Source organism: Bradyrhizobium stylosanthis, from assembly GCF_001641335.1.
GTDB lineage: Bacteria > Pseudomonadota > Alphaproteobacteria > Rhizobiales > Xanthobacteraceae > Bradyrhizobium > Bradyrhizobium stylosanthis.
Window position 1 is genome coordinate 1,571,434 of record NZ_LVEM01000001.1, and the last position, 52,398, is coordinate 1,623,831.

Here is a 52,398-nt window from a genome sequence, read left to right on the forward strand (position 1 = left end):
CCGACCGTCGCGGCATGGATGGTATCCTTGAGGTGCGCCACCGTGATGCCTTCGACAGGACTGATCAACTGGATCGGGCCCTTCGTGCCGAAGTCGTGGTAATTGTATTCGACGTTGGCCGACCAGCTTGACGCAAACGCCCATTCCACACCGGCGCCCAACGTCCAACCGGTCCGCATGACGGATGCGCTGGGATCGACCGCAAAGCCGGCCGCCGGGCTGACATAGGCGTCATCGACCTTCTCGTGAGTCCAGGCAACGCCGCCCCGCGCATAAAACAGCCAGCTTAAGCCGTAGGCATAGCCGAGCCGTGCCGTCACCGAACCCAGGAAGTCGTTCTTGAGGCCGAACCGCGATGGCACCGCGAGATTGCCGAGCGCGGGAAATCTGACATTGCTGCCGTGCTGGCTCGACAAGCTCGACCATGCTGCACGGCCCTCGGCGCCGACGACCCAGTTGGATTCGAATTGATGATCACAGCCGGCCTGTCCGCCGCCGACAAAGCCGGAGGATCCGAAATCAACGGTCCCCCCAACGCTGTTGATCGTGCGATCCTCGCTCGCGGCGCCGCCGATATGGCCGCCGATGTAGCATCCGGTCCAGTTGAAGGTGACTCGCGCAGTTGGCGGCGCCTGCAACGCAAGATCAGCCGCAGATGCCGTCGTTGCGGACAGGGCGAAAATCGCCGCGCCGTAAAGAGCTTTCAACATATCCTCACACTCCCCCGTTGCATCGCTTGATTTGTGCACGCGAAGCTGACGCGGAGGTTGCGTAGTGGACAAGTTGTCGCGGGAAGCCCTGCCGGCGGAGACGGACGCCCGCGATGACGGACCAGAGCCTACCGAGTCGAAATCTGCAGGAAGTTGAAGGAGATTCAGGCCGGGGACTGGTCGGGGCAGCTGGATTCGAACCAACGACCTGCAGTACCCAAAACTGCCGCGCTACCAGGCTGCGCTATACCCCGAATGTCCGGCGAGCCCCGTCGATACACGCTTCCAAAGGCGCCAGCAAGGCTGCCGTCGCCCCCGCCCGTCGGTGCTATTTGCTGCCGAACAGCGGGTGGCCGACACGGTCGCCGGGCCGGATGCCGTATTTCTGCGCGGTGCCCGCCACCACCTCCAGCACGGCTCGCGCCGGCCCTCCGGACGAGATGATCTTGGTCGACAGCGGCTCGGTGTTTTCCGCAATCCGCAGGATGCGGCCGTCGGCGCGGATGAAGATCATGTCGAGCGAGACATAGGTGTTCTTCATCCACATCGAGATTTCCTGCTCGGGGTTGAAGTCGAACAGCATGCCTTTGCCGTCCGCCAGCTCCTTCCGATACATCAGGCCGGTCTGCTTCTCCTGCTCGGTCGTTGCCATCTCCACCGAGAACACCTGCACGCCGTTCTTGGTGACGATCTCGAGCGGCTGGAAGCTGGCGGCGCCTGCGGGCGCGCTCGCGACGGCGAGGCCGGCGACGACGAGGATGGCGGCGAGCCAACTCCCGGCAAGGAACCGAAAGGGCTTGCGATCAGACTTCAAGGCAAAACGCATGGGGGATGGCACTCGAGGCGTGGGAATGGAACAGTCCTACGCGGCGACCGCCGGAAAAGCCAGAGGCGCGCCGGTCGGCCGGCGCGCCTCTGCTCACGATTGCGGGAATTGGTTTCCGGCTAGTGCGACTGCAGGCCAGGCGATCCGGTCTCGGGATGGATCTCGGCTGCCATCATGCCCTTGGAACCGGGCCCGAAGCGGACCAGCACATACTGGCCGGGCCGCAGCTCGGTCATGCCGAAGCGGCGCAGCGTCTCCATGTGCACGAAGATGTCGGGCGTACCCTCGCCGCAGGTCAGGAAGCCGAAGCCGCGCAGCCGGTTGAACCATTTGACCTGGGCCCGCTCCAGTCCGCTGGTCGCCGTGACCGTGACATGGGTGCGCGGCGGCAGCATCTGCGCCGGATGGATCGCGGTCGACTCGTCCATCGAGACGACGCGGAAGGCCTGGTAGCCCTTGGCGCGCTGGATGCATTCGACGACGATACGCGCGCCTTCGTACGCGGTCTGGAAGCCATCGCGCCTAAGCACGGTAACGTGCAGGAGCACGTCGGGCCAGCCGTTGTCCGGAACGATGAAGCCGTAACCTTTGGATGCATCGAACCATTTAATGACGCCGGTCACCTCGACGAGGTTGGCGCTCGCCTCTCCCAACCCGGTGAAGGGACTGAGCGCTGTGTCGCGGCCGACGCCATGCTCGCCCGGCGTCAACCGCCCTGGCGCAGTGCCCTGTCCGGGAACTCCAAGCTTCTTGGACTCAAATCCGTCCGACGACCCCATAACCCCGGACCCCACACTGCCATGCAACCCGCCACATTGGCGGCGCTCGAATCACGCGTCTTAAGAGAATGTTCTCAATTGGACGCGACGCGAATCTTTCGACTCAAAAGATAACACTCCCGGTTGAGAGGCATAGATAAAAAAGAGATTCGCCGGAACCTATGAACAGCTTGCACAGCCGCGAATCAAATTGATGCCTCAATTACCGACAAAGGGGCCGAGGGTTTCGCCGATGTCGTGGCGGATGACGAGATCGGCGATGTCGTCCTGTTCGGTCGGCTCGCGATTGATGATCACCAAACGTGCACCGGCATTCTTCGCCATCATCGGAAAGCCTGCGGCAGGCCACACCACAAGCGACGAGCCGATCGCGATGAAGAGGTCGCAATGCTGCGACAGCTCCGTTGCGCGCTGCATTTCATCCTCGGGCATCATCTGACCGAACGAGATCGTGGCGGTCTTCACCGGTTCGCCGCACACGGTGCAGTTGGGGGCGGCGCCCTCTTCGTCAAATCGTCGCTTCACCCAGTCGAGCTGATACGCCTCGCCGCACCCGATGCAGCGCGCATAGGTGGTATTTCCGTGCAGTTCAATCACGTGCTCCGCGGCGAATCCCGACGCCTGGTGCAAATTGTCGATGTTCTGCGTGATGATGGCGGGAACCTTGCCGGCGCGGTAGAGCGAGGCCAGCGCCCGATGGCCCCGGCCGGGCTTCGCCGCGGCAAAGACCTCCTCCATCGCAAAGCGGCGGCGCCAGGATTCGTCGCGTGCGTCCTGGCTGGCGACGAACTCGCCGAACTCGATCGGACGGTAGCGAGTCCAAATTCCGCCCGGCGAGCGGAAATCGGGGATGCCGCATTCGGTCGAGATGCCGGCGCCGGTGAACGGCACGATGGTCCTGGCTTCGGCGATCATGTCGCCGAGACGTTCAACGCCGCTACTAAGATCTGACGCAATCATGGGCAAGCCATCCTGACTTGAAAGCATGGCTCTATAGCATGGCCCGCGCCGGTCGTTGGTGCGTTCCTGCCTCGCAGCGGACCAGACTCAGCGCGCGCCAGGCCGGCGTCGCGACGTCATCCTCGTCTGACCCGCCGGCGCTTCGATGCCGAGTCGATCGAACGCGATTGTCGCCATGCTCGGCGCCTGATTTGCACTTGCGGTTTGGCGTTCGGCTAGCTGCGTCGCATCCAAGCGACAAGATTGTTGACGCTCTTATCCACCGCGAACAAACGCATCGTGTGACGCACGCAGAGCAGCGGAGCTCGGCAATTTTTTCCGACCATCGCTAATCACATTCCTGCAATGCCTCCTCCCCATTGACGCCCCAATCAGAAGCGCCAATGCATGTGTTGACGCGACTCAAGCTGATTGCGGCGGCAGGACTTGAGTGCAGTAGTGCACACATACTCACGTGTAGAGGGGATTTGACATGACCGAAGACGAACAGCGCAAGATCCGCGAACGCGAAGAGATCGCCGCCCGTGTCGCCGCCTTCCGTGCCACGCAGGAAAAATTCAAACGTGAACGCGAAGAGTATTTCGTGTCGACGCTCGAGAACGCCCGCAAGGTGGAACGGCCCTCGCTCTGGCCCTAAGGCACGCCTGATCGGTGCGCACGAAAAAAGCCCGGAGCATCGCTCCGGGCTTTTCGCTTATTGAGCCGTTACCAATGGCGATAGTAGTGGCGGTGCCGGTAGTACGGTCCACCATAATAGGCGTACGGGCCCGATCCGTAATAATAGCCCGGTCCGTCATAATAGCCGTAGCCCGGACCATAATAGCCGTACGGATGCGACGCGGCGACCGCGCCTGCGGTGATGGCGCCGGCCGCGAGGCCGAATGCCAGACCCGGACCGATGCCGCGACCGCGCGCCTCAGCCGGCGCAGGAGCCGCGATCGCCGTCACGCCGACGGCAGCGACGGTGGCCAGAACTGCCAGGGTTTTCTTCATCATGCACTCCTCCTTCGCATCTCGGCGGGACAACGCGGTCCGCCTGCGATGGTTGCGCGCAGGCTGGAACCGGAGGCTGGCAAAAAATTCCGCGACAGGCGGAACGAAAGTGTGCCGGCCTGGTTGAGGTTGCGAGTGCAGAGCCTCCGCTATCCGGTAGAGGCAACAGCACGAAGCCCCGTCAGTATCCTCCGCGATGCTGGCGGGGTTTTCAGTTCCACGGGAGCAAATGGCAGCAGACGTTAACGGCTGCCAATGCGGGGCGGACACGAGGGAGGAAGGATTGCCGCTATCCGCTTTGCTGGCCCGTATCCGCAGGCTCGTGCCCAAATCCGGCGACCAACATTACGACGAGATCGTGCGCAATTTCGGAGTTGGGACGCTGCGACCGCCACCAACGCCGATGAGTGACGGCGAGCTCGCGCGGGCCATAGGCGAGTTCCTGAGGGAACAGCCGTCATCGGAGTCGGTCGCCACTCTCGGCAGGCGGCTCGACCCCTCCTCTCGCCTCTAACGCACGATCGGAAAAGCGCGGAACGCATTCGATAAGGTCGGGCGCGAAGAGCGGGCCCAAGCACGATGACAATCCTCCCCGGTTGCGCGCTCCAGGGAGATTTCTTTTCGTGATCGCGGAACAAACGCGCGGTTTGCACGTTGAGGTTGCCTTCACCAACGAGGCCCGACATGCCCGCGTGGCTCGAGGTACTGCTCAATCTGTCTGGCTATGCCGGTTTCGTCGCGCTTGCGAGCCGCGGCGGCGCGTGCACGCGCGCCTCGGTCGACGAGCGCATCGCCGGCGACGAGCGCTAGCTAGTTGGTGCGCGGCGCCTGGCCGGCGGTGCGGACCAGCCGGTCGGCCTTGACCGCGACGCGCGTGTCCTCGAGTTGCGGCCGCAGCGAGAAGCTGATCACCACGAAAGCGAGGCAGAACAGCGAGCCGACGATGGCGACGCGCCGGTAGGTGTGCCGGTCGCCTTGGTAGAATGACGGTTCTGAAAAAGGTGTCATGAGAAATACGTTGGCAAAGTTGCTTCTTGGCAAAGCGGTTTCTTGATTGTCCTTGCAGGACATACCTACGCCAAGCAGCAGCGATCGCAACGCAATTGGGCTTTTAACCTAACCGAATAGGGTTATCCGCTTCCGCGCAAGCTTCCGTTAGGAGTTGGCGCAGCGCCGCGCTGGGCGAGCGATCGCGCATTGCGCTGCGCTCCGTCCAGCCAACGGGTTCGCCGGTTTTCATGCGGCGCCGATCAGGCAAAGGCGCGCGCTGCTTCGTCTCACGCTGGCTCGTTCTGACACAGGTGCGGCGTCGAAGCGCGCGCAGCCACGCCTTGTTCTGCATCCGACTCCATTTCGTTCCCGAAGAACGAATCGGAGTCGAGAAAACCGGCGCTACTCTCTTCCTAACGAATGATGAAGTCGCGTGCCGCTGCGGCCTCGGAGGCAGAGATTTTCGGCGGCAGGAATTTCGACACGACCGCAAACACGATGACGATCTCGCGGCAGGGCTCGCATCGAAAGCTGTTGGTCGAGGTCGCCGTCATCGGCCTTGCGCATCGCGGACACATCATGGGGCGCGAACGCTGATCCAGCATGATCGTTCCTAAGCGATCACACGGCGAACAGATCGAAGCGCAATGCCCTGCGCGAGAGCCGGCTTGCGATCAGAAACCCGATGCAACAAACGCCACGCGGCAATGCCCGATCAAGCGCGGGCGACCTGAACGAGTCCGCCGCCTGCCCGATCTCGCCGAATTCGGCTGCACGCGGCTCAAGCCGCGCGCCTGGCTTTGCCCTTCTCGGAAAAGCACTCGAGGATCTGGATGCGGAGCTCTTCCGCCGCCGGGCCCTCGACCTTCCTGAGCTCGTTCCAGAGCCGGATCACTTCGCGTTGTTTATCGACGGTCATGAGTCACCTCCAAGGTGGACTCATAAGAACAAAATGAGAACAAGAAGTCCAGCCCTCGCGCGCGATCTCCGCGAAATTATCTTGAACCTTCCGTGCGCTGCGCAGACTCATGAGCACTGGGGATTTCAGCGCCCAGCAACAAAGCAGCGCCGCTTGACGAACATATTCCGTCACCGCGGCGCTGTTGCTTTTTGGATTTTCAACCTTAAGTTAGAGGTGGAGCTGACGGCCAGGCGCTGAAATCCCATCGCCGTCAGTTTGGAAAGCCCCGTGCGAGAGCGCGGGGTTTTTTCCCGTCAGGCATCGCAAGCGCTTGGCGCGGACACCCATCGCTGGAACGGCTCTGCGTCCTGCCCGTTACTCCGTCGAGGGTGACGCAATGCCAAGGACGTTTTTCGCCATCGAGGTCGTCAGGCAGGTCGAGGCGACGGTCGAGATCATCGTGGAAGCTGCAGATGAGGATACCGCGCAAGCCGCGGCGCTCGCGCATCTGAAGGCGCGCGGCAACGAATATGAATGGCTCAATCCGAAGTCGGAATTCATCGTCTGGCGCAAGCGGCCGGTTGACACGCCGCCGATCGTGGACGTGACGGCATGATCCGCGCGCGCCGGCTTGCGCACGACGAGCGGTGGAACGGATTGCGCGTCAGCGCATTATCACGGTGAATTCAGTGGTGCTGAGGGCCGTGCGACGCGGCCGTCAGCTTTGAAGAACCCCGCAGCCCCCGCGCGGGGTTTTTCTCTTTTTGGAATTGGCGGCTGAACCTTTTCGGCGCCCGCGCGTCTAATTAAATGAAGCTTCCCCCAGGCTTCACCCCCACCAGAAAGCCCCGCTTCCCCCAGGCGGGGCTTTCGCGTTTACGGGGTAGCCGCGCCGCCGGCCCTGCATGCAGCAGGCGGCGCGATCGCCGTATCAGACGGAGTCCTTGGCCACCTTCAGCGGCGAGGCCTTCACCGACTTGCTGGCGGGCTTGGCCGCGAACTGCATCGGCTCCTTGGTGAAGGGATTGATGCCCATGCGGGCTTCGGTCGCCGGCTTGTTCACGACCGACATCTTCACGAAACCGGGAATGACGAACTCGCCGGACTCGTTGAGCTCCTTGTATCCGACGGTGGCCATGTACTCGATGACCGACTTGACGTCGTTCTTCGCAAGCTGCGTGCCCTCGGCGATCGCATCGATCAATTGAGTCTTGGTCATCTTCGCCATGTCGAGAATCCTTCTGAATTGGGTGCGCGTGAGTGTTGAGTTCACTCCGCCGGGCACATGACAAAACCGCGCAGCGCGCTTCGTGGTCATGCCGACGGTCAGGAAGTCACCGGGCTTAGAACCCATCGAGGCCGAAAACGCAAGCCGCAGTTTCACGGCCATCCCGTCACTTTTTGCTTGCGCCTGCCGCCCGTTGCGCAAGATCTCGCGCGCTATATCGGCGGTGACATGGCGAAACTGCGTCGACGACTTTCGCCGTCAACGCGCGTTCGCGATGCCGTTGATATAGGTGGCCGGCGGCTGGCCGAGCGCCTTCCTGAACATGGTGATGAAGGCCGTGACCGATTCATAACCGAGCTCGGCCGAGACCTGCTGCACGCTCGCGCCCGCGGCGAGCTCGCGGATCGCGACGATCAGATGCAGCTGCTGACGCCAGCGCCCGAACGTCAGTCCGGTCTCCTTGACCACGAGACGCGCAAGGCTGCTCTCGCTGAGCGCGAGATGGCTCGCCCATTCCGCGAGCGTGCGACGATCGGCCGGATTGTCCGCAAGCGCTGCCGCAATGCGCTTCAAGCGCGGCTCGGCCGGGAGCGGCAGATGCAGCTGCTGCAACGGCATGCGCGGCAGCTCGCCGAGCAGCACGCCGATCAGGCGTTCGCGCCGCGCCTCGTCGTGCTGCGTGCCGTCGGACAACTCAACGATCAATTCGCGCAGCAGGGGCGAGATCGAAATCGTGCAGCAGCGCCCGGGCAGCCGGCATAGCTCCGGCTCGACATAGACGAAGAACAGCCGCGCATTCGCAGTCGCCCGATTGCTGTGCGCCATGCCGCCGGGAATCCAGACCGCGCAATGCGGCGGCACCATCCACAGGCCGCCAGGGACGCGGCAGGTGACGCCGCCTCCGAGCGAGACCACCAGCTGCCCCTTGCGATGGCTGTGCTCGGGCACCTCGCCCTTCGTGCCGTCGGCATCGACGCGCACGGCAATGACCGGCGCGGAGCGGTCGTCCACATCGAGGTCGAGCCAGGGATAGCTGAGGGGCTGCCGCATGATTGACGGTTTTTGACGATCGATTGCGATAATACGCAAATTCTTCCAGCCCGGAAGCCGGTAAATCCGAGATCGCCCCCAGCAGGAGATGCACCGTGGACGCCCTCACCACCTCAAAGACTGCGGAACTCGGCCGGCTGGTCCGCACGCAGGCAGGCTATGTGCGCGGCGAGGCACGGGACGCAAACGGCGTGCTGGCATTCAAAGGCATTCCCTACGCCGCACCGCCGGTCGGGCCGCTGCGCTGGTGCGCGCCGCAGGCCGCATTGCCCTGGCACGATGTGCGCGACGCCTCGGCCTTCGGCGCGGCATGTCTCTCCTCGCTCGCGAACGATCCCCGCCCGGGCCCGCGCAGCGAGGATTGCCTCGCGCTGAATGTCTGGACCGCAGCGACCGCATCAGACGAAAAGCGGCCGGTGATGGCCTGGATCCACGGCGGCGGCTTTCAGTTCGGCTCCGCCGCCAATCCCGCCACCGACGGACGCCTGCTCGCCGCGAAAGGCGTTGTCGTCGTCAGCTTCAACTACCGCCTCGGCATCCTCGGCTTCCTCGCCCATCCCGATCTCGACACTGAGGCGCCGTCGGGCAATTACGGCCTGCAGGACCAGCTTGCGGCGCTGCTCTGGATCCGCGCCAACATCGCCGCGTTCGGCGGCGACCCCGACAACGTCACCCTGTTCGGCGAGTCCGCCGGTGCGATGGCGGTCGGAATCCTCATGGCCTCGCCGCTTGCCCGTGGCCTGTTCCACAAGGCGACCGGCCAGAGCGGCGCCTTCTGGGACGGCCGGCACGGCCCTATGCAAAGTTTCGACGAAGCCCGCGCGCGCGGCCTCGCTTTCGCGCGCCGGCAAGACAACGCGTCGATCGCAGCGTTGCGCGACATGCCCGCCGAGCAGCTGATCGCCGCCGCACCCTGGAGCTTCGCGCGCGACCACGTCACGGAAGCGTTCTCGCCGAGCATCGATCGTCACCTGATACCGGATGCGCCCGCGCGACGCTTCCTGCGCGGCGAACAGATGCAGATCCCGCTGCTGGCCGGCTGGAACGGCGCGGAAGGATTCCCGTTCATGGCGCTCTCTCTCCCCGCGCAATCCGCGCTGGCGTTTCGCGCTGCGGCCGAGGCGATGTTCGGACCAGCGCGCCTTGCGGATTTCCTAAGCCTCTATCCCGCCGGCACCGACGCCGAGGCCGGTGCGTCCGCCGCCGCGTTGACGGGCGACATGGTGATCTCCGAGCAATGCTGGCAATGGCTGCGGCTGCACGCTGCCGGCCGTGCGCCGACTTACGGCTATCACTTCAATTACACCTCGCCCTACACGCCGGTCGCATCGCACGTCACCGAGATCCCCTTCGTGTTCGGCACGCTGACGCCGCAGCAGATCGTCGGCAGCACGGCACCGCCGGCCGAGGAGGACCGCGCGCTGTCACGGACGATGATGGACTACTGGGTCAACTTCGCGCGGCGCGGAAACCCCAACGGACCGGGCCTGCCGTTTTGGCCCGCGCATGACGAGACCGACGTGGTGCAGATCCTGGATACGACGATCGAACCTCGCAAGACTCCGCAGGCCGATCGCTTCGCCTTCCTCGGCGGGTTCAGGGAGAACGGCGTGCTGCCGATGCGCTGGCGAAAGGTACGCCAAACGCCGGCTGCGATCCTCAGTCCGCCGGAATGAAACGCAGCGTGCCGGCGCGGCGCGTCGGCTGGCCGGTGTCGTTGGTGTGATTGACGCCGTCCATCACCGGCACCTCCGGGAAGTCGAACGGGCTGACGCCGTCGAGGCACGCCACGTTGACGGCATAAAGGGTCGTGTCGGACCGCCGCTGATGATGGGTATAGATGCCGCAACGCGCGCAGAAGAAGTGCTGCGCCGTCCCGGTGTGAAAGCGGTAGCTGGTCAGCGCGTCCTCGCCCGCCAGGAACCTGATCCCGCCCATCTCCGCCATGACGACGACCGCCCCGCGCATCCGGCAGTAGGAGCAGGTACAGCGGCGGATCGAATCGAAACCGTCGCTCAGCGTCGCCTCGAACCGTACCGCGCCGCAATGGCACTGCCCTGCCCGAATGGTCTTCTCGCTCGCCATCGTGTCCGTGTCTCCTGTTCCGGTCCCTCTCTGCCTCCGGAGGTATCACAGATCACGTCTGGCTGGGGACCTGAGCAAGCGCCTCGTCCTTCGAGACGCGCTACGCGCTCCTCAGGATGAGGCCAAGCGGCATTGGCATCCGCAAAAATTGCCGCCGCGAACTCCGCCCTCATCCTGAGGGCCCGCCATCGGCGGGCGTCTCGAAGGATGGGCCGCGAGCGAGCTGCCGCCCCATGTCGTCATTTGCGACAGCCTCGCCGTCTCCACACTCCCGATGGGGACAAGGAGTCACCTCGCCGTGAAACTTGTGACTTGAGAGGTGTTGTTCAGACTTCAGTAACCCAACGCATCCAAGCTCGCGTCAGTATCGTTGCGTTGGAGTATCCCCACAGTGCTGGATTTTCACGAGCTGCGTGAACTCGCGGCTGATGTTCGCGTGTTCATCGACGTCGCCGAAGACAAGGCCGAGGCGCTCAGGGCCGTGATCGCGGCCTATGACGTGGTGCTGGCGATCTTCCCGGCAAGGGAAGGCATGGGCCTGCACGTCATCAAGGGCAAGGAGATCCTCGACAGGATCGCAGGCGCGCGCAGCCACGCGGTCTACAGCCACACCGCCATCGCGGTTCCCGACCTCGCCCACGCCGAAGCGCTGAAATACCTGACCACGCCGGTCGAGCAGCGCATCGCGGCTTAGGTCCAGCGGCATCAATCCCGCGACCTCTCGCAACAAGCACGACCTCATCCTGAGGGCCCGCCGCAAGGCGGGCGTCTCGAAGGATGGGCTGCAGGCAAGATCGCCGCCTGATCATCTCGAGAGGCGAGAAACCTCACCTGTTGCCGGGGCGGCGCGTCAGCCGCCCGGCGGCTTGTAGGACGAGCGCAGCTTCGCCGCGTTCTGCCGCACCTGCTTGATCTCGTCCTGCGTGAACAGGCGCGTCAGCTTCACGTTCTGCAGCGTGCCCGCCGTGACGGTGAGCCCGGAGATCGCCGGCGCCGCGCTGGGATCGGGCACGTCGAAGATCACGAGGACGCCGGGGCCGTCGGCCGCGACGCTGTACATCGAGACCAGCTTGCCGCCGGCCGCCTCGATCAGCTTCGCCGCCGCTTCCTGACGGTTGGTCGTGGGATTTTCCAGAATGGCATTGAGCGCGCGCGGTGTGTATTGCCCTGTGAGACAGAAATGCATGGCTTGCTCCGTTCTGAAATGAAGACGCGCATCGCGACGAGCTGATCGTCGCGATGGTGGGCTCTGAAATGAATGGAGTGCATCGCCCGCCGTGGGCACAAACGCCGCCAGGTACTGACGAGGTTTCGGCACACCTCGTTGGCGGCTCGATAGCGAACATACAGCAGCGGGCGTGCACGTGAAAGGCGGTTTCGCCAAGCCGCTCGAGGGAAACGTTGTCCCTCGGTTCCCTGCTACCTCACAATGACCGATACGAGGAACGCTCCATTGTCCCGCGAATTGACTCATCTCAAGACAAGGAGATTGCGATGAGCGTTGAAGGCAAGGTCAAGGAAGGCGCCGGCTACATCAAGGAAGAGATCTACGAGCACGGCAAATCCCCCGAGAGCCAGAAGAAGGCCCAGGAGGGCCGCGACCTCCGGAACGAGGGACGCGTCGAGGACGGCAAGCCGCCGAAGACGACGAAGCCCGGCACCGGTCACTAGACCGATCATTTCGGAGAACCGCTCCTGCCAATGTCAGGGGCGGTTTTCTTGTCAGATGACGGGCGGGTTGGCCTCTCGCCTCCCTAGCGACCGTCGTCCTGCATGTCCCTGGTCGCGAAGTGGCAGCCGAACGCCACGAGGACCAGCGCGAACGTCGACCCGAGCAGGATCCGCAGCGTCTCTCCCATCTCCGCGCTCACATAGCGGACGTCGTGCCGCTGCGCGTAGCGTTCGGGATGCCCCGCATCCGGCGCTTGAGGGGAGATTGTCGTCAGCACGAGCCAGGCGACCGTGCCGCAAAGCGCCGCGACCCTCGCCACCTTCCCCAGCCTTTGCAGCCAGCGCTTCATGCCGCCCTCGTCATGCGTGGAGCTCCGCTTCGTCTTTGCCGGGCTCGCTTCCGCGAACTCTGAGCTCCAAGCCTTTAGTCGTCGGCATGCCCCAGGATGTTCAGCGCGGGAATTTCAGGCGCCTTCCGATCGCCCTCGCCCCGGCTGGCAGGATGCTCCGGCTGTTGTATATGGTCGGATGTTGTTCGCGAGGGACTGATGAAGCTTGCCATTGTTATCGCCGGTGTGATCGTGGTTGCCATTGCCGCCCTCGTGGCGATCCAGCCGGGCTTCCTGAAGCCCGCATCGCTGGCCGACGTGAAGAAGTCCGACATCCTCGGTTTTTCGCCCGGAATGACATCCGAGGAGACCAACAAGGTCATCACGCAACGCCGCTATCGCTGCCGCCAGCTGCGCGACACTTTCACCCTCGAATGCGCCGTCGATGGCGCCAAACTCACGATCGACAGCGACGCTGCCGATGACAGGCATCCGATCTGGCGCGTCCATGCGGAGCTGAGCAATCCGGGGCCGCAGGACGCCGCCGTCAAATCGATCTCCGACCAGTTCAACGCCCAGCCGGTCAAGGACGCCCGCGGCGGATGGACATGGATCGTCGGCCGCGGCTTGAAGCTGACCTACGACGGCGCCGCCTTGAAGCTCGTGGACGAGGCCGAGGAAACGCGGCGCAGCAAGGACGGACCGAAGCGCTAGAACCAAAGGCATCGATCATCCTCATGTGTTGCCCTCGCCCGTGCCTTCGCGCGGAGAGGATCACGCATGCACGGCCCGCACCTTGCCTTGCCGGCAAGACGGGCTAGCATCCCCTGCAACCACAAGGCGCCAATTCAACCGGCGCCACCCAAGGGGAGATCACCATGACGACACGCCGCGCCCGGCGCATCCTGCTGTTGCCGCTCGCCCTCGCCGCCACGCTCAGCGTCGCCTCCGCCGCCGAGCTCAATCCCGCCGCCGTCGTCACCAAGCTGCCGGACCAGATCCCCTGGGGCCCGGTCGACGCGCGCGGCGCGCAGACCGCCGTGGTGGTCGGCGACCCCAGCAAGCCCGGCTTCTACGTGGTCTACAACAAATGGACCAAGGGCAACCATTTCAGCCGCCCGCACTTCCATCCCAACGACCGCTACATCGTCGTGCTGCAAGGCACCTGGTGGGTTGGCTCGGGCCCAAAATTCGATCCCGAGAACGGCACCGTGCCGATGCCGCCGGGCAGCTTCGTCACCCACTACGGCAAGCAGGTGCACTGGGACGGCGCCAAGGACGAGGACGCCGTGCTGCTGATCATGGGCGAAGGGCCTGCGACGAGTACGGCGGCTGAGGAGAAGTAGGAGAGAGAGACGCGATTAAGTCTTGGGCTCGTCAGCCGGTGATGCCCCGTGCGTTTAGCTCTCCGAACAGGATTTGCTGGACCATGTTCTTGTGCTCGAAGGACTGCCTATCTCCGCCCGCGAATATCACAAAATACGAACGGGCCGTTTTCATATTCCCGAAGGTTGCGATGACCTGGACCGAATTGGGCTGAGGCGCCCACACGACCTGGAAGTAGTCCTGCGTCTCATCGTGATATGGTCCGTCGATGCGATAGCCTGGCCGAACCTGCCGTCGGAGATAATAAGCCAAGTCGACGTAAGCATTCCTCTCGGGAAGCGGAGGCGGCGGAGGACCTTTTTCGACGTGCCCCAACACGCATCGCTCCAATTCACGAATCTTGGAAAACCCCTCCGAATTGGCATCGAACGCTCTTGCAAAATACATCCTGCCCTCCTCGATGTAACCAAAAGCAATCAAATGCTTGGGACCGAAGATGAGCTGGTAGAATTCGACACCCTCGTTCGAGATCGGACCAGCCACGCGAAATTTGGTCCCATGCCCGGCACTTATCCTGCTTGATAGATCACGTAGCTTCTCCGAAGGAGAAGAAAAGAAGCCACCGAACAATGCCATGTTGCGCCCCAGTGGAAAATTGCAAATGAATGAAATCACGTCGGGATGATCCGGTGGATAGCTAACTGCCTTAATAGCTGTTGCGACCAGAGATCATTGCTCTCGAAGAACGTCACGTCCCGATCGTGAAATTTATGGAAGTAGCGGCCATCGGGCATCAAGCCGAACATCAGAAAAATGTCGGCATCGTCTGGCTCGCCATAAACAACCGAGTACCAAGTATAGGGCATTTCAGGCGTTGGGAGATGGACGCCGGTCATCCAAAAGCGATCATCGTCGATGGCATCATCAATGAAGCGGGCCAACAGCGCGAAGCGACGATCACGCGCCTTGTAGTCAGCGCAGTAGGTGACCATAAAATTCGGCTTTGGGACCTCCCCCATTCGCAAATCCTCGTAAGAACCGGCTCCTGGTGCGGTGGGCACTCCGGTCGATCTGCCTGGCGATGTTGATCACATACGTGTCCCCACTACGGTGGAGATACATCAGAAGTGCGCCCTACCCTCCATGCAACCTTATCGGTCTGCGCCCAGATTGACAACCTTTACGCGCACTGGCATGCTGTTTCAATTACAGTAAGCGGGGATTGCATGCCCACTGTTGCCGAGCGTCGCGCCTTGGCCTACGCCAAGCATTTCGCGCCTCTTTTCATTTCCCGGTATATTCACGCAGCACGCACGGGCCACGCTGACATCATCCCCGCCCAGTGGCGTGAGAATGTCCTTTGCTACGTTCAGGGCCGTATCCCATCGCGTGCCATCAATTTGGAAGACGAAGTCCGGACAGCCCTGTTCAAGCACAAGATGCAGACAGGCAACGAGCCTGCGCTGCCGCCTGACTACAGCGGCGGGCCTGCAAGAACTCCGACGGCACCGATGCCCACCACAACACAGGTGGTCCTCTCGGCAGCAGCTGCGGGAGCCAAAAAGGCTGCCAGGGGGCAAGGCCGGAAGTTGGCTCAGATCGTCCTTTCCTCGATTTTCAGGCGATGACGCTCGATATCCTTGCCGTGTTTTCTTCAGCCGTTGAACGACGACGCATTCCTTCAAGTTTGAGGCGGTTGCGGCCCTAACAGCCGGGATCTCCGGCGGCACGCACTGATTTTCGTACCCTTTCTAGAAACACTTGGGAGCAACGATGATGCTGTGCGAAACCTGGACCGATGAGACTCATCTCGCATCAAGGGAAGCCTGTCGCCGTTGCGACGGCAGCGGTACCGAAGTTTGCGACCGATGCAGCGGCTCCGGAAAAAATCGCCACGAAAATTCGGCCTGTGGCCGATGTGGTGGCACCGGAAGAATGAAGTGCTCGATGTGCGGAGGCCGCGGATATCCCTAATGGCGGCGACACTGCATTGAATTTGCTCGTTAGGACTGTCCTGCGGCAGTTCAAGTTCGATCGGCACAACGTCAATTCAGTCAAGCACTGATACCACAATCGCAACTCCGGAATCGTTCCAACGAAAGACCTGCATGTTTCGTTTCATTGCTCAATTATTCGACCCTGCACCCGTGAAATTGCACCGCAGGCTTCTCAAGGAATGCAAGCGGCGGCACCAGAGATACATGCAATGTGATCCCCTCGTGAGGGAGTTACGAGGCGCTCCAAAGGCCGTTGAAGAACTCGAGGCAATGAACGCGGAACAGCTGAGCGATGCGATTCAGCTATACAAGAATGCAGACTCGGTTGAACCCAGTGTCGGCCGCGAGCGTGACATCAGGGCGAGCCTCGCAGTCCCTAACGCGGTCGCGTCGGCCAGCTATGTTTCTCCCCGTCAAAGTGTAGAAGTGACATGGTCGAGGCCGTGGAGCACCTTTGAGACCGAAGATGCGCGGCAGTTTCTGTTCGTTCGACTCCTGAACAACTACGGCCTGGTAGATGCTTTCGAAGCACGTCAAATCTGCATCGGTTTGATATGCGTAACAAACAACTTTTCCAAGCACTACCGGTGGGCTGAACCTCCGGGCCCGAGCAGAGGATATGAAAGCGCGCGCGAATTTGGAGATCGTGAATGGATCGACGGTGTGGGCAAGATTGGATTTAACACGCGCAACGGCATCAATCTAATATTTCAGCGAGAAATGGAACGACTTAAAGCGAAGCCACTAAAGCCCTTCTTCCGACTTCAGAGAGAATATCTCTCCGGACAGCAGCCTGCGAGCTAGCAGCCGCAACTGACCGCCGCCGATCGAGCCTACGCGCCGGCCCAACTCACTCTCGGTCTCATGTCCGTCAAGGGACAGGGCGTCGAGCCCAATGCCGATGCTGCTCTGAGCTGGTTCAAGAGAGCCGCCGATAACCCCACTGCGGCCAAGGATGTTCGAGAGGACGCTGTTTACAACCGCGATTTTGTTGAAAGGCGCCTCAAGCAGATCGAGCAAGCTCAGGCGGCTGCGCGCGCACAAGCTGCAGCCGCGAACTCACAAGTCACCGCAACTTTCAGATCGCGGGTGTCGCCGGAATTGGAGAACATCGGGCGAGCGACGAGACGCCAGGAGGAGCTCGGGGAAATTGCGAGCGCCAGAAACGCCTTTGACAGATGCTCGGTCATCTCGCGCCATGCATACGAGGCTGCCCAGCGTGCCGGCGGGACCCAACAAGATGCCGATGCAGCAGCCACCGCTGCTCACAAGCGTTGAGAGCCGTCCATCAGGGCGGAAGAAGAGGTAGAAGACCGGCAGCGGAAATACAAAGAGACCATGGAAAGGCTTCGTGCGGAGCAGGCACAAAGAGATGCCAACTACTACGAACTAAGAGCGCGCGCGTTGTCCAAGGGCTCGTTTAGCTTCAGGTGATTGCGAGCCAAGATGCGCTGCAAGTTGCTTGCGGCATTGGAGAAGGCTACCCCGCCCTGATCTTTGCCTGTATCGGCAACCTATTCCAGGCGCGGAAAGCGGGGTCCTCATCCTCCATCCGCCTGATCTCTGCCGCGGCCCGTTCGACGCTCTCAGCCATCCGCTGCATCTCTGCCTTGGCATTCTGACCAGCGATGTAGTCATCAAAGGTCATTTGCGGATCATTCGGCTCCAGCGCACGCCAGACCGGCATGATCACAAGCAGCAGCGCGAACACGGCGGCATAGCACTTCCATCCGTAATCGAAGCTGACGAAATTCATGATCGCCCAGGACAGAAACAACCCGACGACGCCAGCGCCACACGCCCACGTCAGAAGCCTGTGCAGTCCCTTCCGCTTATCTTCCCATTCCTTCACGACATGAACGAGATGCTTGAGTGCGAAAGCGGTACTGCCAAGCATGATGGCATCGACAATCAGCGTGATCACCAGATGCTCGAAGTGTGCCTCGAGCGCGTGATAAGCAGTGAGACAAATCTCACCAATGAGGACGACGATGGACCCAATGGCCAGAAGAGCAGCGGTCGCGGGGGTAAAGCGAAGTTTGCGGCGCACGTTTCCCTCCCTGTTCTCTATATGGACGTGGGGGCACCTCAGTGCCTTCACAAGACCGACACAGTAACTTCGGCCCACCTCGTTCAATTTACAGGCGATTTCGCTCTCGCATATGCGTCCCCACCCCCTGCCCCTTCTCCCCGTTTCCTGCTATCTCCTACCCCCGCCATCCCGGCCCAAAGCAAAACTCTCCGTCCATCAAAGGGAGCAACAACCATGCGATACCTCCACACCATGCTGCGCGTGCGCAATCTCGATGCCGCGCTGAAGTTTTACCAGGATGCGCTGGGGCTGAAGGAGGTGCGACGGATCGAGAACGACAAGGGGCGGTTCACGCTGGTGTTCCTGTGCTCGTCGGACGATCTCGAGGCGCTGAAGAAGCAGCCGCAGACGCGCGGTGCGCCGCTGGTCGAGCTCACCTACAATTGGGACGAGGAGAAGTACGGCGAGGACCGCTTCTTCGGCCATCTCGCCTATGAGGTCGACGACATCTACGCGACCTGCGAGAAGCTGCAGAAGGCCGGCGTCACCATCAACCGTCCGCCGCGCGACGGCAACATGGCCTTCGTGCGCTCGCCGGACCTGCACTCGATCGAGATCTTGCAGAAGGGCGATCCGAAGCCGCCGCAGGAGCCCTGGGTTTCCATGCCGAATACCGGCCATTGGTAGGCTAGCTGCGCAGGAACAAGCCCCCGTCCCCCGCGTTCACCCCAGGACAATGCGATTGGAGGAGAACGCGATGGGACGCGGAATTTTGCTGTGGCTGCTGGGCGTGCCGATCCCGGTGATCATCTTGCTGTGGCTGTTCTTCGGCCACTGACGTCAGGTTCGATTTGCGATGAAAAGCTCCGCCCCGGGCGGAGCTTTTTGCATGAGGGGTCCCGCGCAATCGCCGACGCTGCGGTGAGGAAATTCCGCTACGAGATGGCCTGTAGCCCGATGAAGCGAAGCGCAATCCGGGATTCTTGCCGCAGGCGATGGCGGCCCCGGATTTCGCTTCGCTTCATCCGGGCTACGACACCGGAAATGCCGCGGGAGGAAACTCATGCCTGACACCAAGCTGACGATCTGGGGCCGCGCCAATTCGGTCAACGTGCAGAAGGTGCTGTGGTGCCTCACCGAGCTCGGCCTCGCCTACGAGCGCATCGACGCCGGCATGCAATACGGCAAGACCCGCGAGGCCGATTATCTCGCGATGAACCCCAATGCGCGGATCCCGACGCTGGTCGAGGGTGACTTCGTGCTGTGGGAGTCGAACTCCATCATGCGCTATCTGTGCCTCGCGCACGGACGCGGCACGCCGATCTATCCGGAGGCGCCGAAGCTGCGCACCAGCGTCGACCGCTGGCTCGACTGGACGCTGTCGGCGGTGCAGCCGGTGGACCGTCCGGTGTTCTGGGGCATCGTGCGCACGGCGCCCGCCGAGCGCGACATGATCAAGGTGCAGCGCGATGCCGATGCCGCCGCCGAGGTCTGGGCGATCGCCGACCGCCTGCTCGCCACGCGCCGCTTCATCGAGGGCGAGCAGTTCACGCTCGCCGATATCGCGATCGGCTCCTATGCGCGGCGCTGGCTCGGCGTCGAGGGCATCACGCGGCCGGCCCAGCCGCACCTGACGCGCTGGCTGGCCGAGCTCGGCAAGCGGCCGGGATTTGCGCAATTCGTCGCACCGCCGATGTCGTGAGCCGGCGGCGCGGCCTAAGGCTCGCTGCGTGCGCGGGAAATCGCCGTTCTGGCGCGAGGCGTTCGGCGTCGCAGCCGCGCTTGACGGCTACTGTGCATGGGGTTGTTTTCGCACTTTTTATCTGACTAGTGCGCCCGCCTAGCGCCAGCCGCGCTCGACCAGCAGCACGCAAAAGATCAGCACGAGCGTCACCGCCGCGGTGGCAAGCTTTGCCGTCCAGCTCAGGCCGCGGCCGACCCACCACAGCAGCGCGCAATACATCAGCACGGGGACGATGATGTCGAGCCGCAACAGATCCGGCTGCATGTGGCTTCAGCGCCTGACGGTGGCATCGACGCTGATCGAGCCGCCGATCTTCACGCAGGTGCCGGTCGCCTCGACCATGTGGAAGCCACGGCCATAGGAGGCGCAGGAGTTTGCCTTGGCGGTGCCGCCGCTGCCCTTGAGCGGCAGGGCCTTGCCCGTCTGCGCCGGCTCGGCGGCCGGCAGGCGCAGCGCCTCGGCCTGTGTCAGGGACGACGTGGTGAGCAACGAGATCAGGATCAGGAGCGGTGCACGCATGCCGCTGTTCTAGCCCGCCCGGCCGCCGTGCGCCATCCGGCCAGATGTCAGATGAATCGGACGCCAGCCGACCTGCCGCGGCGCCAGATCACCTGGCAGCTTCGCCCGGTCCGGGCATCGCGCGCGAAGGCCATCCGGATCACGCCGGGCAGCTGGCTCGCGTCGTCGTCCATCATGATCTTGGCGCCGGTGTCGGAGATGTCCTCGACCAGGCAATGCCGCGCCGCGAACCCGCCGTCGAGCGTGATCCAGGCGTGCCGCGACAGCAGCTTGCGGGCTGCGCGCTTCTTGGGCTGTGGCATCGGCGAAAATTCTCCCGCTTTAGCGCTAGCTCAGGGAACCCTAAGAAATCGTTGAAATCGCCGCGAAATGCTGGCCTGGGCCGCGCTGTCCACCGGTTCCAAAAGACGTTCCCGAACGGCTTGCCCACGGCCGCAAAGGCCACTATACGTTCGCCCGCTGCAAGCCGCCGGGCACGACTCGGACTGGTCAGCGGCCGTGCCGCCCAAAGCGGCGGGGCCTTGCGTTTGCTCCCTTCGTCTATCGGTTAGGACGCCACCCTTTCACGGTGGAGAGAGCGGTTCGATTCCGCTAGGGAGCGCCATCCGCGAGACAGCTCGCTGAAGCCGCAGCGAAATTCGCCCCCTTGATGAACCTCCCTGCCCCTAGATGCCGACCAATCGTCGATTGGAACCGGACGAGGCCATGGACCCGCGCAAATCCCCTTCGGACAGCCAGCCCGGCGTCTCCCCTCCGGCGCCCGCCTGGATGCGCCGCGCCGCGCCTTACGCGCCCGAGCGCCGCGCCAGGATGCTCGAGCACATGGCGCGCGCCAGATCGCTGCCGCAGCCGCAGGCCGCGCCGAAGCAAGCGCGCACCGACGGCGTTGAGATACTCCTCGACGTCATCGGCCATGTCGTCGTGTTCGGCGTGATCGCCATTCTCTGCATGTCGCGCATTCCGCTCTACATCGGCGCGTTCCTGTTCCTGACCGACGGCGAGCGCATCGAACGCATGTTCGCGGCGACCGGCATCCGGTTCGAGCCCGCGGCGTTCGGGCCCGACATCGTCAAGGGCTTTGCGTCCTGGTTCGGATGGTTCGCGCTGCTCGGCGCATTGAAGGGCTCGGTCCCCGCCCTGATCGCGCAATGGCTGCCTCCGGCCGAGTCGTGGTCCGTCATCGCCGGCATCGCGCTTCTGCTCGCCGGCACTGAGGTGTTCGGCTCGCTCGCGATCCGGCGCATCCTCGTGTGGTCCGGACTGGAGCACCGGGTGCGTGGCCTGATCTGGACGGCGATCAAATTGCTGATCGCCCTCGGCCTGCTGGCTCTGCTGGTGCTGTTCGGACCGAACTAGCGGGCGTTGCTCGTAAGCACGCGGCAATGACGATGCCGTGAGACTGCATAATTTCGTCCACGATCGATCCCGCGCATTTACCGGAAATTTACCCCTGCTCGTGAGCGCCGGTATCATTTGCTTAGAATTTGATTGCTACCGTGAATCTACGGAAGCAGTCCGAAACACAAATTGGCGCCCATGTCCGTCGCAGAGTTCCTCAGGCAGCGTGCAGTGGAAGTGACGGTCAGCGGCAGCTACTCGCTGCCGCGCTGGTACGATTGTGAGGGCAAGCTGCGCAGCTTCGCCTGCCGGACCAAGCGCGTGTCGCCGTTCCGCATGATCGTGGACGTGCCCGTCGTCGGCAAGGTCGGCGAGCGCCTGACCTCTTATTTCCAGGATTTCGGCGAGTTCCAGTGCACCATCAGCGCGACGCTGAAATCGGGCTTCCTGATGGAGCTCGAGATGACGCGGGCCCGGCGCGCCTGGATGTCGGAAAAGCTGACCTGGCTGGAGAAAAAGCAGAAGGACGACAGCATCCAGGAGCTGCGACGCGACGCGCGCTTCGTCCCACAGATCTCCCATACGCTGCTGACGCTCGCCGACGGCAGCATCCATCCCTGCTTCATCATCGATGTCTCCACGGCCGGCGTTGCCATTTCCTGCGAATACGATCCGCCGTTGGGAACCGCCCTTGCCGTCGGCGCCTGCGTCGGGCGCGTCATCCGCAAGTTCGACAATGGCTTCGCAGTCAAATTCGCCGAAAAGCAGTCGCGGGACGACCTCGACCGCCTGATCGTGCGCTCGCCGCTGCTGCAGTCGGCTTGAGGCGCAACCGAGCAATCTTAACTCTTTTTTAACTAAACGCTGGAGGCGGAGGCCCCTGCGCGTTAGGGTGTGAGCCAGTACGTCCGCAATCATTGCGGGCCTTCAGTATTGGAAGTTCCGGAATGTCCATCGCCGAGTCCGCCCCGGCTGCAATCGCAAATGCCACCGTCAGCGCAGCCAGGCCGCAGCTTCCGCCGGGTGTCGTGACCGAGGGACCGCTAGTCCAGGCCAAGCTGCGCGAGAGCTATCTCCTGCTCGGCATCCTCTATGTCGGTGCCGTCGCGGGCATCGTCTGGGCCATCACGCAAGGGGTCGGCAAGGTCGAGCTGTTCACCTTCGCCTGGATGTTCGCGCTGACGACGTTCGGCATCGGCGCCGGCATGCACCGCCTGTTCGTGCATCGCAGCTTCCGCACCGGCCCCATCATGCGCGTCTTCTTCTGCGCCATCGCGCAGATGGCCGTGCAGGGCTCGATCGCCAAATGGGTCGCGAACCACCGCCGCCATCACCTCTATGCCGACGACGTCGGCGATCCCCACAGCCCGCAATTCGACGGCTTCGGCAATCGCTATGTCAGCGCGTTGAAGGGATTCCTGCACGCCCAGGGCAGCTGGGTGTTCGATCAGGCGACGACCGACAACGAATATTACGCCAAGGACATCCTCGCTGATCCCATCGCGATGTTCTTCGTCCGCACCCGCTGGGTCTGGTACGGGATGTCGGCCGTGTTCATCCCCGGCGTGGTCGGCTACACCTTCGGCGGCGTGCACAGCATGATCGGCTGCGTGCTGTTCTCCGGCCTGCTCCGCGCCTATCTGCTGATCCTCACCAGCCAGCTCACCGGCTCGGTCTGCCATGCCTACGGCTATCGCCGCTTCGAAGTCGACGATGCCTCGACCAACGAGTTCGTGACCACGATCCTCACCTTCGGCGAGGGCCTGCACAACAACCATCACCGCTTCCCGCGGGACGCCTATATCTCGCATGCCTGGTGGGAGATCGATCTCAACGGCCTGATCATCCTGGGCCTGGAAAAGATCGGCCTCGTCCACGACGTCTTCCACGCCTCGCACCGCCAGCTGGAGCGGGCCGAAGCGCAGGCAGCCTCGACGGCGCGCTGAACCGGCAGGCGGCGGCCGCGCCTCGCGGCCGTCTTGCCTCCGCATCGCCGCCCTATCCTGGCCCCATTGCGGGATCAGCTTTTGAGTGTCCGTGCCGCGTGCCGGACGTCATTTGCGGACTTGCGATCGGGGGACCGGATGGCAGTCAACAAGATCACCTGGGACAGGGTCGGCCGGGTCACCGAGCCCGGCCGCTACATGTACACGTTCGGCTGGCTCACCATCACCGCCGGCGATCTCGAGATCTGGAAGCAATATCCCAACGCCGCTTTCACGCTGCTCGCGCACAATGTCGAGCCGAACGCGTTTGTCGGCGAGGAATTCCATCTCGGCGCCTTCGACATCACCCCCGAAGCGCCGCCGCCATACACCACGCACTGACGCCCGGAAACGCCGGCCTCGGCGACCTCGCGCAGGCCGCCGATTCGAGCCGCACAAGCAGCGCTGTGCGGACGGCCCGCCTGCGCAAAGCGCAGGTCATGGCGGGAACAGGTGGCACACGCGTTGCTTAATAACTGCCATGATACACATCCCAGCCGTCGATCAGGCCTTCCTGCTGCTGCTCATCGTCTTCTGCCTCGGCACGTGCGTTGTGCGTGCCTTCTGGGAGCTGGAGCAGGTGCGGGCCCGCCGGATCGCACCGCCGCCGCGCCGTCGCACGATGGAGCGTGACTAGGCCGATGCGTTCGGACGCGCGCGACCCCGGACGGGGGCAATCCGTCCCGGGACCGCGAGGACATCCAGCGTGAATCGAAGAAATCTTCGCACTCCCCTGATCTGGCTTGCCAATTCGCCCGCTGCCGGTGAAATGCCGTCGTTGCCGTGGATGACGAAGCGATCCTGTCATGCAATTGATTGTGCTCGTATTCTACACATGACGGCCCCGATGAACGTTGGCTGTCGCGCACGTTAAGCGAGGCGACAGCCGGCGCATGACAGATGGTCGCATCGGTAGAAGTAGCTAAGCGGGCCAAGGGAACCTATTTTCGGCGCCGATGTACCTGATTGAAGCGTTACCCACCGTCATCGGAACCGCCGCCATCGCTCCGGCGCTGCTGATGCTGTGGCTCGTCATTGCCGCCGAAGAGCGCCCCGGACCGCCGGCCCAGGTCTGGACCGCGTTCCTGCTCGGCGCCGCCAGCATTTCCCTGCTGGGCCTCGCCCGCGCCCCCTTCGCCAAGATGGTCGCCGCTCCGGACAACCCCTGGGCCGCGCTGGCCATGCATTCGGTGTTCGGCGTCGCGCTGCCAGAAGAGGCCGTCAAGGTGATCGCCATCGTGCTGGTCTCCTCGACCAAGCGGCGGACCTTTGCGAACCCCATGGACACCGTGGTCTATGGCGCGGCCGTCGGCCTTGGCTTCGCCGCCTATGAGAACCTTGCCTACCTCGTCCAGCACGCCGAGATGTGGCGGTCGCTGGCGGCCCTGCGCAGCGTGCTGACCGTGCCGTTCCATGGCGCCCTCGGCATCATCGCCGGCGCCTACCTGACCATTGCGCGCGCCGGCACGGCGCTGGGCGCGAACCGTCACAACCGCGACTGGGCCCGTCTCTCCAGCCGCCTGCTGATCTTCGGCGGTCCGCTGGCGCTGCATGCGGCCTTCGACTTCCCGCTGCTCACGCTCCAGCGCATGCCGGACCTCGATCCCACCTTGCGGATGTGGCTGGGCGGCGCGAGCCTCTTGATCGGCTTCAGCTCGATTGCCTTCGCCATCCGCCTGGTCCGGCGCGTCGCGCGCCACCATGCGCCCCGCACCGAGATCGCGCGGGAACGGCTGAGCCAGCTACGGCGGATGTGGGCCCTGCTGCTGGCCGGCGGCGGCGTCGGCTTTCTTGGCCTGGCCTTCGTGCTGACCTCGATCCATCACTGGCTGATCAACCCGGAGCGCAACCTGACGCTGGCGCTGATCCCGATCGGCTTCGTCTCGATCCTGCTCGGCCTTGCGCTCCTGATCGTCACGATCGCGATCTACGTTCTCGGCCGCAACCGCGTTCGCACCAGTGGTGAAGGTTTTTCCTCGGCGCACGGCGGCGGTTGAGCCGCGGGATGGCGAGCGCGCGGCGCAACGGTTAGATTGGGTCCATCCGTTGCCAATGTGAGGGTCACCATGACTTCGCCCGAGGATTTTTCAAAGCTGCAATCCGCCATGAGCGAGGCGGTGAAGTCGCATTGGAAGGCCTTCCTGTTCGAAGGCATTCTGCTCGCCGTGCTCGGCATAGCCGCGCTGATCGTGCCGCCGCTCGCAAGCCTTGCCACCGCGATCTTCCTCGGCTGGATGTTCCTGATCAGCGGCATCGGCGGTTTGGTCGTGACCTATTGGGCGCGCGCCACGCCGGGCTTCTGGTGGTCGCTGATCTCGGCTGCGCTCGCGGTGCTTGCCGGCATGCTGCTGCTGGCGCGACCGATGCAGGCCGTGCTGACGCTGACCATCGTGCTCGGCGCCTATTTCCTCGCCGAGGGCGTCGCCACCATCATGTACGCCCTGGAGCATCGCCGCGAGCCCAGCGGCCGCTGGTCGTGGCTCCTGATCTCGGGCCTCGTCGACATCGCGATCTCCTTCATGGTGATCACGGGGCTGCCGAGCTCGGCGGAATGGGCGGTCGGCGTCCTCGTCGGTATCAACCTGCTGTTCGGCGGCGCCACCCTGATCGGCGTGGCGCTGGCGGCGCGCAATAGCAACACCTGAGGGGGCTCGTCACCCAAAGGGCCGATTGGGGGGGTGACAACCCGCCCATGGCACGCTATATGGCCAACCATGATCACCGTCGCCACCAGCTATTTTTGGTACTTTAGCTACGACAGCTCGCTGGCGGCAGGAGGATCGCGCTCAATCTGAATATTGAAGCAAACGTCCGAACAGCCGCCAGACCTGGCGGCTTTTTTATTGGCCGGCAGGTTCTGAAACAAACAGGAGCCCGCCGTGCTGAGCACGACTGACGATCTTCGTATCCGCGAACTGAAAGAGCTGAGCACGCCCGATGAGGTGATGCGGGAAGTCCCGCGCACACTCACCGCGACCCGTGTGGTCATGGCGGCGCGCAACGCCATCCATGCCATCCTCAACGGCCAGGACGACCGCCTGCTGGTCGTGGTCGGCCCCTGCTCGGTGCATGACCCCAAGGCCGCGCTCGAATATGCCGAGCGGCTTGCAGCCTTGCGCGAGGACCTTGCCGACCAGCTCGAGATCGTGATGCGGGTCTATTTCGAGAAGCCGCGCACCACTGTCGGCTGGAAGGGCTTGATCAACGATCCTGATCTGGACGGCAGCTTCGACATCAACAAGGGCCTGCGGCTGGCGCGCAACGTGCTGTCGGCCGTGAACAATCTCGGCCTGCCTGCGGGCACCGAATTCCTCGACATGACGACGCCGCAATACATCGCGGATCTCGTGTCCTGGGCCGCGATCGGCGCGCGCACGACCGAGAGCCAAATCCACCGCGAGCTGGCCTCCGGCCTGTCCTGCCCGGTCGGCTTCAAGAACGGCACCGACGGCAATGTTCGCATTGCTGCAGATGCGGTGAAATCGGCCTCGCATCCGCATCACTTCATGGCCGTCACAAAACTCGGCCGCTCGGCGATCGCCTCGACCGCGGGCAACGAGGACTGCCACATCATCCTGCGCGGCGGCAGCAAGCCGAACTACGATGCCGCAAGCGTTGCCGCGGCCTGCAACGATCTGGCGAAATCCGGCGTCGCTCCGCTGGTGATGGTCGATGCGAGCCACGCCAATTCGAGCAAGAAGCCGGAAAACCAGCCCATCGTGATGGCCGACATCGCCGGCCAGATCGCGGGCGGCGAAAACCGCATCATGGGCGTGATGATCGAGAGCAATCTCGTCGCCGGCCGCCAGGACGTGGTGCCGGGCAAGCCCCTCACCTACGGCCAGAGCATCACGGATGGCTGCATCGACTGGGCGAGCACGGCAACCGTGCTCGAGCAGCTCGCTGACGCGGTCGAAATCCGTCGCAACGCCCAGCGGGCGGGACTGCACGAGCGGTCGGCCTGAGGCCGTGCAAAGGGCGGGCGGGGCGATGCTGTTCGCGCCCTGCCCGCCGTTGCTTTTCTGCGCATGATCTCAGCGCAAACGCGTTCCGCGTTTGTCGCGAGGGAAAACCTACTTCCGGGTCCTGCTCCGATCAGCAGCCGCGGCAGATGCTCTTGATCTTCTTGTCGAGCAGAGCGTCTTCCTTGTTCGCGGGCGTGTTCGGATCGCTCAGGTTCTTCTCGCTGGGCACATCGCTCGCGCGCGGCTGACGATGTCCGACGGGGGCCGGCAACACCGATCCGGAAGATGCACCGCTCGAGGTCGATCCCTTGGAGCCGCCGGTCTGCGCAACGGCCGCGCTGCCAAGCAAGACCACGAGCGATGCTGCCAGCATGATCTTCGTCATTTCCGTTCCTCCATTCTCGACAGGCGCTCCCACCATCCCCGCTCAGGTCTCGGGCGGATAGAGATGAACTTCGCCGCAATAGTCGACGATACGATAGCGCGTTTCGGCCGCCGCATCATCCGCGTCGGGTGCGGTATTTTGTGCCGCCAACACGTAATTCGGTCCGACCGGGGATTTGCCGGCGCCGCCGGGAATATCGATGACATAGTCAGGCTGACACAGTCCTGAGTTTCGTCCGCGCAACTGCCGCATCAAAGCCTGCCCCTCGGCCAGCGTCGTTCGCAAATGCACGGTGCCCGGCGCGAGATCGCCGTGATGCAGATAGTAAGGCTTGATCCGGCATTCGACGAAAGCTCGCATCAAATCCGACAAGGCGGCGACGTTGTCGTTGACGCCGCGCAACAGCACGGACTGGCTGACCATGGGAATTCCGGCATCGACGAGCCGCGCACAGGCGGCGCGGGCGTCGGCCGTGAGCTCGCGCGCATGATTGGCGTGCAGCGCAACCCAGGTGGTCGCGGCCGGAACCTTCAGCGCGGCGACCATCTCCTCGCTGACGCGCGCGGGATCGGCCACGGGCACGCGGGTGTGGAGGCGGATGATCTTGACGTGATCGATCGCGGCGAGATCGGCCATGATCTCGCTCATGCGGCGCGGCGACAGCATCAGCGGATCGCCGCCGGTCAGAATCACCTCCCAGATCTCGCTGTGGGAGCGGATGTAGTCGATCGCGGCGCGATAGGCGCTGTCGGAAAGCGCGTTCTCCTTGCCGGGACCGACCATCTCGCGGCGGAAGCAGAAGCGGCAATAGACGGCGCAGACATGAACCAGTTTGAACAGCACGCGATCTGGATAGCGATGCACGATCCCCGGAACCGGCGAATGCGGGTGATCGCCGATCGGGTCGGCGCTCTCACCCGGCTGCATCTCCAGTTCGGCCGCGGTCGGAACGAATTGCCGCGCGATGGGATCCTCGGCATCCGAGGTGTCGATCAGCTCGACCAGCGCCGGCGTGATGGCGACCGCGTAGCGCGCGGCGACGCGCTCCAGCGCCGGCAGTGCCGCGGCCGGCGCAAGGCCCTCGGCCACCAGTTCGGCCGGCTCGCGCAAGGTGCGTGCAAGGTTGGTCTTCGTCATGTCTCACTTCACGTTTCATCTGCAGGCGGTGTCCACACCACCTGATCAATCCGTGTTGCGCCGCTCGCCAGCATCACCAGCCGGTCGAAGCCGAGCGCGACGCCGCTCGCTTCCGGCATGGCGGCGACGGCAGCCAGAAAATCCTCGTCCAGCGGGTAGGCCTCGCCATAACGGCGCTGCTTCTCGGCCATCGATTCCGTGAAGCGCTTGCGCTGCTCCTCGGCATCGGTCAGTTCGCCAAAGCCGTTGGCGAGCTCGACGCCGCAGGCATAGACCTCGAACCGCTCGGCGACCCTGGGATCGCCAGACTTCACCCGCGCCAGGGCCGCCTCTGGAGATGGGTATTCGAGCAGGATGGTCAAACGTCCCTGCCCCAGCTGCGGCTCGACATGCTCGACCAGGACCTTGCTGAAGATATCCGACCAGGTGTCGTCCCCGGCCACACGGACCTTGCCGCCGGCCGCCTGGGCCAGCGAGGCACGGTTACCCTCGCCGCCCGAGATTGTCGACAGCAGGTCGATGCCGGCGAAGCGGTCGAAGGCGCCGGCCACGGTCAGAAGCTCGGGCTCAGCGAAGGGATCGGCGGTCCGCCCCCGGAACGAGAAAGTCCCGATCCCGGTCGTTTGCGCCGACCGGGCGATGACATGGACGGTATCGGCCATGATGGCGTCATAGGGGGCGCGGGCCCGGTACCACTCCAGCATGGTGAATTCGGGCAGATGCAGGTCGCCACGCTCGCGGTCGCGGAACACCCGTGCAAACTCGAAAATCCGCTCCTCCCCCGCCGCCAGCAGCTTCTTGCAGGCGAATTCCGGGGATGTCCGCAGGTATCGGCTGGCCCGGCTGCCATCCGGCCGCATGATCTCGGTCCGGGGGGCGTGCAGATGGGTCTCATTGCCCGGGGAGACCTGGAGCACGGAGGTTTCGACCTCGACAAACCCCTGTTCGGCGAAATAGCCCCTGAGAGACCCGGTAATGGCCCCCCGCGCCCTGAGGAATGGCCGCCGGTCGACATGCCTGCCAGGCGACCAGAATGGCGAGATCGGCTTGTCCCCAGCCATTAACCGACCGCCCCGCAGGCCAGCAAAAAGCTGGCATCCAGCGGCAAAATCAGTATGTTGCGGCCCGAAACGGGCGCCGAGGTCTGATTTGAGGCCCCAAGTCCCCCATCAATTTGACCACGTCCTGGCCGCAGCCGGGCCAAGCAAGCAGGAAATACAGCTTTGAGAGTCATCGCCAGTTCTATTCGCAAGGGCAACGTGATCGAGCAAGACGGCAAGCTCTATGTCGTCGTGAGCGCCGAGAACATCCATCCCGGCAAGGGCACCCCGGTCAGCCAGATCGAAATGCGCCGAATCTCGGACGGGGTAAAGATCTCCGAACGCTACAAGACCACCGACCAGGTCGAAAAGGCCACGATCGAAGAGCGCAACTACACCTTCCTGTATGAAGATGGCGACGGCTTCCACTTCATGAACCCCGAGACCTACGACCAGGTCCAGGTGCCCAAGGACGTCGTCGGCGACGCGGCCGCGTATCTTCAGCCGGAGATGATCGTCAAGCTGTCGACCCACGACGTCAACGTGGTCTCGCTCGCGCTGCCGCAGCGCGTGACGCTGGAAGTGGTCGAGACCGAGCCGGTGACCAAGGGCCAGACCGCTTCGTCCTCCTACAAGCCCGCGGTGCTGTCCAACGGCATCCGCACCGCCGTGCCGCCGCACATCTCGGTCGGCACCCGCATCGTGGTGATGACCGAAGACGGCTCCTACTCCGAGCGCGCCAAGGACTAAGAGGGATCAAAGCAGGTGCCGCCAGGGGGCGAGACAGTGGTTGGGAAGAGTTTCCGCTTCGTCTCGCTGCTTCTGGCGTCGCTCTCGCTCCTCTATGCCGCTCCGCTCGCCGCGGACGAGTTCCGCAGCCCCTCACTCACGGCCCTGCGCGTCGATTGGCGCGCAGCACTCGACCAGCTCCGTGCCGAGATCAACAGCCGCCCCCAGATCGCGGGCGACTTCACCTTCGTGCCCCGCCGCTCGGTGCCCCGCTACGATCCGCGCGCAACGCCGGCGCTGGTGCAGCTCAACGGGATCTCCTCGCAATTCTTCACCGGCATTGCCCGCAGCTCCGTGCCGGTGCTGCTGCCGTTCGATGCGGGGGCCTATCTCGAGGCCCGGCGCAGCGGCGCACCAGCAAGCCTGTCGCTGTCGCGCTACCAGGCTGATTTCAATCCCGTCGACATGTTCGATGCCGGTCCCGCCGGATACAGCGCGACCTTTTCGCTCGAGCCCGGCGCCGGCGACGGCATGCCGAGCCGGGTCTATGCGCGGCCGGTCGAGGTGCAGATCACGGGCTCGGCGCTGCTCTACGACATCGCTGACCCCAACGGCGGCAAGGGCGAGCCGGTCAAGCCGCTCGCCACGACCTATCCGGACCTACGCAAGTTCATCCGCGAAGGTTACGTCCGCTACGCCTTCGCGCGCTTTGGCGTCGCCTATGTGGTGTCGGTGCAGTGCCTCGACAGCGTCGCAAAACCGCGGCGGCTCGCCTGCAAGGAAGCCTATCCGGTGGCCGAGCGCTTCCTCAAAGCGCTGCGCGTTGCCGGTGGCCAGCGCATCCGGCCGCTGACGGACATTGCCTCCGGCGTTCTCGACCGTCCCGCGGCGCGCTCCCCCGATTTCAGCTATCGTCCGAGCGGCGACATCATCCCCAACACCGGCTATCGCAACAAGAGCGGCCATCCCGACGTGATGGCCTATGCGCAGATCCGCTTTCCGCTCGACAAGGCCCCCGCTTTCGTGCGCTCGCAATCCTACGCCAAGCGCGACAGAAACGAGGGCGTGACCTCCTATCCCTGGCGTGACAATTTCTGCGAGTCCCGCAGCTTCGAAGTCTGGCAATGCGCCGGCGGTTACGGTCATCAGGGCGAGGACATCCGCGCGGCCGAGTGCCCTCCGCCCGGCGAGGGCCGCGAACCCTGCGATCCCAAGCAGCGCGCGGTCGTCGCCGTACGCGACGCCGTGGTGATCCGCGCCTCCAAGGACCAGGCCGCGACGCTCGAGATCAACAGCCGGACCGAGCACATCCGCTTCCGCTACATGCACATGAATCCGCAGGCTATGAATGCCGACGGCCTGCTCAACGGCCGCATCGTCGCCGAGGGCGAGAAGATCGGCGTGGTCTCGAACTATCTCGACCATCCCGCCGGCACCTCGCTGCACCTGCATTTCGACGCCCAGGTGTTCACCCGCGACGGCTGGATCTGGGTCAGTCCCTACGTCACGCTCGTGTCGGCCTATGAGCGCCTGATCCGCGGCCGCGGCCGCGAGATTGGCCCGGAGATCGCCGTCACGTCCCAGCCGGTGGCTCACGCGCTGCCGGAGGACGTGCTCAAGCCGGACCTGCGCGAGGGATCCAGCAGCGACGAGAATTGACGGCTTGCTCGTTCCAAATCCGGGCGGTGCACGAGCGGGTTGTCGCGCGCGACCGCCGGCCCGCACGAAAAAGGGTTGGTGTTGATGAGTGTCGGACTGATCGGTCTTCTCGACGAGATCGCGGCGATTGCAAAAGTGGCAGCCGCCTCGCTCGACGATGTCGCGAGCCAGGCTGCCAAGGCAGGCGTAAAGGCCGCGGGCGTAGTCATCGACGATGCTGCCGTCACGCCGAACTATGTCATCGGCTTTGCCGCGAAGCGCGAACTGCCGATCGTCGGCAAGATAGCGGTCGGATCGCTCCGCAATAAATTGCTCATCCTGCTCCCCGCTGCGCTGCTGCTCGGCTATTTCCTGCCGTCTGCGGTCACGCCGCTGCTGATGCTGGGCGGAGCGTTCCTCTGCTACGAGGGTGCCGAGAAAGTGCTCGAGGCGGTGATGCCGCATCATGCGCACGAGCACGAAGCCCAGCTTCAGCCGATTGCGTTGAACGCGCAGTCGGTCGAGGACGAGAAGGTCGCGAGCGCCATCAAGACGGATTTCATCCTGTCCGCGGAGATCATGGCGATCACTCTGGCGGCGCTCCCGGCAGGCAGCATCTGGACGCAGGCGCTGGTCTTGGCGGTGGTCGGTTTCTGCATCACGGCCGGGGTGTATGGCCTGGTCGCGCTGATCGTGAAGGCCGACGATGCCGGCCTCGCCCTTGCGCGCTATGACGGCGCCTCGGTCGTCGGCGGTGCGATCCGCGGGCTTGGACGCGGCCTCGTCCGCGGCATGCCCGGCTTCCTGACGGTGCTGAGCACCGTCGGCACCGCCGCCATGATCTGGGTCGGCGGCGGCATCATCCTGCATGGCATCGAAAAATATGGCCCGCCCGCGATCGGCCACACGGTCCATGCCGCAACCGAGGCTGCCGCGCACCTCCTTCCATCCATCGCCGGCGTCATGGCATGGTCGGTCGGGGCAGCCATCTCGGGCGTGGTTGGCCTGCTTGTCGGCGCGCTTGCGATTCCGGTCGTCGAATACGCTCTCTCACCGGTATGGAAGCGGTTGAGGCGATCCTGATCGTCCCGAAACCGGCGAGCCGTCCCCCGACTACTCCAGCAACGTCGTCAGTTGCGCGCCCTCGTCAGCCACGAACACTGCGATCAATTCTGCTGGCTCCGTCATGCTGGCATTGGCCGAGACGAGATGCGTCGAGCCCGGCGGCTCGAAGAAGGACTGGCCGACGCCGAATGTCTCGACCGGTCCGCCACCAAGCTGGGAGCGGATCTCGCCCTTGGTGATGTAGGCGGTCACCGAGCCGGCATGGCGATGCGGCCGCGAGAACCCGCCCGGGCCGTAGAAGACACGGACGATGGTGACGCGCTTGCCCGGCACGTTCGGCAAGGCGTAGGAGCCGATCGGCTCGACCCTGTCGAGCGGCGAGCTCTCGGGCGCGGTGGCGCAGAGCGGCGCCAGCGCACCGGCGACGGTATCGATCGTCAGCGGCAGCGCCTTGCCGATCGCGAACGCGCAGGCGAGCCCTGCAATGGCCGCGAGAGCCATCGAACGCGACGGCATGGGACGTTGGGCGGCGGAAAAGCTCATGGCTGTCATCGTGATCTCCCTTGTCTGCATCAGGATGCGGCGGCGGCCGCTGCGACCGGCCGCTTCGCGGGCGTCCAGCGGAACGCCGCGCCAAACCGGTTCCAGACGTTGATCGAGGCGACCGCCGAGGTCAGATAGGTCAGCTCCGTCTCGGAGAACTCGCCAGAGGCTTCCGCGTAGATTTCCTCGCTGACGCCATCGGGCAGACAGGTCAGCGCCTCGGCCCAGGCCAGGGCCGCCCGCTCGCGCGCGGAAAAGATCGGCGCCTCGCGCCAAACCGCGACCAGATGGAGCTTGTCGGCCGGCACGCCGATGCGCTCCGACAGCAGGACATGATGCTGCACGCAGAAGGCGCAGCCGTTGATCTGCGAGGCGCGCAGCTTGACCAGCTCGAGCAACTGCTTGTCGAGGCCGGCCTTGGCCGCCACCTGGCCCAGCGCCAGCACCAGATCGTACGCGTCCGGCGCGATCCTCTTGAAATCCTCGTATTCGCTGCGGGCGTGTGACATTGCCGTGCACCTCGTGTTATTGTAAGAGTGCTTACATTGTATAAGAGCTCTTACATGACGCGCAAGACCGCCGACATCACAAGATCGAAGGCCCCGCGGAAGGCCTCCACCGACGACGGCGCCGTGCGCGTGCCCGCGCCCGGCGAGGGCAAGCGCGGCGAGGACGGCTATCTCGGCTATCTGCTGCGCCAGGCCCATGCCGCGGTGCGCCTGACCATGGAGCGGACGCTCGCCGATCTCGGCGTGACGTCGCCGCAATTCGCGGTCTTGACGATGCTCAAGGCCTATCCGGGCCTATCCGGGGCCGACGTCGCCCGCCTCACCTTCCTGACGCCGCAGACCGTCGGCGTCATCATCCGCAATCTCGAGCGCGACGGCGCGATCGTGATGACGCCTCATCCGGTCCACGGCCGCATCCAGCAATGGACGCTGACGGCGCGTGGGACGACGCTGCTGAAGGCTTGCCGCGAGCGCGTGATCGCGTTGGAGAAGCGCCTCGCCGAGGGGCTCGATGCCAGGGCCGAGGCGAGCATTCGCCGCTGGCTCGCCAACATCGCAACCGAATTGCAGGACGACCAGGCCTAGTCGCCGCCGCCTCCGTCCCCGCCGCCGTCACACCCGGCGGCATCCGAGAAGTCGCCGCCGGTATCGCCACCACTGTGAATGCCGCGGCCAAAGTTCTCGGCAAGGATCATCAGGATCACGACAAATAGTCCTGCGCCGAAGGGCCAGGGGTTGGCACGGATGATGTCGAACAGCTCCCGCATGCCCGCATCTTGCGAGACAAGAACGAACCGACCGTAAAACGGCAGGCTTAAGATCGTGGATATCGTGCCGGGCGGGAGGGCACCTACCCGCCCATCAATGATTTCTTAACCTCGCGGTCCGACCAGTTCTCACCGGCTGCGATCACCCGGACCCGGCTCTGGTCCGCAGCGTTCACCAGCACATGCGAACTCACCCGGTCGCCGCTCGGCTCCAGGTGCAGATCGGTTTCGGGCTTCCAGCCCAGCGTGGCCGCGAGATCGCCGGGAAAGATCTGCCATTGCGATCCGTCGTCGAGCTCGACGACATGGCTCTCCGCATGCGCGCGTATCTTCATTCCACCCCGATTTCTCGATGAACGGAAAGGCCCCGGCACTCATGGCCGGGGCCTGATCCGTCAGTCGTTGTCGTGATGAATCACGGTCTTGCTGCGATTGCCGAATTCATCTTCCTTCTTGATCACGGTGGTGCGGTTCGCCGGCTCCCGCTCCTTGATGACAGTGGTGCGGTCACGCTCGCGGACGCGATAGTCCGGGGACTGACCGACCGTGACGCCGGCGCCGACCGGGCCGACGTGAACGCCGACTTCATCAGCGAATGCGGGGGCCGCGATGGCGGTGACCATGGCGGCGGCAAACAGGTACTTCCTCATATTCTCCTCCTCATTGTCGTGCGGAGGGAATGCAGGACTGCGACACTTTGTTCCGAGGGAACGGCCTATCCGGCAGTTCCAGGAACCGGCTCACACGGGCCTTGTTTCCCGCTAGAATGGGCCCATGAAACACGCTGATTCCTCGCATCGTCACACCCGCCGCACCCTGCTGAAATCCGCACTCGGCGCCGCAGCCTTGATGGCGTCGCCGACACGCATCCTTGCCGCACCCGCAGGCTTCGACGAATGGCGCGAGTCCTTTCGCGCACGCGCGATGGCGAAGGGGATTTCGGCCGCGACCTGGCAGCGGGCAATGGGCCGGGTCGAGCCCGACATGAGCGTGTTCAAGCAGATGCGCAACCAGCCTGAATTCCACGAGCAGGTCTGGCAGTACATCAACCGCCGCGTCTCCGACTGGCGCATCATCAACGGCAAGATCGCGCTGAAGAACAACGAGGCGCTGCTCGCGCGCATCGAGCGCGACTTCGGCGTCGAGCGCGGCACGCTGCTGGCGCTGTGGGGCGTCGAATCCGCCTATGGCGATCCGCTGGTGCAGCAGAACCACATGACGCCGGTGTTTCCCTCGCTCGCCGCGCTCGCCTGGAACGAGCCGCGCCGCAAGGCCTATTGGGAGACCGAGCTGATCAATGCGCTGCGCATCGTCGACAAGGGCTGGAGCACGCCGGAGGAGATGAAAGGCTCGTGGGCCGGCGCGATGGGACATTCGCAATGGATGCCGGAGGTCTGGCTCAATGTCGGCATCGACTATGACGGCGACGGCAAGGTGTCGCCGTTCGGCAAGCCGGACGACGCGCTGGGCTCGACCGCAAAATACCTGGTCAATCGCGGCAAGTGGCGTCGGGGCGAGCACTGGGGTTACGAGGTGCGCGCATCAGGCGAGGCGAACGGCAGCCGGACCTATGCGGCCTGGCAGGCGGCGGGCGTCGGTCGCGCCGACGGCCAACCGTTCCCGCAGCCGAATGCGACCGCGCAGATGTGGACGCCTGTCGCGGGCGGACCGACCTTCCTGCTCGGGCCGAACTTCTATTCGGTGAAGAGCTACAACCCTTCCATGAACTATGCGCTGGCAATCTGCCATCTCGGCGATCGCTGCCTCGGCGCGCCGCCCTTCATCCAACCCTTCCCCGGCTCCGAGCGCGCGCTGACGCTGGCCGAGGTGCAGGAGATGCAGACGCGCCTGACCAAGGCCGGATTCGACACCGGCGGCACCGACGGCCGCGTCGGCAACGACACCATGAAGGCCGTGAAGGATTTCCAGCAGCGCGCCGGCATCGCGCCGGCGGACGGCTACGGCGGGCTGAAGGTGCTGGCGAAGCTGCGGCAGGGGTCGTAGGAGCCGATCATTCCGGGGCTCGCGTAGCGAGAACCCGGAATCTCGCGCAAACGATCTCTGGATTTTCGGGTTCGCGCGTCGCGCGCCCCGGAATGAGGTCAATGCCGATATTGCGGCTCTTCCGCATCGAGCTGCCTGCGGATTGCGGCGAGGTGCAGCCGCGCGGATTCTGAATCGCCGTCGCGCATCTGCCTGTAGGTTTCTGCCGCGATCGCGGGATCGACCGGCAGCACCTTTCGGCCGGTCGACATCGCCAGCACCTGCACCTCGGCGGCGCGTTCGAGGTAATAGAGATCGTCCCAGGCTTCCGCGATGGTCGGCGCCAGCACCATCACGCCGTGGTGCTTCATGAAGACGATGTCGGCATCGCCGACGGCGGAGGCGATGCGCGCGCCTTCGCGGTTGTCGAGCGCAAGGCCGTTATAGTCGCGGTCCACAGCGGTACGGCCGTAGAATTTCAGCGCGGTCTGGCCGGCCCAGATCAGCGGATCGCCCTCGGTCATCGACAGCGCGGTCGCGTAGGGCATGTGGGTGTGGAAGGCGACTTTCGCGCGCGGCAGCAGCCGGTGCATCTCGGCGTGGATGTAGAACGCGGTCGCCTCGGGCACGCCCTCGCCGTCGAGCACGTTGCCGTTGAAGTCACAGATCAGCAGCTTCGACGCGGTGATCTCGCGGAAGGCGTAGCCGTAGGGATTGACGAGAAAGAGGTCGTCATGGCCGGGCACGACGGCCGAAAAGTGATTGCAGATCCCCTCCTCAAAGCCGTTGCGCGCGGCCATACGGAAGCAGGCGGCAAGGTCCTCGCGCGCAGTGCGGATCGCATCGGTCGCGAGATCCGGACGGTTCGAGCGGAACGGCGCGGGCGAGGAGGAAGACGAATGAAGGCTGTGCGCCATGGCGAAGAACACCTTTGTCGGTCGGGAGCTTCGCGTTGTACAAGGGCTGCGCCTGCGCGTCAGCCCCTGCGGGCGCCACCCTGCCCTGCGCCGCTCAGGCGCGCCGCGGCACGCCGCCGGCGTTCATGCCGCCGTCGATGACGAGCTCGCTGCCCGTGACATAGCGCGAGGCATCGGAAGCCAGGTACAGCACGCCCGAGGCGATCTCCGCAGCCTGCCCGGCGCGGGCAAGCGGTGCGACAAGCCGAGCGCGCTCCTCCGGATCGATCGGCGCGTTCTGGCCGGCGCCGGTCGCCCCGGTCGGGATCTTGCCCCAGATCGGCGTGTCGATGATGCCGGGATGCACGGAGTTGACGCGGATACCGTCGGCCGCGATCGCGCACTCCATCGCGATCGACTTGGCAAACAGCCGCACGCCGCCCTTGGTTAGCGAATAGGCCGAAAGGCCCGGCGAGCCGCGCAGGCCGGCGAGCGAGGACATCATCACGATCGAGCCGCCGCCGGTCTTGCGCATCAAGGGCAGGCAGTGCTTGACCGAGAGAAACACGCCGTCGAGGTTGATCGCGTTCTGCTTGTGCCAGTCGGCGAGCGTCATGTCGACGATCGAGGGCACGGCGATGCCGATGCCGGCATTGGCGACGAGCACATCGAGCCGCCCGTAGCGCTTTGCGACATCGGCGACGATTTCGATCCAGCGTTCCTCGGACGTGACGTCCTGCTCCAGGAAAATCGCCTTGCCGCCGGCTTTGGTCACGCGCCTGGCCAGTTCAGGTCCGCGCAGATCGTCGATGTCGGTGATGACGACAGTCGCGCCCTCGCGCGCGAACAGCTCGACGATCGCCTCGCCGATACCCGATGCTCCGCCTGTCACCAGCGCGACCTTGCCCTCAACCTGACCTGCCATGTTCACTCCCTTTTTTGTTGTTTGAGCGATCCATTCTTGACGCATGATGTGGCCGGATCTTGCGTTTATCTGATCACGGACGGCCCCTGGTCCGGCAGCGCGATGTCGATGACGCGAAACTGCACCCGTTCCGCGCCCTGGTAGCGATCCACCGAGAGCGAGCCGGCGACATGCACTTGCTGGCCGCGATTGGCGAGCAGCGCGTTGCCGAGCTTCTGGCCGACCGAACGGAATGCGATGCCGTTGACGATGGCGCCGTCGCCCGACTTGAAGCGCAAGCGCAGATGCGCCTGGCCGACCTCGTCGGCGAACACCAGCTGGTGCCCCGGCAGCGCCAGCACCGGCTCCGGATTGCCGCTGCCGAAGGGACCGGCACGATTGAGCGTCGCCGCAAGCTCCGTCGTCACCGCACGCGCGGTGACCGCGCCGTCGATGTAGAGCTCGTTGACATGGCGGGCCTCGGCAACGTCCTGCGCCAGCGCGTTCTCGAGATAGGCGCGGAATTCGGCGAGCTTCTCTTTGCGCAGCGTCACACCCGCGGCCATCGCGTGGCCGCCGCCCTTGAGCAGAATGCCGTCCGTGACCGCCTGCCGTACCGCCTTGCCGATATCGACGCCGGCGATCGAGCGGCCCGAGCCGGTGCCGATGCCGCCCGGCTCCAGCGCAATGGCGAAGGCTGGCCGCGAAAACTTCTCCTTCAGGCGCGAGGCAACGAGGCCAACAACGCCCGGATGCCAGCCCTCGGAGGCCGTGACGATGACGCCGAGCTTGTCCTCGAGCCCGATCGAGGCCAGCGCCTCGGCTTCGGCCTGGGCTTCAGCCGCCTGCTCGATGACGCGGCGCTCGCTGTTGAGACGATCGAGCTCGGCGGCGATCCGCGCCGCCTCGACGCTGTCGCCTTCCAGCAGCAGCCGCACGCCGAGATCGGCGCGGCCGATGCGCCCGCCGGCATTGACGCGCGGGCCCAGCATGAAGCCGAGATGCCAGGCCTCCGGCGGGCCGTTGAGCCGGGCCACGTCCATCAGCGCGGTGTGCCCGACATGGTCGCGCCGCCGCATCGCGATCAGGCCTTTGGCGACGAAGGCGCGATTGAGGCCGATCAACGGCGCGACGTCGGCGACCGTCCCGAGCGCGACGTGATGCAGCATGCCGAGCAGATCGGGCTCGGGCATCTCGGAATTCCAGAAACCGCGCTGGCGCAGCTCGCGATTGACCGCAACCAGCGTCACCAGCACGAGGCCGACGGCGGCGAGATGGCCAAGGCCGGAGAGATCGTCCAGCCGGTTCGGGTTGACCAGCGCGTCAACCTCCGGCAGGTCCGTGCCGGCCTGATGGTGGTCGATCACGACCACGGACATGCCGAGACGCTTGGCCTCGGCGAGCGGCTCGATGCTGGTGGTGCCGCAATCGACGGTCACGAGCAGCGTTGCGCCCTTGGCCGCGAGGCCCCGCACCGCTTCGACGTTCGGGCCATAACCCTCAAAGATGCGGTCGGGAATGTGGATCAGCGGATCCAGCCCGCAATGACGCAGGTGCCAGGCCAACAGCGCCGACGAGGTCGCGCCGTCGACGTCGTAGTCGCCGAAGATCGCGACCTTCTCGCCTTTCGCCGCGGCATCGGCGATCCGCTTGGCGGCAGCCTCCATCTCCGTCACCGTGAACGGGTCCGGCATGAGCTTGCGGATGGTCGGGTCGAGAAAGTCGGGCACGGCGTCGATATCGACCCCGCGGCCGGCCAGCACCCGGGCCAGCAATTCCGGCAGTTGGTGCCGCTGCACGATGGCGAGCGCCTGGGCCGCCCCACGGGCATCCAGCCGGTCGCGCCAGAGCTTGTCGGTGAACGAGCGCGCGACCCCCAGGAATGCCTGGGGCGACTCGACGGGCAAGGCGGTGGCGGGCGGCGTCATAAATAGCAATTGGCTCGAGGAACTCAGGACCTGGCGGCAGATCGGCAGCGGGACGATTGGCCGGGAATCCCCCGGGATTTGCAATGTCCACGCCGCACAAAGCGGTGGATTGCCGCTTTGCTGCGCGGACTGACTATCATTTGGGCATTCCGCAAAACAGCAAATTAAGCAGGCGTTAGGCGGAATCCTCGAAAAAGAATCGTATTCGATCTGTAAGCATTTGTTCCGGGTTCATTGCAGATCAGGCCTCATTGCCAAGGGAAGTCCCCGATGTCTGCTGCGCTGGGTTTGAAAGCCAAGCCAATCGCCTCCGAACCCGCCGACGATGATTCCGACATCTCCGCGCTGATCAATCGCCTCACCGCGGAGGTCAACCAGATCGCGGTCGACAAGACCAAGGCGATCCAGCAGATCACCAACCAGATGAAGATGCTGGCGCTGAACGCGCTGATCGAAAGCTCGCGCGCCGGCGCGCAAGGCGCGGGCTTTGCGGTGGTGGCGCAGGAGGTGCGCGGCGTCGGCCAGCAGGTCGAGACCATCGCGCGCGAGCTTGAGACCCAGCTGACCAAGCGCACCGGCGACCTCGTCGCCTCGATCGACCGCATGAGCCAGCGCTCGCGCGGCGAACGCATGGTCGACCTCTCCCTCAATGCGGTCGAGCTGATCGACCGCAATCTCTATGAACGCACCTGCGACGTGCGCTGGTGGGCAACCGACTCTGCGGTCGTCGATTGCGCGGCCTCGCCGACACAGGCGGCGGTGAGCTATGCCTCGCAGCGCCTCGGCGTGATCCTCGGTGCCTACACCGTCTATCTCGACCTCTGGCTCTGTGACCTCGACGGCAACGTCATCGCCAATGGCCGGGCGGATCGTTTTCGTGTGGTCGGCCAGAACGTCGCCCACACCAAATGGTTTCGCGAGGCGCGCACCTTGCGCACCGGCGACGACTATGTCGCCGGCGACGTCGAGAACCAGCCCCTGCTCGGCAATGCGCAGGTCGCGACCTATTGCGCCAGTGTCCGCGCCGGCGGAGAGGCCCATGGCGCGCCGATCGGCGTGCTCGCGATCCATTTCGACTGGGAGCCCCAGGCCCGCGCCATCGTGCAGGGCGTGCGCGTCGGCGACAACGACAAGGCCCGCGTGCTGCTGGTCGACTCGAATCTCCGCGTCATCGCAGCTTCCGACGGCCAGGGCATCCTCAGCGAGCGCATCTCGTTGTCGCTGAACGGCCAGCGCTCCGGCTTCTATCAGGATCGCTCCGGCACGATGGTCGCCTTCCATGCAACGCCCGGCTACGAAACCTATCGCGGCCTCGGCTGGTACGGCGTCATCGTCTGCGGCGCGTAAGGCCCGCGCCTGCCCGATCAAAGTTGCGAAAACAACCCCATGCACAGTAAGCGTCGGGCTGTTTTTGTTCGTGTTTTTCCGTCTGCCCCTGCGGTTTGACCCGTCGGGCAAAACGCCGGCATTCTGCGACCATGGCCGCCGCTAGGCTCTGACGATATCTGCCCCGCCCACCGGCGATGTCATGATTCCGAGCGTCTGCGACGGACGCTCTCCGAACATCGCGAAGTAGTATTGCGAGAACCGGCCGAGCTCGTAAAACCCCTGCTGCATGGCGACGGCGGACACGGTGGTCGAGCCGGGTGTGCTCTCGCGCAGGATGGAATGAACCGCGCAGAGGCGCTTGTGCCGGAGGAAGCTGACCGGGCCGAGCCCGAACACTTCCTGAAAGGCGCGGTGCAAGGTCCGTCGCGATACGCTCATCGCCGCGCAGATCTCCGACACATGGACCGGGCGCGTGCCCGCCTCGTCGAGATAGTCCTCGACCCTGCGGATCATCCGCCGTGCGGAAGGCAGCCAGCCGATGTCATCGGGCGGCAGCGACGACATGACGTTGGCCGCCATGCATTCCACGATCGACCGCTTCCAGAAATCCGCCGTCGAGGGCGTCAGGCTGCCGGCGCGGGTGCGCAGATGCGACATGATCCGGACCAGCCGGCGCGAAGCGATCGCGCCGCTTTCGATGTCCGCCCGAAAATGCCCGCGGCTGCGCCAAGTCTCGGGATCGCACAGCCGCGCCTCGCCGCCAAAAAGGGATTCGACCTCGGCGAGATCGAAGCGCATCGCGGCATAAGCGGATGCGCCGTGGAAAACGCCGTCGTGATCGAGCAGCGGCGGGATCACGAGCACGTCGTTGAGCTGCATGTCGAACGACCAATGGGCAACGCGATCTTCGGCCGCGAGCAACATCCCGATGATCAGCTTGTCATCGCTCGAGACACGCTGCGTGCGCATGCCGACATTGAAGGTGCCGATGCTGAGCGAAAATTCCCCGATGCCGATATGCGACAACGTTCCGCGCAACCGCCCACGTCCGAGCTGCATCACGTCGACATGAGAGCCGTGAACAGCCTGGTGGAGACCTTCGAAACCGTCCAGCTTTTTCGAATCAACCAGAAGGAATTGCCCCATGGCTGCACTCTGGTCCTGAAGCGCGACAATTCTGCGGCAAGGAAAAGCGAAATACCACTACAACGCGAGGTGGTTACAGCAATCCGGCTTCGCGTTTTAAGGCAAATCTGCGACGAATTTGACGCAAGCATCTGCAATGCACAGCACTGTGCATAGGATAAATTCGTATCATGAGGCATCAGGTCTCATGGCGCGCTCCGCGTGCTGGCACAAATTGCACATTACAGGCTGCCAATCTTCGGATACCGTTTGCAACCCTAGCGATATCGATGAAAGCGCTCTGCGGAAGACAGGGCGCACGTGGCGGTTTGCCGCGTGCAGAACGAAGTGCGCGCAAAGGAAAGAGCTGTTGACGCACATACCGGCGTCCCTTCTCTCCCTGAGCGCCAAGAAGGAGGGGACCAGACAATGCGTCCAATCAACTGGGCAATGCGCCGTCGTCGACATAAGCTAGAGTCTGCACAATAGCGTCGGGTGGAATTCGCGGATCGGAGTTTCCACCATGCTGCGGGCGGATCTGGATCACTGCGAGTGGCTGCCGGACGACCTGAAGTCGGGCGAGATGGTCTTCATTCCCGGCGGAACCTTTCGCATGGGATCCGACCATCATTACCCCGAGGAGGCACCGAGCCATCGCGTCTCCCTCGATGGCTTCTGGATCGATCGCACGCCGGTCACCAACCGGCAATTCAAGCAATTCGTCAACGCGACCGGCCATGTCACGGAAGCGCAGATCGTCCCGAACGCCAAGGACTATCCTGGTGCGGTGAAGGAGATGCTCTACGCGGGGTCCCTGGTGTTCTCGCCGCTGCCGCGCATCACCGATCTCACCGACTGGAGCCAGTGGTGGTCCTTCATGCGCGGCGCCAACTGGCGCCACCCCTATGGCCCCGGCAGCAACATCAAGGGCCTCGACGACCATCCGGTCGTGCACATCTCCTATAGCGATGCGGAGGCCTATGCGCGCTGGGCCGGCAAGGATCTGCCGACCGAAGCCGAATGGGAGTTCGCCGCGCGCGGCGGTCTCGAGGCCGAAGAATTCGCCTGGGGTGATGCGCTTATGCCCGGTGGCAGGCACATGGCCAATATCTGGCAGGGCAACTTCCCCGTCCAGAATCTCGGCGAGGATGGGTACGAGCGTACCTCGCCGGTGATGGCCTTTCCGCCGAACGGCTACGGCCTGTACGACATGATCGGCAATGTCTGGGAGTGGACCTCGGACTGGTGGTCGTCCCGGCACGCGGCCGAGGCTGCAAAGCCCTGCTGCATTCCCAAAAATCCCCGCGGTGGTCGCGAGGATTCGAGCTACGACCCTCGCCTCCCCGACATCAAGATTCCCCGCAAGGTCCTGAAGGGCGGCTCGCATCTGTGCGCGCCGAACTATTGCCGCCGTTATCGTCCCGCTGCGCGCCACGCCGAGCCGGTCGACACCTCGACCAGCCATGTCGGCTTCCGCTGCGTGGCACGGCTGCCTCTCGTCATCCACCGCGAACCAGAAGGATCGTCTGCAATCTAGTCTGCTGCAACATTTGGAGTATCGCATGAGCAGCGAGTTGGAGAACAAGAACAACCCGCCCGGGGCTGAGCAACCGATCAATCGCCGAAATCTCCTCTTGGGAACGTCATCGATCGTCGCAGCAGCGACACTGACTTCGGAAGCGCTCGCGCAAGCGCAGAAGGCCGCGCCCTCTCCGGCCGCAAGCCCCGCTCCCGCTGCTCCTTCCGGCCGCAAGCCAAACATCCTCGTCATCTTCGGCGACGATGTCGGCGTCGCCAATATCAGCGCCTACTCCAACGGGCTGATGGGTTACGAGACGCCGAACATCGACCGCATCGCCCGCGAAGGCCTCAAGATGCAGCATTACTACGGCGAGCAATCCTGCACCGCCGGCCGGGCCGCATTCCTCACCGGCCAGCACGGCATCCGGACCGGCCTCACCAAGGTCGGCTATCCCGGCGCGCCGATGGGGATCAGCCAGCTCGATCCGACGGTCGGAGGCCTGCTCAAGAATCTCGGGTATGCCACCGGGCAATTCGGCAAGAACCATGTCGGCGACCGCAACGAAAACCTGCCGACGGTGAACGGCTTCGACGAGTTCTTCGGCAACCTCTACCATCTCAATGCCGAGGAAGAGCCGGAGCTGCCGGACTACCCCAAGGATCCCGCCTATCGCGCCAAGTTCGGTCCACGCGGCGTGCTCCGCTGCAAGGCGACCGATCGCGACGACCCGACCGAGGACCCGCGCTTCGGCAGGGTCGGCAAGCAGACCATCGAAGATACCGGCGCACTCACCAAGAAGCGGATGGAGACCATCGACGACGAAACGTCCGCCGCCGCGATCGAATTCATGAAGCGGCAGCAGAGCGCCGGCAAGCCGTTCTTCGTCTGGTTCAATTCGACGCGCATGCATCTGCGCACCCATGTGCGGCAGGACCATCGCGGCCGCTACACCCACGGCGATAGCGAATATATCGACGGCATGATGGAGCATGACGACACGGTCGGCCTGCTCCTGAAGACGCTCGACGACATGGGTGTCACCAACGACACCATCGTGCTCTACACCAGCGACAACGGCCCGCACATGAACACCTGGCCGGACGCAGCCATGACCTGGTTCCGTTCGGAGAAGAACACCAACTGGGAAGGCGCATTCCGTGTGCCCTGCCTGGTGCGCTGGCCCGCGACGATCAAGCCCGGCACGGTCAGCAACGAGCTGATGAGCCACAATGACTGGGTCCCGACGTTGTGCGCCTTCGCGGGCGAACCGGACATCATCAGCAAGCTGAAGGCCGGCTACACTGCGAACGGCATCGCCTACAAGGTGCATCTCGACGGTTACAACCAGTCGGCTTTCCTGCGCAATGTGAGCGGATCGGTCGCCAACAACAACGGCACCAAGAGCCTCCGCAACACGTTCTTCTATTCTGATGACGACGGCCTGCTCGTCGCGATCCGGCAGGGCGACTACAAATACGTGTTCTCGGAGCAACGCCTGCAAGGCACGATGGGCGTCTGGGCCGAGCCCTTCACCACGCTGCGCATGCAGAAGATCTACAATCTGTTCCAGGATCCGTTCGAGCGCGCCGACATCACCTCCAACACCTATTGGGACTGGCTGATCAATCACGTCGGAACGGTCTACGGCGTGATCGACGAGGTGGCGGTGTTCGCGGGGAGCTTCAAGGAGTTTCCGCCACGCTCGTTCCCGCCGAGCTTCAACCCGGCGACCATGATCGAGGAGATCACGGATGGGATCAAGGACGAGCGAAACCGTGCGGCAGGGAGGGCCCAGAGCATCGACAAGATCCGTGCGAATCTGCGGCAGATGATCGACCAGCAGATTCAGCAACGCGCGAAATAGCGCTCCGTCGGCCTGATGAAAGGACACCACGCATGGCGTCCCTGATCCGCCGCAGCCTTGTGATCGGTTTGGCGGTGCTCGCTTTCGCGAGCGCCCGCCAGGCCCTGGCGCAAACCGACCCATTACCATCCTGGAACGACGGCGCGGCAAAGGCCTCGATCATGACCTTCGTCGCGCAGGTGACCAGGGACGGCGGACCTGATTTTGTCGCGCCCGCCGAGCGCATCGCCGTGTTCGACAATGACGGGACGCTGTGGTGCGAGCAGCCGATCTATTTCCAGTTCGCCTTTGGCCTCGACAGCGTCAAATCGATGGCAGCGACACATCCTGAGTGGAGGCAGCAACAGCCGTTCAAGGCCTTCCTTGCGGGCGACAAGGACACGCTCGCCGCACAGGGCGAGAAGGGCTTGCTGACGCTGGTTGCGGCCGCTCACAGCGGCATGACGACGGAGGCCTACGCGACGTCGGTCGCCGACTGGCTTGGCAAGGCCAGCCATCCACGCTTTCGTCGCCCGTATAACGAGCTCGTCTACCAACCGATGGTGGAGCTGCTCACCTATCTCCGCGCCAACGGCTTCAAGACCTTCATCGTCTCGGGCGGCGGGGTCGAGTTCATGCGGGTGTGGGCCGAGAAGGCCTACGGCATCCCGCCGGAACAGGTGGTCGGCTCGTCCGGCGTCACGCAGTTCAGGATCGGCGCCGACGGGCGGCCGGTGCTGATGAAACTGGCCAAAGTCGAGTTCATCGATGACGGCCCCGGCAAGCCGTCCGGCATCAATCGTTTCATCGGGCGCCGGCCGATCTTCGCCTTCGGCAATTCGGACGGCGACCAGCAGATGCTGCAATGGACCGCGGCCGGCCCCGGCGCCCGCTTCCTCGGCATCGTCCATCACACCGACGCGGCCCGCGAATATGCCTACGACCGCCAGTCCAAGATCGGAAAGCTCGACAAGGCCTGGGACGAAGCGGTGCAGCGCGGCTGGACCGTCGTGGACATGGCCAAGGACTGGAAGACCGTTTTCGCATTCGAGCGCGGCAGCACGGGGCCGTCGCAATGACCAAGTGCCGCCAACCCAAACCCCGAGAGAGCAAGAAGAGGTGCGACGATGCCTGATCCAGCACGTGCCACACGATTTGCGACCTGCATTCTTGTGTGCATGGCGGGCGTGCCTGCCTCGCCGGTAGCAGCCGCCCCGCTTCAACCCAACGCGATCCAGCACGACGCCGCCACGTCAGCGGACATCATCGAGATCCGCGCCGCCGTTCGCCGCGGCGGTGCCGTGGTCGGTCCCCGTGGCGGCGCGGTCGTCCATCGCGGCGGCGCCGTCGTGGGGCCTCGCGGCGCGGCCTATCGCGGACGGACCGTTGCAGTCGGCCCCCGGGGCAACGTCGCGGTTCGCGGCACGACGGCGGTCGCCGGGCGCGGCGGCTGGGCGCGGCCGGGCTGGTATGGCTGGCCGCGCGGCGGAGCGATCGCCGCGGGCGCCGCGATCGGGGTCGTGACGGCGGCGACGGCGGCCGCGTGGGCGGGGGCGGCGCCCGCGCCCGGCATGTGCTGGTACTACACCGATCCGTCCCGGACCCAGGGGTTCTGGGACTATTGCCAATGACGGCAGCGCTCCGATGACAGCGAGGCGACCATCATGAGCGGTTACGACATCTTCGCCTGGATCGTGCTGCTGATCCTGCTGGCGAGCGCCGTCGGCGTCGTTTGCATCGCCGGCTGGCTGCCCGGCCACATCGCGAAATCGCGCAGCCATCCCTATGCGCAGGCCGTGACGGTCGCCGGCTGGGTCACTCTGTTCTTCGGCTTCGCACTGTGGCCCCTCGCCTTCATCTGGGCCTATGTCGACGTTCCCTCACGCAAAGCCGGAGATGCGTGATGGCCGTTGCCATTCTCAACACCTACCTCGTTCTGCTCTTCCTGCTGGTGCATTTCGGGCTGGTGCGCTTCAACCTGTTCTGGAAGGCCTCGCCCGCAATCGTCATGGTCCTGGTACTGCTTGGATTGTTGATCCCGATGGGCTGGGGCGCGCCGCAGGGCACAGCGCTGGTCGTGCGCAACGCCGTCTCGATCGTACCCGACGTCGCCGGCGAAGTGACCGACGTCCCCGTCGCCGCCAACGCGCCACTCAAATCCGGCGACGTGCTGTTCAAGATCGATCCGACGCCCTACGCCGCGCAGGTGAAGGCGATCGACGCGCAATACAAGCTCGCCAGGACGCGCCTCGGCCAGATGACGGAGCTCTATCAGCGCGACGCCGGGCGCGGTTTCGACGTCGAGCAGCGCCAGTCCGAGGCCGACCAATTGTCCGGCCAGCTCGAGGCCGCGCAGTGGAACCTCGACAAGACCGTCGTGCGTGCACCGGCCGATGGCTACGTCACCAACCTCGCGCTGCGCAAGGGCGCGCGGGTAGCCAACCTGCCGCTGTCGCCGGTGATGGCGTTCATCGATACCTCCAACACCATCATCGGCGTCGAGATCAACCAGATCGACGCGCGCTACATCGCGCCCGGCCAGGAGGTCGAAGCCACCTTCAAATTCGCGCCCGGGCAGATTTTCACCGGCAGGGTCGAAAGCGTGCTTCAGGCGATCTCCCCCGGACAGGCGCAGATCTCGGGCACGGCCGTGCTGCCGAAGACGATCGAGGCGGCGCCCTTCATCGTCCGCGTCAGGCTCGACGATGCCGAATTCGCGAGACGCCTGCCGGCCGGCAGTGCCGGGACCGCCGCGATCTACACCGACCGCCTCATTCCAACCCACGTCGTCCGCCGCGTGCTTCTGCGGCAGGTCGCGATCCTGAACTATGTCAATCCGTTCTGAGGAATCTCATGAAAAGAGCATTACTCGCATCGATCGGTTTGAGTATCGGGCTGATGGCCGGAAACCCAGCTTGGGCGCAGGGCATATCCGAGCAGCAGGCCTACGAGATCGCACGGGACGCCTACATCTACGCCTATCCCATCGTGACAATGGACGTGTCCATGCGTCAATCCACCAATGTCCCGAACGCAGGCGCGATCCCGCTCCGTGCTCCCGTCAACCAGTTTGCTCATGCCCGCACCTATCCACGTGCCGAGGACAGGGACGTCGTGCGCTACAATTTCGATACGCTCTACTCGCCGGTCTGGCTTGACCTGACGCGAGAGCCGATCGTCCTGTCGGTCCCCGATACGGATGGCCGCTATTACCTGCTCCCCATGCTGGACATGTGGACGGACGTATTCAGCGTGGTGGGCTCGCGCACGACCGGGACCGAGGCACAGAACTTCGTCCTGACTCCGCCGGGCTGGAGTGGAACGCTGCCGGAGCAGACGACTAAGATCGTCGCACCGACGCCGGTCATCTGGATTCTCGGGCGGACGCAGACCAACGGGCCTGCGGATTACGACAACGTGCACAAGATTCAGGACGGCTACAAGCTCACCCCGCTCAGCCAATGGGGCAAGGCATCCACGGCAGCGGCGAGCGCACCGACCGATCCGTCCATCGACAACAAGACGCCGCCGTTCGTTCAGGTCAACGGGATGAACGGCGTTGCGGTGCTCGGACGCCTGGCCGAACTGATGGCGAAACATCCACCGCATCCCAACGACTATCCGATCCTGTTCCGGATGCGGCAGATCGGGCTTGAACCCGGCAAGCCATTCGACGCGGCGAAGCTGGATCCGTCGCTGGTCAAGACGATCAATGCCGCAGCCAAGGAGGCGCTCGTCGATCTCGAACAATCCGGCAAGAGCGGCGCGGGCATCGGCCTTCACGTCAATGGCTGGTTCTATCAGACCAGCACCGTCGGCACCTACGGCACCGCCTACAAGCTGCGTGCCATGGGTGCGTTGATCGGGCTCGGCGTCAACCTGCCGGAAGACGCCGTCTATCCGGCTTCCTTTGTCGATTCCGACGGCAAACCTTACAGCGGCACCGGTCGGTACGTCCTGCATTTCGACAAAGGCAAGCTGCCGCCGGCAAATGCCTTCTGGTCAGTCACGCTCTACGACAAGGACGGCTTCCAGGCCCCGAACGCGCTCAACCGCTTTGCGATCGGCGATCGCGACAAGCTCCGGTTCAACGACGACGGTTCGCTCGACATCTACCTCCAGCACGAACCGCCCGAGCTCGACAAGATGGCGAACTGGCTGCCCGCCCCCGCCGGCGAGTTCAATCTCGCCATGCGCCTCTATTCGCCACAACGCGCGGCCCTCGATGGCACCTGGACGCCGCCGCCGGTCAAACGGGTGAATTGAGAGAATTGGCCGTCGGTCACCGTCCTCACGCTTGGATTTGATGAGAAGCAACATGATGAGAACAATCGCCGGAGCTGCCATCGCCACGCTGCTGACCCTGAGCGCGCAGGCCCAGACCACAGCGCCTGACGACCTTGCCGCGCGCAACATCCAGCGCCGCGCCGTCGAAGCCATGATCTGGGGCATGCCGGCGGTGAACGCCGATCTCATGCTCCAGACCATGCTGAAATCGACCAAGGCGAAGCCGAACGAGATCGTCTACTGGTCGAAGCCGGTGAACTGGAAGAACCAGACGCTGACGCCCAATCCGGATTCGATCTACTTCATGTCGTTCTGGAATGTGAAGGATGGGCCTGTCGTCGTCGAGATTCCACCGGCCGAGGGCGGCTCGATCGCCGGCAATATCGTGACGCTGTGGCAGATGCCGCTGGAAGACACCGGACCTGAAGGCGCCGACAAGGGTCAGGGCGGCAAATATCTGATCCTGCCGCCGGGCTACAAGGGCGAGGTGCCCGCAGGCTTCATCGCGCTGCAATCCGACGTGTTCAGCGGCTTCGCGCTGCTGCGCTCCAATCTCGCCAGCCACAGCGATGCCGATGTCGAAAAGTCGGTCGCCTACGGCAAGCGCATCAAAGTCTACCCGCTCGCGAACGCAAAGGAGCCGCCGCCGACCAGCTTCACTGACGCCTACGACGTCCTGTTCGACGCGACCATTCCCTATGATGCGAGCTTCTATCGCGGTCTCGATCGCGTGGTGCAGAACGAGCCGTGGCTCGATCGCGACCGCGCCATGATCGACCAGCTCGCGACCATCGGCATCGTCAAGGGCAAGCCGTTCAATCCGGACCCGAGCACGGTCGCGCTGCTCGATCAGGCGGCACGTGAGGCGCACGCGCTGCTGGCCCGGATCTATGACGCGGGCTTCCCCGTGATCAATCCCGGCATTCGCTGGTTCCCGGCCGCGGTGCCGGAGATGGTGAAGGCGGCCAGCGGCGGCTACGGCGATCCCAACGCCTATCCGGTCGACATGCGCGGCGTGACCTACACGCTCGGCTATACCGGCATCAAGCGGCTGGGGACGGCGCAGTTCTACCTGATGGCCAACAAGGACAAGGATGGCCGGGATTTCGACGGCAACGGCACCTATCGCCTGACCGTGCCGGCCAACGCGCCGGTCAAGCAGTATTGGTCCGCGACCGTCTACGACCGCGAGACGCATGCATTGGTGCGCAACATGCCGAGTGCCAGCCGCGCCTCGATCAGTCCGGGCCTTCAGAAGAAGGCCGACGGCTCGGTCGATGTCTATTTCGGGCCGAAGGCGCCGGAGGGGAAAGAAGCCAATTGGGTGCCGACCGACCCTG

Annotated in this window: 66 protein-coding genes and 2 tRNA genes (2 of these 68 cut by a window edge); 36 read left to right on the top strand and 32 right to left on the bottom strand. The window is 64.2% G+C overall.

The genetic code is table 11. The annotated features are described in order from the left end of the window. From A7X65_RS07605 to A7X65_RS07625, 5 genes are all read right to left on the bottom strand, one after another. Positions 1–710, bottom strand: the 5' portion of a protein-coding gene (locus A7X65_RS07605) for an outer membrane protein (protein ID WP_063683638.1). Its footprint begins 19 nt before the window's first position; the window shows 710 of its 729 coding nt (coding positions 1–710); its start codon is at positions 708–710; its stop codon lies beyond the left edge, outside the window. Positions 711–887: 177 nt separating this feature from the next. Next, positions 888–964: transfer RNA gene (locus A7X65_RS07610), tRNA-Pro, on the bottom strand. Positions 965–1,038: 74 nt separating this feature from the next. Further along, positions 1,039–1,524, bottom strand: coding sequence for a DUF192 domain-containing protein (locus A7X65_RS07615; protein ID WP_430642919.1), 486 nt, complete (start codon positions 1,522–1,524; stop codon positions 1,039–1,041). Positions 1,525–1,655: 131 nt separating this feature from the next. Next, on the bottom strand, positions 1,656–2,315 hold the full coding sequence (locus A7X65_RS07620) for a cold-shock protein (RefSeq protein WP_063683640.1): 660 nt from the start codon (positions 2,313–2,315) through the stop codon (positions 1,656–1,658). Between the two features lie 198 nt (positions 2,316–2,513). Beyond that, entirely contained in the window at positions 2,514–3,275 is a 762-nt protein-coding gene (locus A7X65_RS07625; RefSeq protein ID WP_063683641.1) for an SIR2 family NAD-dependent protein deacylase, read from the bottom strand. 472 nt (positions 3,276–3,747) lie between these two features. On the opposite strand from A7X65_RS07625, the gene A7X65_RS42545 reads away from it, so the two are divergent. Continuing rightward, the gene (locus A7X65_RS42545; RefSeq protein WP_164933808.1) at positions 3,748–3,912 is read left to right on the top strand and encodes a hypothetical protein; all 165 of its coding nucleotides are present in this window, start codon (positions 3,748–3,750) and stop codon (positions 3,910–3,912) included. Between the two features lie 68 nt (positions 3,913–3,980). On the opposite strand, the gene A7X65_RS07630 is transcribed toward A7X65_RS42545, so the two are convergent. After that, entirely contained in the window at positions 3,981–4,268 is a 288-nt protein-coding gene (locus A7X65_RS07630) for a hypothetical protein (protein ID WP_063684858.1), read from the bottom strand. A 684-nt stretch (positions 4,269–4,952) separates the two neighbouring features. Here A7X65_RS07630 and A7X65_RS43525 point away from each other — a divergent pair. Then, complete coding sequence (locus tag A7X65_RS43525) at positions 4,953–5,078, top strand: hypothetical protein (RefSeq protein WP_145659612.1); 126 nt, start codon at positions 4,953–4,955, stop codon at positions 5,076–5,078. On the opposite strand, the gene A7X65_RS07640 is transcribed toward A7X65_RS43525, so the two are convergent. From A7X65_RS07640 to A7X65_RS42550, 3 genes are all read right to left on the bottom strand, one after another. Then, the gene (locus A7X65_RS07640) at positions 5,079–5,276 is read right to left on the bottom strand and encodes a hypothetical protein (RefSeq protein WP_063684860.1); all 198 of its coding nucleotides are present in this window, start codon (positions 5,274–5,276) and stop codon (positions 5,079–5,081) included. A 395-nt stretch (positions 5,277–5,671) separates the two neighbouring features. Continuing rightward, positions 5,672–5,863, bottom strand: coding sequence for a hypothetical protein (locus A7X65_RS41570; protein WP_156527690.1), 192 nt, complete (start codon positions 5,861–5,863; stop codon positions 5,672–5,674). A 176-nt stretch (positions 5,864–6,039) separates the two neighbouring features. Continuing rightward, entirely contained in the window at positions 6,040–6,177 is a 138-nt protein-coding gene (locus A7X65_RS42550; protein ID WP_167358215.1) for a hypothetical protein, read from the bottom strand. Between the two features lie 379 nt (positions 6,178–6,556). Between A7X65_RS42550 and A7X65_RS07645 the strand changes: the two genes are divergently transcribed. Beyond that, on the top strand, positions 6,557–6,775 hold the full coding sequence (locus A7X65_RS07645) for a hypothetical protein (RefSeq protein ID WP_063683642.1): 219 nt from the start codon (positions 6,557–6,559) through the stop codon (positions 6,773–6,775). A 315-nt stretch (positions 6,776–7,090) separates the two neighbouring features. On the opposite strand, the gene A7X65_RS07650 is transcribed toward A7X65_RS07645, so the two are convergent. After that, positions 7,091–7,387 carry an HU family DNA-binding protein gene (locus A7X65_RS07650; RefSeq protein ID WP_063683643.1) on the bottom strand — a complete coding sequence of 99 codons (297 nt, stop codon included), beginning with the start codon at positions 7,385–7,387 and terminating at the stop codon, positions 7,091–7,093. Between the two features lie 258 nt (positions 7,388–7,645). Next, positions 7,646–8,437, bottom strand: coding sequence for an AraC family transcriptional regulator (locus A7X65_RS07655; protein ID WP_063683644.1), 792 nt, complete (start codon positions 8,435–8,437; stop codon positions 7,646–7,648). Positions 8,438–8,532: 95 nt separating this feature from the next. Here A7X65_RS07655 and A7X65_RS07660 point away from each other — a divergent pair, with 95 nt between their 5' ends. After that, positions 8,533–10,113: a carboxylesterase/lipase family protein gene (locus A7X65_RS07660; RefSeq protein ID WP_063683645.1), complete on the top strand. Its 1,581-nt coding sequence runs from the start codon at positions 8,533–8,535 to the stop codon at positions 10,111–10,113. Here A7X65_RS07660 and A7X65_RS07665 read toward each other — a convergent pair. Further along, positions 10,097–10,522 carry a GFA family protein gene (locus tag A7X65_RS07665; protein WP_063683646.1) on the bottom strand — a complete coding sequence of 142 codons (426 nt, stop codon included), beginning with the start codon at positions 10,520–10,522 and terminating at the stop codon, positions 10,097–10,099. The two genes, A7X65_RS07660 and A7X65_RS07665, sit on opposite strands and share 17 nt — an antisense overlap. Positions 10,523–10,913: 391 nt before the next feature. Here A7X65_RS07665 and A7X65_RS07670 point away from each other — a divergent pair, with 391 nt between their 5' ends. Then, the gene (locus A7X65_RS07670; protein ID WP_063683647.1) at positions 10,914–11,216 is read left to right on the top strand and encodes a hypothetical protein; all 303 of its coding nucleotides are present in this window, start codon (positions 10,914–10,916) and stop codon (positions 11,214–11,216) included. Positions 11,217–11,372: 156 nt separating this feature from the next. On the opposite strand, the gene A7X65_RS07675 is transcribed toward A7X65_RS07670, so the two are convergent. After that, on the bottom strand, positions 11,373–11,708 hold the full coding sequence (locus tag A7X65_RS07675) for a GYD domain-containing protein (RefSeq protein WP_063683648.1): 336 nt from the start codon (positions 11,706–11,708) through the stop codon (positions 11,373–11,375). A gap of 308 nt (positions 11,709–12,016) precedes the next feature. On the opposite strand from A7X65_RS07675, the gene A7X65_RS42555 reads away from it, so the two are divergent. Continuing rightward, positions 12,017–12,193 (top strand): hypothetical protein, encoded by a 177-nt coding sequence (locus tag A7X65_RS42555; protein ID WP_167358216.1) that lies wholly within the window; start codon positions 12,017–12,019, stop codon positions 12,191–12,193. An 83-nt stretch (positions 12,194–12,276) separates the two neighbouring features. On the opposite strand, the gene A7X65_RS07680 is transcribed toward A7X65_RS42555, so the two are convergent. Further along, entirely contained in the window at positions 12,277–12,543 is a 267-nt protein-coding gene (locus A7X65_RS07680; protein ID WP_063683649.1) for a hypothetical protein, read from the bottom strand. Positions 12,544–12,741: 198 nt separating this feature from the next. On the opposite strand from A7X65_RS07680, the gene A7X65_RS07685 reads away from it, so the two are divergent. Next, positions 12,742–13,236: a hypothetical protein gene (locus A7X65_RS07685; protein WP_063683650.1), complete on the top strand. Its 495-nt coding sequence runs from the start codon at positions 12,742–12,744 to the stop codon at positions 13,234–13,236. Between the two features lie 164 nt (positions 13,237–13,400). Next, positions 13,401–13,868: a cupin domain-containing protein gene (locus tag A7X65_RS07690; RefSeq protein WP_063683651.1), complete on the top strand. Its 468-nt coding sequence runs from the start codon at positions 13,401–13,403 to the stop codon at positions 13,866–13,868. 31 nt (positions 13,869–13,899) lie between these two features. On the opposite strand, the gene A7X65_RS07695 is transcribed toward A7X65_RS07690, so the two are convergent. Then, positions 13,900–14,484 (bottom strand): hypothetical protein, encoded by a 585-nt coding sequence (locus tag A7X65_RS07695; RefSeq protein WP_156527691.1) that lies wholly within the window; start codon positions 14,482–14,484, stop codon positions 13,900–13,902. 35 nt (positions 14,485–14,519) lie between these two features. Continuing rightward, positions 14,520–14,867, bottom strand: a complete 348-nt coding sequence (locus A7X65_RS07700; protein ID WP_063683653.1) for a hypothetical protein — start codon at positions 14,865–14,867, stop codon at positions 14,520–14,522. A 207-nt stretch (positions 14,868–15,074) separates the two neighbouring features. On the opposite strand from A7X65_RS07700, the gene A7X65_RS07705 reads away from it, so the two are divergent. From A7X65_RS07705 to A7X65_RS41580, 3 genes are all read left to right on the top strand, one after another. After that, complete coding sequence (locus A7X65_RS07705) at positions 15,075–15,476, top strand: hypothetical protein (protein WP_063683654.1); 402 nt, start codon at positions 15,075–15,077, stop codon at positions 15,474–15,476. 480 nt (positions 15,477–15,956) lie between these two features. Then, positions 15,957–16,649, top strand: coding sequence for a hypothetical protein (locus A7X65_RS41575; RefSeq protein WP_156527692.1), 693 nt, complete (start codon positions 15,957–15,959; stop codon positions 16,647–16,649). A 60-nt stretch (positions 16,650–16,709) separates the two neighbouring features. Beyond that, positions 16,710–17,123, top strand: a complete 414-nt coding sequence (locus A7X65_RS41580; RefSeq protein WP_156527693.1) for a hypothetical protein — start codon at positions 16,710–16,712, stop codon at positions 17,121–17,123. A gap of 202 nt (positions 17,124–17,325) precedes the next feature. Here A7X65_RS41580 and A7X65_RS07715 read toward each other — a convergent pair whose 3' ends face one another. Further along, a complete protein-coding gene (locus A7X65_RS07715; RefSeq protein WP_156527694.1) occupies positions 17,326–17,895 on the bottom strand; it encodes a hypothetical protein in 570 nt (189 codons plus the stop codon). A gap of 216 nt (positions 17,896–18,111) precedes the next feature. On the opposite strand from A7X65_RS07715, the gene A7X65_RS07720 reads away from it, so the two are divergent. Beyond that, positions 18,112–18,564, top strand: a complete 453-nt coding sequence (locus A7X65_RS07720) for a VOC family protein (RefSeq protein ID WP_063683657.1) — start codon at positions 18,112–18,114, stop codon at positions 18,562–18,564. 376 nt (positions 18,565–18,940) lie between these two features. Further along, positions 18,941–19,579 (top strand): glutathione S-transferase family protein, encoded by a 639-nt coding sequence (locus A7X65_RS07725; RefSeq protein WP_063683658.1) that lies wholly within the window; start codon positions 18,941–18,943, stop codon positions 19,577–19,579. 138 nt (positions 19,580–19,717) lie between these two features. Here the strand turns inward: A7X65_RS07725 and A7X65_RS41585 are convergent, their stop codons facing one another. The 3 genes from A7X65_RS41585 to A7X65_RS07740 are packed head-to-tail and all read right to left on the bottom strand — an operon-like array spanning position 19,718 to position 20,442. After that, positions 19,718–19,885: a hypothetical protein gene (locus A7X65_RS41585; protein ID WP_063683659.1), complete on the bottom strand. Its 168-nt coding sequence runs from the start codon at positions 19,883–19,885 to the stop codon at positions 19,718–19,720. A 6-nt stretch (positions 19,886–19,891) separates the two neighbouring features. Further along, the gene (locus A7X65_RS07735; protein WP_063683660.1) at positions 19,892–20,140 is read right to left on the bottom strand and encodes a hypothetical protein; all 249 of its coding nucleotides are present in this window, start codon (positions 20,138–20,140) and stop codon (positions 19,892–19,894) included. Positions 20,141–20,187: 47 nt separating this feature from the next. Beyond that, positions 20,188–20,442 carry a PilZ domain-containing protein gene (locus A7X65_RS07740; RefSeq protein ID WP_063683661.1) on the bottom strand — a complete coding sequence of 85 codons (255 nt, stop codon included), beginning with the start codon at positions 20,440–20,442 and terminating at the stop codon, positions 20,188–20,190. Positions 20,443–20,669: 227 nt separating this feature from the next. On the opposite strand from A7X65_RS07740, the gene A7X65_RS07745 reads away from it, so the two are divergent. The 9 genes from A7X65_RS07745 (at position 20,670) to A7X65_RS07780 (ending at position 27,428) form a co-directional block, all read left to right on the top strand. After that, positions 20,670–20,744 (top strand) — tRNA-Glu (locus A7X65_RS07745). 101 nt (positions 20,745–20,845) lie between these two features. Then, on the top strand, positions 20,846–21,496 hold the full coding sequence (locus tag A7X65_RS07750) for a hypothetical protein (RefSeq protein ID WP_063683662.1): 651 nt from the start codon (positions 20,846–20,848) through the stop codon (positions 21,494–21,496). Between the two features lie 180 nt (positions 21,497–21,676). Continuing rightward, on the top strand, positions 21,677–22,303 hold the full coding sequence (locus tag A7X65_RS07755) for a PilZ domain-containing protein (protein WP_063683663.1): 627 nt from the start codon (positions 21,677–21,679) through the stop codon (positions 22,301–22,303). A gap of 122 nt (positions 22,304–22,425) precedes the next feature. Beyond that, positions 22,426–23,424, top strand: a complete 999-nt coding sequence (locus A7X65_RS07760; RefSeq protein WP_063683664.1) for an acyl-CoA desaturase — start codon at positions 22,426–22,428, stop codon at positions 23,422–23,424. 138 nt (positions 23,425–23,562) lie between these two features. Beyond that, positions 23,563–23,805, top strand: a complete 243-nt coding sequence (locus A7X65_RS07765) for a hypothetical protein (RefSeq protein WP_063683665.1) — start codon at positions 23,563–23,565, stop codon at positions 23,803–23,805. A gap of 139 nt (positions 23,806–23,944) precedes the next feature. Continuing rightward, positions 23,945–24,100: a hypothetical protein gene (locus tag A7X65_RS42560; RefSeq protein WP_167358217.1), complete on the top strand. Its 156-nt coding sequence runs from the start codon at positions 23,945–23,947 to the stop codon at positions 24,098–24,100. A gap of 319 nt (positions 24,101–24,419) precedes the next feature. Beyond that, positions 24,420–25,460: a PrsW family glutamic-type intramembrane protease gene (locus A7X65_RS07770; RefSeq protein WP_063683666.1), complete on the top strand. Its 1,041-nt coding sequence runs from the start codon at positions 24,420–24,422 to the stop codon at positions 25,458–25,460. A 69-nt stretch (positions 25,461–25,529) separates the two neighbouring features. Then, complete coding sequence (locus tag A7X65_RS07775; protein ID WP_063683667.1) at positions 25,530–26,108, top strand: HdeD family acid-resistance protein; 579 nt, start codon at positions 25,530–25,532, stop codon at positions 26,106–26,108. A gap of 234 nt (positions 26,109–26,342) precedes the next feature. Continuing rightward, the gene (locus A7X65_RS07780; protein ID WP_063683668.1) at positions 26,343–27,428 is read left to right on the top strand and encodes a 3-deoxy-7-phosphoheptulonate synthase; all 1,086 of its coding nucleotides are present in this window, start codon (positions 26,343–26,345) and stop codon (positions 27,426–27,428) included. 130 nt (positions 27,429–27,558) lie between these two features. On the opposite strand, the gene A7X65_RS07785 is transcribed toward A7X65_RS07780, so the two are convergent. The 3 genes from A7X65_RS07785 to epmA are packed head-to-tail and all read right to left on the bottom strand — an operon-like array spanning position 27,559 to position 30,011. Continuing rightward, positions 27,559–27,813, bottom strand: a complete 255-nt coding sequence (locus A7X65_RS07785; RefSeq protein ID WP_063683669.1) for a hypothetical protein — start codon at positions 27,811–27,813, stop codon at positions 27,559–27,561. Positions 27,814–27,855: 42 nt separating this feature from the next. After that, entirely contained in the window at positions 27,856–28,950 is a 1,095-nt protein-coding gene (locus A7X65_RS07790; protein WP_063683670.1) for a lysine-2,3-aminomutase-like protein, read from the bottom strand. Between the two features lie 8 nt (positions 28,951–28,958). Then, positions 28,959–30,011, bottom strand: coding sequence for an EF-P lysine aminoacylase EpmA (epmA, locus tag A7X65_RS07795; RefSeq protein ID WP_063683671.1), 1,053 nt, complete (start codon positions 30,009–30,011; stop codon positions 28,959–28,961). A gap of 162 nt (positions 30,012–30,173) precedes the next feature. Here epmA and efp point away from each other — a divergent pair, with 162 nt between their 5' ends. The 3 genes from efp (at position 30,174) to A7X65_RS07810 (ending at position 33,440) form a co-directional block, all read left to right on the top strand. Further along, entirely contained in the window at positions 30,174–30,740 is a 567-nt protein-coding gene (gene efp / locus A7X65_RS07800; RefSeq protein WP_063683672.1) for an elongation factor P, read from the top strand. A 15-nt stretch (positions 30,741–30,755) separates the two neighbouring features. Next, the gene (locus tag A7X65_RS07805) at positions 30,756–32,378 is read left to right on the top strand and encodes a peptidoglycan DD-metalloendopeptidase family protein (RefSeq protein ID WP_063683673.1); all 1,623 of its coding nucleotides are present in this window, start codon (positions 30,756–30,758) and stop codon (positions 32,376–32,378) included. 84 nt (positions 32,379–32,462) lie between these two features. Next, positions 32,463–33,440, top strand: coding sequence for a DUF808 domain-containing protein (locus tag A7X65_RS07810; protein WP_063684861.1), 978 nt, complete (start codon positions 32,463–32,465; stop codon positions 33,438–33,440). A 30-nt stretch (positions 33,441–33,470) separates the two neighbouring features. Here A7X65_RS07810 and A7X65_RS07815 read toward each other — a convergent pair whose 3' ends face one another. Together A7X65_RS07815 and A7X65_RS07820 are read right to left on the bottom strand one after the other, a co-directional pair. Then, positions 33,471–33,974 carry a cupin domain-containing protein gene (locus tag A7X65_RS07815; RefSeq protein WP_063684862.1) on the bottom strand — a complete coding sequence of 168 codons (504 nt, stop codon included), beginning with the start codon at positions 33,972–33,974 and terminating at the stop codon, positions 33,471–33,473. A gap of 20 nt (positions 33,975–33,994) precedes the next feature. Continuing rightward, positions 33,995–34,474 (bottom strand): carboxymuconolactone decarboxylase family protein, encoded by a 480-nt coding sequence (locus tag A7X65_RS07820; protein WP_063683674.1) that lies wholly within the window; start codon positions 34,472–34,474, stop codon positions 33,995–33,997. A gap of 54 nt (positions 34,475–34,528) precedes the next feature. On the opposite strand from A7X65_RS07820, the gene A7X65_RS07825 reads away from it, so the two are divergent. Further along, positions 34,529–35,059, top strand: a complete 531-nt coding sequence (locus A7X65_RS07825) for a MarR family winged helix-turn-helix transcriptional regulator (protein WP_063683675.1) — start codon at positions 34,529–34,531, stop codon at positions 35,057–35,059. On the opposite strand, the gene A7X65_RS07830 is transcribed toward A7X65_RS07825, so the two are convergent. The 3 genes from A7X65_RS07830 to A7X65_RS07840 form a co-directional block, all read right to left on the bottom strand. Then, positions 35,056–35,241, bottom strand: a complete 186-nt coding sequence (locus A7X65_RS07830) for a hypothetical protein (RefSeq protein ID WP_063683676.1) — start codon at positions 35,239–35,241, stop codon at positions 35,056–35,058. The genes A7X65_RS07825 and A7X65_RS07830 overlap by 4 nt on opposite strands. An 83-nt stretch (positions 35,242–35,324) precedes the next feature. Then, positions 35,325–35,576, bottom strand: a complete 252-nt coding sequence (locus tag A7X65_RS07835; RefSeq protein ID WP_063683677.1) for a hypothetical protein — start codon at positions 35,574–35,576, stop codon at positions 35,325–35,327. A 60-nt stretch (positions 35,577–35,636) separates the two neighbouring features. Beyond that, positions 35,637–35,891 (bottom strand): hypothetical protein, encoded by a 255-nt coding sequence (locus tag A7X65_RS07840; RefSeq protein ID WP_063683678.1) that lies wholly within the window; start codon positions 35,889–35,891, stop codon positions 35,637–35,639. Positions 35,892–36,015: 124 nt separating this feature from the next. Here A7X65_RS07840 and A7X65_RS07845 point away from each other — a divergent pair, with 124 nt between their 5' ends. After that, positions 36,016–37,245: a lytic murein transglycosylase gene (locus A7X65_RS07845; protein WP_063683679.1), complete on the top strand. Its 1,230-nt coding sequence runs from the start codon at positions 36,016–36,018 to the stop codon at positions 37,243–37,245. A gap of 98 nt (positions 37,246–37,343) precedes the next feature. On the opposite strand, the gene A7X65_RS07850 is transcribed toward A7X65_RS07845, so the two are convergent. From A7X65_RS07850 to recJ, 3 genes are all read right to left on the bottom strand, one after another. Continuing rightward, positions 37,344–38,141 (bottom strand): aldolase, encoded by a 798-nt coding sequence (locus A7X65_RS07850; protein WP_063684863.1) that lies wholly within the window; start codon positions 38,139–38,141, stop codon positions 37,344–37,346. 94 nt (positions 38,142–38,235) lie between these two features. Continuing rightward, positions 38,236–39,045 (bottom strand): SDR family NAD(P)-dependent oxidoreductase, encoded by an 810-nt coding sequence (locus A7X65_RS07855; protein WP_063683680.1) that lies wholly within the window; start codon positions 39,043–39,045, stop codon positions 38,236–38,238. A gap of 65 nt (positions 39,046–39,110) precedes the next feature. Beyond that, positions 39,111–40,952: a single-stranded-DNA-specific exonuclease RecJ gene (recJ, locus tag A7X65_RS07860; RefSeq protein ID WP_063683681.1), complete on the bottom strand. Its 1,842-nt coding sequence runs from the start codon at positions 40,950–40,952 to the stop codon at positions 39,111–39,113. Between the two features lie 270 nt (positions 40,953–41,222). Between recJ and A7X65_RS07865 the strand changes: the two genes are divergently transcribed. Then, positions 41,223–42,299, top strand: coding sequence for a methyl-accepting chemotaxis protein (locus tag A7X65_RS07865; protein ID WP_063683682.1), 1,077 nt, complete (start codon positions 41,223–41,225; stop codon positions 42,297–42,299). 141 nt (positions 42,300–42,440) lie between these two features. Here A7X65_RS07865 and A7X65_RS07870 read toward each other — a convergent pair whose 3' ends face one another. After that, positions 42,441–43,427 carry a helix-turn-helix domain-containing protein gene (locus A7X65_RS07870; protein WP_063683683.1) on the bottom strand — a complete coding sequence of 329 codons (987 nt, stop codon included), beginning with the start codon at positions 43,425–43,427 and terminating at the stop codon, positions 42,441–42,443. Between the two features lie 502 nt (positions 43,428–43,929). Between A7X65_RS07870 and A7X65_RS07875 the strand changes: the two genes are divergently transcribed. The 8 genes in view from A7X65_RS07875 to A7X65_RS07910 are tightly spaced (at most 52 nt apart) and all read left to right on the top strand, a layout consistent with a single transcriptional unit that may run on beyond the window. After that, positions 43,930–44,943: a formylglycine-generating enzyme family protein gene (locus tag A7X65_RS07875; protein WP_063683684.1), complete on the top strand. Its 1,014-nt coding sequence runs from the start codon at positions 43,930–43,932 to the stop codon at positions 44,941–44,943. A 25-nt stretch (positions 44,944–44,968) separates the two neighbouring features. Beyond that, positions 44,969–46,792: an arylsulfatase gene (locus A7X65_RS07880; protein ID WP_063683685.1), complete on the top strand. Its 1,824-nt coding sequence runs from the start codon at positions 44,969–44,971 to the stop codon at positions 46,790–46,792. A gap of 32 nt (positions 46,793–46,824) precedes the next feature. Continuing rightward, positions 46,825–47,850, top strand: coding sequence for an HAD family hydrolase (locus tag A7X65_RS07885; RefSeq protein ID WP_063683686.1), 1,026 nt, complete (start codon positions 46,825–46,827; stop codon positions 47,848–47,850). 48 nt (positions 47,851–47,898) lie between these two features. Beyond that, positions 47,899–48,402, top strand: coding sequence for a hypothetical protein (locus A7X65_RS07890; protein WP_063683687.1), 504 nt, complete (start codon positions 47,899–47,901; stop codon positions 48,400–48,402). 33 nt (positions 48,403–48,435) lie between these two features. Beyond that, on the top strand, positions 48,436–48,675 hold the full coding sequence (locus A7X65_RS07895) for a DUF3302 domain-containing protein (protein WP_063683688.1): 240 nt from the start codon (positions 48,436–48,438) through the stop codon (positions 48,673–48,675). Further along, positions 48,675–49,616: an HlyD family secretion protein gene (locus A7X65_RS07900; RefSeq protein ID WP_063683689.1), complete on the top strand. Its 942-nt coding sequence runs from the start codon at positions 48,675–48,677 to the stop codon at positions 49,614–49,616. Before A7X65_RS07895 ends, A7X65_RS07900 begins: the two co-directional genes overlap by 1 nt. A gap of 8 nt (positions 49,617–49,624) precedes the next feature. After that, positions 49,625–51,037, top strand: a complete 1,413-nt coding sequence (locus A7X65_RS07905; RefSeq protein WP_082884853.1) for a DUF1254 domain-containing protein — start codon at positions 49,625–49,627, stop codon at positions 51,035–51,037. Between the two features lie 52 nt (positions 51,038–51,089). Next, positions 51,090–52,398, top strand: the 5' portion of a protein-coding gene (locus A7X65_RS07910) for a DUF1254 domain-containing protein (RefSeq protein WP_063684864.1). It continues 116 nt past the right edge of the window; the window shows 1,309 of its 1,425 coding nt (coding positions 1–1,309); the start codon lies at positions 51,090–51,092; the stop codon falls past the right edge of the window.

Bases quoted from the DNA above. Each gene is read 5' to 3' on its own strand.
- A7X65_RS07655 (WP_063683644.1), bottom strand. From the start codon at position 8,437: ATGCGGCAGCCCCTCAGCTATCCCTGGCTCGACCTCGATGTGGACGAC.
- A7X65_RS43525 (WP_145659612.1), top strand. From the start codon at position 4,953: ATGCCCGCGTGGCTCGAGGTACTGCTCAATCTGTCTGGCTATGCCGGT.
- A7X65_RS07700 (WP_063683653.1), bottom strand. From the start codon at position 14,867: ATGGGGGAGGTCCCAAAGCCGAATTTTATGGTCACCTACTGCGCTGAC.
- A7X65_RS07870 (WP_063683683.1), bottom strand. From the start codon at position 43,427: ATGGGGCAATTCCTTCTGGTTGATTCGAAAAAGCTGGACGGTTTCGAA.
- A7X65_RS07825 (WP_063683675.1), top strand. From the start codon at position 34,529: ATGACGCGCAAGACCGCCGACATCACAAGATCGAAGGCCCCGCGGAAG.
- A7X65_RS07735 (WP_063683660.1), bottom strand. From the start codon at position 20,140: ATGCGTGCACCGCTCCTGATCCTGATCTCGTTGCTCACCACGTCGTCC.
- A7X65_RS42550 (WP_167358215.1), bottom strand. From the start codon at position 6,177: ATGACCGTCGATAAACAACGCGAAGTGATCCGGCTCTGGAACGAGCTC.
- A7X65_RS07790 (WP_063683670.1), bottom strand. From the start codon at position 28,950: ATGACGAAGACCAACCTTGCACGCACCTTGCGCGAGCCGGCCGAACTG.
- A7X65_RS07690 (WP_063683651.1), top strand. From the start codon at position 13,401: ATGACGACACGCCGCGCCCGGCGCATCCTGCTGTTGCCGCTCGCCCTC.
- A7X65_RS07785 (WP_063683669.1), bottom strand. From the start codon at position 27,813: ATGACGAAGATCATGCTGGCAGCATCGCTCGTGGTCTTGCTTGGCAGC.
- A7X65_RS07890 (WP_063683687.1), top strand. From the start codon at position 47,899: ATGCCTGATCCAGCACGTGCCACACGATTTGCGACCTGCATTCTTGTG.
- A7X65_RS07680 (WP_063683649.1), bottom strand. From the start codon at position 12,543: ATGAAGCGCTGGCTGCAAAGGCTGGGGAAGGTGGCGAGGGTCGCGGCG.
- A7X65_RS07885 (WP_063683686.1), top strand. From the start codon at position 46,825: ATGGCGTCCCTGATCCGCCGCAGCCTTGTGATCGGTTTGGCGGTGCTC.
- A7X65_RS07775 (WP_063683667.1), top strand. From the start codon at position 25,530: ATGACTTCGCCCGAGGATTTTTCAAAGCTGCAATCCGCCATGAGCGAG.
- A7X65_RS07895 (WP_063683688.1), top strand. From the start codon at position 48,436: ATGAGCGGTTACGACATCTTCGCCTGGATCGTGCTGCTGATCCTGCTG.
- A7X65_RS07760 (WP_063683664.1), top strand. From the start codon at position 22,426: ATGTCCATCGCCGAGTCCGCCCCGGCTGCAATCGCAAATGCCACCGTC.
- A7X65_RS07840 (WP_063683678.1), bottom strand. From the start codon at position 35,891: ATGAGGAAGTACCTGTTTGCCGCCGCCATGGTCACCGCCATCGCGGCC.
- A7X65_RS07900 (WP_063683689.1), top strand. From the start codon at position 48,675: ATGGCCGTTGCCATTCTCAACACCTACCTCGTTCTGCTCTTCCTGCTG.
- A7X65_RS07705 (WP_063683654.1), top strand. From the start codon at position 15,075: ATGCCCACTGTTGCCGAGCGTCGCGCCTTGGCCTACGCCAAGCATTTC.
- A7X65_RS41575 (WP_156527692.1), top strand. From the start codon at position 15,957: ATGTTTCGTTTCATTGCTCAATTATTCGACCCTGCACCCGTGAAATTG.
- A7X65_RS07830 (WP_063683676.1), bottom strand. From the start codon at position 35,241: ATGCGGGAGCTGTTCGACATCATCCGTGCCAACCCCTGGCCCTTCGGC.
- A7X65_RS41580 (WP_156527693.1), top strand. From the start codon at position 16,710: ATGTCCGTCAAGGGACAGGGCGTCGAGCCCAATGCCGATGCTGCTCTG.
- A7X65_RS07725 (WP_063683658.1), top strand. From the start codon at position 18,941: ATGCCTGACACCAAGCTGACGATCTGGGGCCGCGCCAATTCGGTCAAC.
- A7X65_RS07630 (WP_063684858.1), bottom strand. From the start codon at position 4,268: ATGAAGAAAACCCTGGCAGTTCTGGCCACCGTCGCTGCCGTCGGCGTG.
- A7X65_RS42545 (WP_164933808.1), top strand. From the start codon at position 3,748: ATGACCGAAGACGAACAGCGCAAGATCCGCGAACGCGAAGAGATCGCC.
- epmA (WP_063683671.1), bottom strand. From the start codon at position 30,011: ATGGCTGGGGACAAGCCGATCTCGCCATTCTGGTCGCCTGGCAGGCAT.
- A7X65_RS07625 (WP_063683641.1), bottom strand. From the start codon at position 3,275: ATGATTGCGTCAGATCTTAGTAGCGGCGTTGAACGTCTCGGCGACATG.
- A7X65_RS07845 (WP_063683679.1), top strand. From the start codon at position 36,016: ATGAAACACGCTGATTCCTCGCATCGTCACACCCGCCGCACCCTGCTG.
- A7X65_RS07750 (WP_063683662.1), top strand. From the start codon at position 20,846: ATGGACCCGCGCAAATCCCCTTCGGACAGCCAGCCCGGCGTCTCCCCT.
- A7X65_RS07765 (WP_063683665.1), top strand. From the start codon at position 23,563: ATGGCAGTCAACAAGATCACCTGGGACAGGGTCGGCCGGGTCACCGAG.
- recJ (WP_063683681.1), bottom strand. From the start codon at position 40,952: ATGACGCCGCCCGCCACCGCCTTGCCCGTCGAGTCGCCCCAGGCATTC.
- A7X65_RS07875 (WP_063683684.1), top strand. From the start codon at position 43,930: ATGCTGCGGGCGGATCTGGATCACTGCGAGTGGCTGCCGGACGACCTG.
- A7X65_RS07755 (WP_063683663.1), top strand. From the start codon at position 21,677: ATGTCCGTCGCAGAGTTCCTCAGGCAGCGTGCAGTGGAAGTGACGGTC.
- A7X65_RS07720 (WP_063683657.1), top strand. From the start codon at position 18,112: ATGCGATACCTCCACACCATGCTGCGCGTGCGCAATCTCGATGCCGCG.
- A7X65_RS07740 (WP_063683661.1), bottom strand. From the start codon at position 20,442: ATGCCACAGCCCAAGAAGCGCGCAGCCCGCAAGCTGCTGTCGCGGCAC.
- A7X65_RS07695 (WP_156527691.1), bottom strand. From the start codon at position 14,484: ATGGCATTGTTCGGTGGCTTCTTTTCTTCTCCTTCGGAGAAGCTACGT.
- A7X65_RS07640 (WP_063684860.1), bottom strand. From the start codon at position 5,276: ATGACACCTTTTTCAGAACCGTCATTCTACCAAGGCGACCGGCACACC.
- A7X65_RS07850 (WP_063684863.1), bottom strand. From the start codon at position 38,141: ATGGCGCACAGCCTTCATTCGTCTTCCTCCTCGCCCGCGCCGTTCCGC.
- A7X65_RS07665 (WP_063683646.1), bottom strand. From the start codon at position 10,522: ATGGCGAGCGAGAAGACCATTCGGGCAGGGCAGTGCCATTGCGGCGCG.
- A7X65_RS07905 (WP_082884853.1), top strand. From the start codon at position 49,625: ATGAAAAGAGCATTACTCGCATCGATCGGTTTGAGTATCGGGCTGATG.
- A7X65_RS41585 (WP_063683659.1), bottom strand. From the start codon at position 19,885: ATGCAGCCGGATCTGTTGCGGCTCGACATCATCGTCCCCGTGCTGATG.
- A7X65_RS07620 (WP_063683640.1), bottom strand. From the start codon at position 2,315: ATGGGGTCGTCGGACGGATTTGAGTCCAAGAAGCTTGGAGTTCCCGGA.
- A7X65_RS42560 (WP_167358217.1), top strand. From the start codon at position 23,945: ATGATACACATCCCAGCCGTCGATCAGGCCTTCCTGCTGCTGCTCATC.
- A7X65_RS07835 (WP_063683677.1), bottom strand. From the start codon at position 35,576: ATGAAGATACGCGCGCATGCGGAGAGCCATGTCGTCGAGCTCGACGAC.
- A7X65_RS07820 (WP_063683674.1), bottom strand. From the start codon at position 34,474: ATGTCACACGCCCGCAGCGAATACGAGGATTTCAAGAGGATCGCGCCG.
- A7X65_RS07675 (WP_063683648.1), bottom strand. From the start codon at position 11,708: ATGCATTTCTGTCTCACAGGGCAATACACACCGCGCGCGCTCAATGCC.
- A7X65_RS07810 (WP_063684861.1), top strand. From the start codon at position 32,463: ATGAGTGTCGGACTGATCGGTCTTCTCGACGAGATCGCGGCGATTGCA.
- A7X65_RS07865 (WP_063683682.1), top strand. From the start codon at position 41,223: ATGTCTGCTGCGCTGGGTTTGAAAGCCAAGCCAATCGCCTCCGAACCC.
- A7X65_RS07855 (WP_063683680.1), bottom strand. From the start codon at position 39,045: ATGGCAGGTCAGGTTGAGGGCAAGGTCGCGCTGGTGACAGGCGGAGCA.
- A7X65_RS07645 (WP_063683642.1), top strand. From the start codon at position 6,557: ATGCCAAGGACGTTTTTCGCCATCGAGGTCGTCAGGCAGGTCGAGGCG.
- A7X65_RS07815 (WP_063684862.1), bottom strand. From the start codon at position 33,974: ATGACAGCCATGAGCTTTTCCGCCGCCCAACGTCCCATGCCGTCGCGT.
- A7X65_RS07770 (WP_063683666.1), top strand. From the start codon at position 24,420: ATGTACCTGATTGAAGCGTTACCCACCGTCATCGGAACCGCCGCCATC.
- A7X65_RS07685 (WP_063683650.1), top strand. From the start codon at position 12,742: ATGAAGCTTGCCATTGTTATCGCCGGTGTGATCGTGGTTGCCATTGCC.
- A7X65_RS07650 (WP_063683643.1), bottom strand. From the start codon at position 7,387: ATGGCGAAGATGACCAAGACTCAATTGATCGATGCGATCGCCGAGGGC.
- A7X65_RS07880 (WP_063683685.1), top strand. From the start codon at position 44,969: ATGAGCAGCGAGTTGGAGAACAAGAACAACCCGCCCGGGGCTGAGCAA.
- A7X65_RS41570 (WP_156527690.1), bottom strand. From the start codon at position 5,863: ATGCTGGATCAGCGTTCGCGCCCCATGATGTGTCCGCGATGCGCAAGG.
- A7X65_RS42555 (WP_167358216.1), top strand. From the start codon at position 12,017: ATGAGCGTTGAAGGCAAGGTCAAGGAAGGCGCCGGCTACATCAAGGAA.